This window comes from Terasakiella pusilla DSM 6293 (assembly GCF_000688235.1).
GTDB lineage: Bacteria > Pseudomonadota > Alphaproteobacteria > Rhodospirillales > Terasakiellaceae > Terasakiella > Terasakiella pusilla.
Window position 1 is genome coordinate 1 of record NZ_JHYO01000004.1, and the last position, 57,079, is coordinate 57,079.

56 protein-coding genes (1 of these 56 cut by a window edge) are annotated in these 57,079 nt (G+C 51.1%); 19 read left to right on the forward strand and 37 right to left on the reverse strand.

What is annotated here, in order from left to right; genetic code table 11:
* Positions 1 to 302: IS5/IS1182 family transposase (locus tag Q397_RS0103395; RefSeq protein ID WP_028878211.1), on the forward strand; the 302-nt coding region annotated here is incomplete at its 5' end.
* 116 nt (positions 303 to 418) lie between these two features.
* Here the strand turns inward: Q397_RS0103395 and Q397_RS0103400 are convergent.
* From Q397_RS0103400 to serB, 8 genes are all read right to left on the reverse strand, one after another.
* Complete coding sequence (locus Q397_RS0103400; protein WP_028878212.1) at positions 419 to 1,051, reverse strand: Vat family streptogramin A O-acetyltransferase; 633 nt, start codon at positions 1,049 to 1,051, stop codon at positions 419 to 421.
* Between the two features lie 147 nt (positions 1,052 to 1,198).
* Positions 1,199 to 2,902: a methyl-accepting chemotaxis protein gene (locus Q397_RS0103405; protein ID WP_028878213.1), complete on the reverse strand. Its 1,704-nt coding sequence runs from the start codon at positions 2,900 to 2,902 to the stop codon at positions 1,199 to 1,201.
* Between the two features lie 208 nt (positions 2,903 to 3,110).
* Positions 3,111 to 4,064 (reverse strand): methionyl-tRNA formyltransferase, encoded by a 954-nt coding sequence (gene fmt / locus Q397_RS0103410; protein WP_240475016.1) that lies wholly within the window; start codon positions 4,062 to 4,064, stop codon positions 3,111 to 3,113.
* 39 nt (positions 4,065 to 4,103) lie between these two features.
* Positions 4,104 to 4,613 (reverse strand): peptide deformylase, encoded by a 510-nt coding sequence (gene def, locus Q397_RS0103415; RefSeq protein WP_028878215.1) that lies wholly within the window; start codon positions 4,611 to 4,613, stop codon positions 4,104 to 4,106.
* Between the two features lie 65 nt (positions 4,614 to 4,678).
* Positions 4,679 to 5,323 (reverse strand): carbonic anhydrase, encoded by a 645-nt coding sequence (locus tag Q397_RS0103420; protein WP_028878216.1) that lies wholly within the window; start codon positions 5,321 to 5,323, stop codon positions 4,679 to 4,681.
* 215 nt (positions 5,324 to 5,538) lie between these two features.
* Positions 5,539 to 5,853, reverse strand: coding sequence for a P-II family nitrogen regulator (locus tag Q397_RS0103425; protein ID WP_028878217.1), 315 nt, complete (start codon positions 5,851 to 5,853; stop codon positions 5,539 to 5,541).
* A 14-nt stretch (positions 5,854 to 5,867) separates the two neighbouring features.
* The gene (locus Q397_RS0103430; protein ID WP_028878218.1) at positions 5,868 to 6,857 is read right to left on the reverse strand and encodes a sodium-dependent bicarbonate transport family permease; all 990 of its coding nucleotides are present in this window, start codon (positions 6,855 to 6,857) and stop codon (positions 5,868 to 5,870) included.
* A gap of 130 nt (positions 6,858 to 6,987) precedes the next feature.
* Positions 6,988 to 7,842 (reverse strand): phosphoserine phosphatase SerB, encoded by an 855-nt coding sequence (gene serB, locus Q397_RS0103435; RefSeq protein ID WP_028878219.1) that lies wholly within the window; start codon positions 7,840 to 7,842, stop codon positions 6,988 to 6,990.
* Positions 7,843 to 7,892: 50 nt separating this feature from the next.
* On the opposite strand from serB, the gene miaA reads away from it, so the two are divergent.
* From miaA to Q397_RS25550, 7 genes are all read left to right on the forward strand, one after another.
* A complete protein-coding gene (miaA, locus tag Q397_RS0103440; protein ID WP_156950623.1) occupies positions 7,893 to 8,852 on the forward strand; it encodes a tRNA (adenosine(37)-N6)-dimethylallyltransferase MiaA in 960 nt (319 codons plus the stop codon).
* 105 nt (positions 8,853 to 8,957) lie between these two features.
* The gene (ilvB, locus tag Q397_RS0103445; RefSeq protein ID WP_028878221.1) at positions 8,958 to 10,739 is read left to right on the forward strand and encodes a biosynthetic-type acetolactate synthase large subunit; all 1,782 of its coding nucleotides are present in this window, start codon (positions 8,958 to 8,960) and stop codon (positions 10,737 to 10,739) included.
* Between the two features lie 14 nt (positions 10,740 to 10,753).
* A complete protein-coding gene (gene ilvN / locus Q397_RS0103450; RefSeq protein WP_028878222.1) occupies positions 10,754 to 11,272 on the forward strand; it encodes an acetolactate synthase small subunit in 519 nt (172 codons plus the stop codon).
* A 52-nt stretch (positions 11,273 to 11,324) separates the two neighbouring features.
* A complete protein-coding gene (ilvC, locus tag Q397_RS0103455; protein WP_028878223.1) occupies positions 11,325 to 12,344 on the forward strand; it encodes a ketol-acid reductoisomerase in 1,020 nt (339 codons plus the stop codon).
* A 248-nt stretch (positions 12,345 to 12,592) separates the two neighbouring features.
* Positions 12,593 to 13,342 (forward strand): DODA-type extradiol aromatic ring-opening family dioxygenase, encoded by a 750-nt coding sequence (locus tag Q397_RS0103460; protein ID WP_028878224.1) that lies wholly within the window; start codon positions 12,593 to 12,595, stop codon positions 13,340 to 13,342.
* Between the two features lie 33 nt (positions 13,343 to 13,375).
* On the forward strand, positions 13,376 to 13,636 hold the full coding sequence (locus Q397_RS25545; protein WP_420864614.1) for a secondary thiamine-phosphate synthase enzyme YjbQ: 261 nt from the start codon (positions 13,376 to 13,378) through the stop codon (positions 13,634 to 13,636).
* Between the two features lies 1 nt (position 13,637).
* Positions 13,638 to 13,796, forward strand: coding sequence for a YjbQ family protein (locus Q397_RS25550; RefSeq protein WP_420864615.1), 159 nt, complete (start codon positions 13,638 to 13,640; stop codon positions 13,794 to 13,796).
* A gap of 9 nt (positions 13,797 to 13,805) precedes the next feature.
* On the opposite strand, the gene Q397_RS23830 is transcribed toward Q397_RS25550, so the two are convergent.
* Both Q397_RS23830 and acuI read right to left on the reverse strand, forming a co-directional pair.
* Positions 13,806 to 14,462, reverse strand: a complete 657-nt coding sequence (locus tag Q397_RS23830) for a tetratricopeptide repeat protein (protein ID WP_051609669.1) — start codon at positions 14,460 to 14,462, stop codon at positions 13,806 to 13,808.
* A 76-nt stretch (positions 14,463 to 14,538) separates the two neighbouring features.
* Positions 14,539 to 15,528, reverse strand: a complete 990-nt coding sequence (gene acuI / locus Q397_RS0103475) for an acrylyl-CoA reductase (NADPH) (RefSeq protein WP_028878225.1) — start codon at positions 15,526 to 15,528, stop codon at positions 14,539 to 14,541.
* 147 nt (positions 15,529 to 15,675) lie between these two features.
* Here acuI and Q397_RS0103480 point away from each other — a divergent pair, with 147 nt between their 5' ends.
* Positions 15,676 to 16,413 (forward strand): FadR/GntR family transcriptional regulator, encoded by a 738-nt coding sequence (locus tag Q397_RS0103480; RefSeq protein ID WP_028878226.1) that lies wholly within the window; start codon positions 15,676 to 15,678, stop codon positions 16,411 to 16,413.
* Positions 16,414 to 16,433: 20 nt separating this feature from the next.
* Positions 16,434 to 16,847, forward strand: coding sequence for an ATPase inhibitor subunit zeta (locus Q397_RS20910; RefSeq protein WP_084148915.1), 414 nt, complete (start codon positions 16,434 to 16,436; stop codon positions 16,845 to 16,847).
* Between the two features lie 82 nt (positions 16,848 to 16,929).
* Here the strand turns inward: Q397_RS20910 and Q397_RS0103490 are convergent, their stop codons facing one another.
* The 16 genes from Q397_RS0103490 to tsaE all read right to left on the reverse strand — a co-directional run bounded on the left by Q397_RS0103490 (position 16,930) and on the right by tsaE (position 33,896).
* Complete coding sequence (locus Q397_RS0103490; protein ID WP_028878227.1) at positions 16,930 to 17,772, reverse strand: DUF4393 domain-containing protein; 843 nt, start codon at positions 17,770 to 17,772, stop codon at positions 16,930 to 16,932.
* A gap of 169 nt (positions 17,773 to 17,941) precedes the next feature.
* Positions 17,942 to 20,152 carry a polyribonucleotide nucleotidyltransferase gene (pnp, locus tag Q397_RS0103495; RefSeq protein WP_028878228.1) on the reverse strand — a complete coding sequence of 737 codons (2,211 nt, stop codon included), beginning with the start codon at positions 20,150 to 20,152 and terminating at the stop codon, positions 17,942 to 17,944.
* Positions 20,153 to 20,368: 216 nt separating this feature from the next.
* A complete protein-coding gene (gene rpsO, locus Q397_RS0103500; RefSeq protein ID WP_028878229.1) occupies positions 20,369 to 20,638 on the reverse strand; it encodes a 30S ribosomal protein S15 in 270 nt (89 codons plus the stop codon).
* Between the two features lie 21 nt (positions 20,639 to 20,659).
* Entirely contained in the window at positions 20,660 to 21,556 is an 897-nt protein-coding gene (truB, locus tag Q397_RS0103505; protein ID WP_028878230.1) for a tRNA pseudouridine(55) synthase TruB, read from the reverse strand.
* A 71-nt stretch (positions 21,557 to 21,627) separates the two neighbouring features.
* Positions 21,628 to 22,041 (reverse strand): 30S ribosome-binding factor RbfA, encoded by a 414-nt coding sequence (gene rbfA / locus Q397_RS0103510; protein WP_028878231.1) that lies wholly within the window; start codon positions 22,039 to 22,041, stop codon positions 21,628 to 21,630.
* A gap of 83 nt (positions 22,042 to 22,124) precedes the next feature.
* Positions 22,125 to 24,683 (reverse strand): translation initiation factor IF-2, encoded by a 2,559-nt coding sequence (gene infB, locus Q397_RS0103515; RefSeq protein WP_028878232.1) that lies wholly within the window; start codon positions 24,681 to 24,683, stop codon positions 22,125 to 22,127.
* 35 nt (positions 24,684 to 24,718) lie between these two features.
* A complete protein-coding gene (locus Q397_RS0103520) occupies positions 24,719 to 25,297 on the reverse strand; it encodes an RNA-binding protein (RefSeq protein WP_028878233.1) in 579 nt (192 codons plus the stop codon).
* The gene (gene nusA, locus Q397_RS0103525; protein WP_028878234.1) at positions 25,284 to 26,798 is read right to left on the reverse strand and encodes a transcription termination factor NusA; all 1,515 of its coding nucleotides are present in this window, start codon (positions 26,796 to 26,798) and stop codon (positions 25,284 to 25,286) included. The genes Q397_RS0103520 and nusA overlap by 14 nt, the downstream gene beginning before the upstream one ends.
* Before the next feature lie 5 nt (positions 26,799 to 26,803).
* Positions 26,804 to 27,298 (reverse strand): ribosome maturation factor RimP, encoded by a 495-nt coding sequence (gene rimP / locus Q397_RS0103530; RefSeq protein WP_028878235.1) that lies wholly within the window; start codon positions 27,296 to 27,298, stop codon positions 26,804 to 26,806.
* 183 nt (positions 27,299 to 27,481) lie between these two features.
* Positions 27,482 to 28,189 carry a tRNA (guanine(46)-N(7))-methyltransferase TrmB gene (gene trmB, locus Q397_RS0103535; protein WP_028878236.1) on the reverse strand — a complete coding sequence of 236 codons (708 nt, stop codon included), beginning with the start codon at positions 28,187 to 28,189 and terminating at the stop codon, positions 27,482 to 27,484.
* A 68-nt stretch (positions 28,190 to 28,257) separates the two neighbouring features.
* Positions 28,258 to 29,430: a methionine adenosyltransferase gene (metK, locus tag Q397_RS0103540; protein WP_028878237.1), complete on the reverse strand. Its 1,173-nt coding sequence runs from the start codon at positions 29,428 to 29,430 to the stop codon at positions 28,258 to 28,260.
* A gap of 170 nt (positions 29,431 to 29,600) precedes the next feature.
* Positions 29,601 to 30,071: a helix-turn-helix domain-containing protein gene (locus Q397_RS0103550; protein ID WP_028878238.1), complete on the reverse strand. Its 471-nt coding sequence runs from the start codon at positions 30,069 to 30,071 to the stop codon at positions 29,601 to 29,603.
* Between the two features lie 112 nt (positions 30,072 to 30,183).
* Entirely contained in the window at positions 30,184 to 31,755 is a 1,572-nt protein-coding gene (gene lnt, locus Q397_RS20915) for an apolipoprotein N-acyltransferase (RefSeq protein ID WP_051609670.1), read from the reverse strand.
* Positions 31,739 to 32,455, reverse strand: a complete 717-nt coding sequence (locus Q397_RS20920) for a nucleotidyltransferase family protein (protein ID WP_051609671.1) — start codon at positions 32,453 to 32,455, stop codon at positions 31,739 to 31,741. Before Q397_RS20920 ends, lnt begins: the two co-directional genes overlap by 17 nt.
* Positions 32,440 to 33,444, reverse strand: coding sequence for an aminoglycoside phosphotransferase family protein (locus Q397_RS0103565; RefSeq protein WP_084148917.1), 1,005 nt, complete (start codon positions 33,442 to 33,444; stop codon positions 32,440 to 32,442). Before Q397_RS0103565 ends, Q397_RS20920 begins: the two co-directional genes overlap by 16 nt.
* On the reverse strand, positions 33,441 to 33,896 hold the full coding sequence (gene tsaE, locus Q397_RS0103570) for a tRNA (adenosine(37)-N6)-threonylcarbamoyltransferase complex ATPase subunit type 1 TsaE (protein WP_051609672.1): 456 nt from the start codon (positions 33,894 to 33,896) through the stop codon (positions 33,441 to 33,443). Before tsaE ends, Q397_RS0103565 begins: the two co-directional genes overlap by 4 nt.
* A gap of 84 nt (positions 33,897 to 33,980) precedes the next feature.
* On the opposite strand from tsaE, the gene Q397_RS0103575 reads away from it, so the two are divergent.
* The 5 genes from Q397_RS0103575 (at position 33,981) to Q397_RS20930 (ending at position 39,300) form a co-directional block, all read left to right on the forward strand.
* Complete coding sequence (locus Q397_RS0103575) at positions 33,981 to 34,997, forward strand: NAD(P)/FAD-dependent oxidoreductase (RefSeq protein WP_028878241.1); 1,017 nt, start codon at positions 33,981 to 33,983, stop codon at positions 34,995 to 34,997.
* A gap of 122 nt (positions 34,998 to 35,119) precedes the next feature.
* Positions 35,120 to 35,242, forward strand: a complete 123-nt coding sequence (locus Q397_RS25475) for a hypothetical protein (RefSeq protein WP_276202105.1) — start codon at positions 35,120 to 35,122, stop codon at positions 35,240 to 35,242.
* A 130-nt stretch (positions 35,243 to 35,372) separates the two neighbouring features.
* Positions 35,373 to 36,932 carry a 2-isopropylmalate synthase gene (locus Q397_RS0103580; RefSeq protein ID WP_038012818.1) on the forward strand — a complete coding sequence of 520 codons (1,560 nt, stop codon included), beginning with the start codon at positions 35,373 to 35,375 and terminating at the stop codon, positions 36,930 to 36,932.
* Positions 36,933 to 37,205: 273 nt separating this feature from the next.
* Complete coding sequence (locus Q397_RS20925) at positions 37,206 to 38,138, forward strand: beta/alpha barrel domain-containing protein (protein ID WP_051609673.1); 933 nt, start codon at positions 37,206 to 37,208, stop codon at positions 38,136 to 38,138.
* A 322-nt stretch (positions 38,139 to 38,460) separates the two neighbouring features.
* Complete coding sequence (locus tag Q397_RS20930) at positions 38,461 to 39,300, forward strand: class I SAM-dependent methyltransferase (protein WP_051609674.1); 840 nt, start codon at positions 38,461 to 38,463, stop codon at positions 39,298 to 39,300.
* A gap of 83 nt (positions 39,301 to 39,383) precedes the next feature.
* Here the strand turns inward: Q397_RS20930 and Q397_RS20935 are convergent, their stop codons facing one another.
* Positions 39,384 to 40,844 carry a M48 family metalloprotease gene (locus tag Q397_RS20935; RefSeq protein WP_038012819.1) on the reverse strand — a complete coding sequence of 487 codons (1,461 nt, stop codon included), beginning with the start codon at positions 40,842 to 40,844 and terminating at the stop codon, positions 39,384 to 39,386.
* 147 nt (positions 40,845 to 40,991) lie between these two features.
* Here Q397_RS20935 and Q397_RS0103600 point away from each other — a divergent pair, with 147 nt between their 5' ends.
* Entirely contained in the window at positions 40,992 to 41,492 is a 501-nt protein-coding gene (locus tag Q397_RS0103600) for a DUF1178 family protein (RefSeq protein ID WP_028878243.1), read from the forward strand.
* On the opposite strand, the gene Q397_RS0103605 is transcribed toward Q397_RS0103600, so the two are convergent.
* From Q397_RS0103605 to Q397_RS0103615, 3 genes are all read right to left on the reverse strand, one after another.
* The gene (locus tag Q397_RS0103605) at positions 41,489 to 42,718 is read right to left on the reverse strand and encodes an alpha/beta hydrolase family protein (protein WP_028878244.1); all 1,230 of its coding nucleotides are present in this window, start codon (positions 42,716 to 42,718) and stop codon (positions 41,489 to 41,491) included. The two genes, Q397_RS0103600 and Q397_RS0103605, sit on opposite strands and share 4 nt — an antisense overlap.
* A 67-nt stretch (positions 42,719 to 42,785) precedes the next feature.
* The gene (locus tag Q397_RS0103610) at positions 42,786 to 42,980 is read right to left on the reverse strand and encodes a hypothetical protein (protein ID WP_028878245.1); all 195 of its coding nucleotides are present in this window, start codon (positions 42,978 to 42,980) and stop codon (positions 42,786 to 42,788) included.
* Positions 42,977 to 43,948 (reverse strand): glycosyltransferase family 9 protein, encoded by a 972-nt coding sequence (locus Q397_RS0103615; RefSeq protein WP_028878246.1) that lies wholly within the window; start codon positions 43,946 to 43,948, stop codon positions 42,977 to 42,979. Before Q397_RS0103615 ends, Q397_RS0103610 begins: the two co-directional genes overlap by 4 nt.
* Positions 43,949 to 44,334: 386 nt before the next feature.
* Between Q397_RS0103615 and Q397_RS0103620 the strand changes: the two genes are divergently transcribed.
* Entirely contained in the window at positions 44,335 to 49,200 is a 4,866-nt protein-coding gene (locus Q397_RS0103620; protein ID WP_338056268.1) for an NAD-glutamate dehydrogenase, read from the forward strand.
* 77 nt (positions 49,201 to 49,277) lie between these two features.
* Here the strand turns inward: Q397_RS0103620 and Q397_RS0103625 are convergent, their stop codons facing one another.
* From Q397_RS0103625 to truA, 4 genes are read right to left on the reverse strand one after another with little or no spacing between them, the layout of a single operon-like run.
* A complete protein-coding gene (locus Q397_RS0103625; protein ID WP_240475017.1) occupies positions 49,278 to 50,921 on the reverse strand; it encodes a peptidase U32 family protein in 1,644 nt (547 codons plus the stop codon).
* The gene (locus tag Q397_RS24610; protein ID WP_084148920.1) at positions 50,921 to 51,094 is read right to left on the reverse strand and encodes a DUF1289 domain-containing protein; all 174 of its coding nucleotides are present in this window, start codon (positions 51,092 to 51,094) and stop codon (positions 50,921 to 50,923) included. Before Q397_RS24610 ends, Q397_RS0103625 begins: the two co-directional genes overlap by 1 nt.
* Positions 51,095 to 51,150: 56 nt before the next feature.
* Complete coding sequence (locus Q397_RS0103635; RefSeq protein ID WP_051609675.1) at positions 51,151 to 51,849, reverse strand: M48 family metallopeptidase; 699 nt, start codon at positions 51,847 to 51,849, stop codon at positions 51,151 to 51,153.
* On the reverse strand, positions 51,846 to 52,583 hold the full coding sequence (truA, locus tag Q397_RS0103640; protein WP_028878250.1) for a tRNA pseudouridine(38-40) synthase TruA: 738 nt from the start codon (positions 52,581 to 52,583) through the stop codon (positions 51,846 to 51,848). The genes Q397_RS0103635 and truA overlap by 4 nt, the downstream gene beginning before the upstream one ends.
* Before the next feature lie 117 nt (positions 52,584 to 52,700).
* On the opposite strand from truA, the gene Q397_RS0103645 reads away from it, so the two are divergent.
* A complete protein-coding gene (locus tag Q397_RS0103645; protein ID WP_240475018.1) occupies positions 52,701 to 53,783 on the forward strand; it encodes a hypothetical protein in 1,083 nt (360 codons plus the stop codon).
* 27 nt (positions 53,784 to 53,810) lie between these two features.
* On the opposite strand, the gene Q397_RS0103650 is transcribed toward Q397_RS0103645, so the two are convergent.
* On the reverse strand, positions 53,811 to 54,614 hold the full coding sequence (locus tag Q397_RS0103650) for an enoyl-CoA hydratase-related protein (RefSeq protein WP_028878252.1): 804 nt from the start codon (positions 54,612 to 54,614) through the stop codon (positions 53,811 to 53,813).
* A 230-nt stretch (positions 54,615 to 54,844) separates the two neighbouring features.
* Between Q397_RS0103650 and Q397_RS0103655 the strand changes: the two genes are divergently transcribed.
* A complete protein-coding gene (locus tag Q397_RS0103655; RefSeq protein WP_028878253.1) occupies positions 54,845 to 55,393 on the forward strand; it encodes a hypothetical protein in 549 nt (182 codons plus the stop codon).
* 2 nt (positions 55,394 to 55,395) lie between these two features.
* Here the strand turns inward: Q397_RS0103655 and Q397_RS0103660 are convergent, their stop codons facing one another.
* Together Q397_RS0103660 and gltB are read right to left on the reverse strand one after the other, a co-directional pair.
* Positions 55,396 to 56,064, reverse strand: a complete 669-nt coding sequence (locus Q397_RS0103660) for a glutathione S-transferase family protein (protein WP_028878254.1) — start codon at positions 56,062 to 56,064, stop codon at positions 55,396 to 55,398.
* Between the two features lie 256 nt (positions 56,065 to 56,320).
* On the reverse strand, positions 56,321 to 57,079 hold the 3' portion of the coding sequence (gene gltB / locus Q397_RS0103670; RefSeq protein WP_051609676.1) for a glutamate synthase large subunit. Its footprint extends 3,756 nt past the window's final position; only the last 759 of its 4,515 coding nucleotides appear in the window; the start codon falls outside the window, past its right edge — the gene reads right to left on this strand; the stop codon is at positions 56,321 to 56,323.

Sequence of the window (57,079 nt, forward strand, 5' to 3'; positions counted from 1 at the left end):
TAGCAATGTTGGAAGCTATGCGGGAAGGCACAATTCTTTTGGCCGATAAAGCCTACGACAGCGATGCTATTCGGCAATTGGCTGAAAATAAAAAAGCATGGGCAAATATCCCACCTAAAAGCAATCGACGAAAGTCTTTTGCCTTTAGCAAATTCCTTTACCGCTACAGAAACTTGGTTGAGCGCTTCTTCAACAAACTCAAGCAATTCAGAGGCATTGCCACACGTTATGATAAGAACCCTGAGAATTTCCTCGCTGCTGTTAAACTGGCATCAGTTCGCATTTGGATAAAAAATTTATGAGTCTAGGGCCTAATTTCGTCACCCCGCACTTGTTGCGGGGGAATTGGCGGAAGGCGGAGAATTGCTTTGTCGGATTATCCCGCAACGGGTGCGGGATGACGGTGGGGTGGGGGAGGTTAAATTTGCGCTTTTAAAGCGGTGAGGTCGTTGCCGACAATGGCTTTCAGATTAGCGGTTATTTTTTCGGCGTCCCAGTCCCACCAGGCGATGTCGAGCAGGTTTTGAATGGTCTGGTCGTCAAAGCGTTTTTTGATCAGTTGGGCGGGGTTGCCCCCGACGATGCTATAGGGGGGAACATCGCTGGTCACGACGGATTTGCTGGCAATGACGGCGCCGTGGCCGATTTTGACACCGGGCATAATTGTGGCATCATAGCCGATCCAGACATCGTGCCCGATTTCGGTATCTCCTTTAAAGGGCAGGTCGGTCGTGTCCGGCATGACTTTTTCCCAACCCTTGCCAAAAATCTGGAAAGGATAGGTCGAAAAGCCGGATAGCTTATGGTTGGCGCCGTTCATGATAAACGTCACATTTTTTGCGATGGCGCAGAACTTCCCGATGCGCAGGGTGTCCCCGATAAAAGGGAAGTGATAGAGCACGTTCTGTTCGAAATTCTCAGGGCCATCCGGGTCGTCGTAATAGGTGTAGTCCCCGACCACGATGTTTTCGCGGGTGATGAAGTTTTTGAGATAACCGACTTGAGGAAAACCTTTCATAGGTTCCTTATCATTTGGGTCTGGGCCGTGCATTGCGTGTGTTTCCCCACTAGATATTTCCGCTAAGAAATGAGTATAGGCACGTGTAAAGCGCAGCACAATAAGCCAGCAGTGGCGCAAAGAAAAAGGGCCTGCGTTTTATCCGAAGGCCCTTTGGTGTTGAATGGTGGGGTGAAGAGACTACATGTCTGCCGCTTTGGCGCGGAGTTCGTTGAGGAAGGCCTCGACTTCGTTTTCCAGGGCTTCGCTTTCTTTGCGCAGTTCGTCGGCAGAAGAGGTGACCCGGTTGGTCGATTCCAACGTTTTGTTGGCGTTGGCGGAGACATCGGCGATATGGGAGGACACGGCACGTGTTCCATCGGATGCTTGATTGACATTTCGGGCAATCTCGCGGATGGCGGCATGTTGTTCTTCAATGGCGGCTGCAATTGCCGTGGAATTTTCCGCCACTGAATTGATCGTGGCATTGATCTCGTTGACAGCCGTCAGGGCTTTGCCGCTTTCTGTTTGCACGTTTGAAATCTGGCCGGTGATATCGGCGGTGGCTCGTGCCGTCTGGTTGGCGAGGTTGCGTACTTCAGATGCGACAACCGCAAACCCTTTACCCGCTTCACCGGCACGTGCGGCTTCGATGGTGGCGTTGAGGGCCAGGAGGTTGGTTTGATCGGTAATCGCATCGATCAAGGAGACAACCTCGCTGATTTTATCAATGGCGTTGGCAAGGTTTTTAACCGTAGCATTGGTTTGATCAACCTGTTCAGAGGCGTGCTGCGCGACTTGAGTCGAGTTATTGACCTGTTGGGAAATTTCGTCGGAGGAAGCTGTCAATTCTTCGGTGGCGGCGGCAACAGTCTCTACGTTAGCAGAGGTTTCTTCCGTGGCGGCTGCAACATCATTGGCACGATTGGAACTTTCATCGGCAATGGTGTTCATGTCCGAAGCGGCAACATGGAGGTTACTGATGGATTGGCTGATGGATTGCACCAGATTTTTAACCCGACCTTCCAGATTGTCGGACATGGCGAGGGTTTCTTGAATCCGGTTTTCGCGGGTTTCTCGCTCCAATTGTTCCTGTCTGCTTTTCAGGGCTTCGTTCTCTTGGATTTTCTCTCTAAACCCAAGAACGGAATTGGCCATGGCGCCGAGTTCATCCCTTCTGTCAATGCCGCTTATGTCGTTGTTATAGTTGCCTTCGGAGATATCGTCCATGGAACGACGCAGGGAAAACAGACTTTTGGAAATATCGCGGCTGATGATCCAACCGATAATGGTGGCGATGAGGATGGCGATGGCTGAAACGGTGATATCCCGGATTGCAATGCGCCAGAATGTGGCGTCCAGATCATCAACATAAAGACCGGTGCCGATGTGGTGCCCCCATGGCAGCTTACCGGCATAAGAGACTTTTTCGAACATGAGTTTTTTGTCGTGGCCGGGCTTGTCCCAAACATAGGAGAAATAGCCGTCATTTTTACCGTTTGACGCATCGATGAGTGCCTGAATAACTTTAACGCCATTGGCATCGGTGACACCGGACAGGTCTTTACCCGTCAGCGCCGGATTGGCCCCGTGTGCTTGAACAATCCCATGGTCGTCATAGGAGAAAACATAGCCGATATCGCCGGCAAATTTTAACCCGTTGATGCCGTCATAGTAAATTTTGATGGCTTCTTCTTGCGTCAGTTCGCCGGAGGTGACTTGATCTTGATAAGCTTGGGCAATGGAAATGCTAGACGTGATGACGGTTTTGATTTCGCTTTTGCGATCTTCCAACAACGTTTGACGAAGGGTGAAGAGGCCCATCGCTGTAACAGTAAGCAATCCTACGACCATAATGCCAAGGAGGATGGCGACTTTTAATTTCATGCTGAGATGTTTAATCATGGGGGGACTCATGGGTCTGATAAATGAAGCTTGTTTTTTTAAGTTTGTTTCCTCTTTTCTTTAAATAAGATTTCTCTAATGTAAAAAGGAGAAAAAAGGGCATTAAGCTTATTTATCGCACGTTCCCACAACAAGCCAAAGGATGCATTGGCTTCAAGTTATGTCAAAAAATTTCCATAAATTTCAAGGAGTTCAACCCAATGGTTTGCTAGGCGATCACTGTCCCGACCGGGATAGGGAAGCCACGCAGGAAGCTTTCTGCGTCGGTTGCACCTTTACCGCTGCGTTGCAGGGTATGGATTTTAAGCGCTTTGTTGGCGCATCCGATCACAAGACCGTCGGCTTCTAATCGAGTGCCTGCTGCGCCGTTCTGCTCAACAACTTCGGCCTTGATAATCTTGATCCGGTCTTTGCCGAAAGCAAACCACGTGCCGGGCCATGGCGTAAAGGCGCGGATGCGGCGTTCGATCTCATCTGCCGATTGGGACCAGTCGATCTGACTTTCTTTTTTATCCAGTTTTTTGGCGTAGGTGATGCCGTCTTCCGGCTGTTTTTGCGGCTTGGTGTAGCCCCCATCAACAGCGCGCAAGGCTTCCAGGATCAGACGGGCGCTTTCAATAGACAGCTCGTCGTGCAGGCTTTCCCCTGTGGTATTTTGGGTAATCGGGACAGGCTGGATCAGCAGCATGTCACCGGTATCCAGACCTTCGTCCATTTGCATGATTGTCACGCCGGAGACATCGTCGCCTGCTTCAATGGCGCGCTGGATCGGCGCGGCGCCACGCCAACGGGGCAGAATGGAGGCATGGGCGTTTAAGCAACCGTATTTTGGCGCGTCGAGGACGGCCTTTGGCAAGATCAGCCCGTAAGCCGCAACAATGGCACAATCGGCGTTAAGGTCTGCAAATGCGCGCTGTTCGTCTTCCCCTTTAAGGGACAGGGGGGTGCGGACCTCGATGCCCTGACTTTCGGCATAGGCATGAACGGGGGTCAGATTGACCTTTTGACCCCGACCGCTTTTGCGCGGCGGTTGGCTGTAAACACAAACAACTTCATGGCCCGCATCAATCAGCGCAGCGAGAAGCGGCACACTAAAATCAGGCGTCCCCATAAAGATAAGGCGCATGGGCTTTTCTGTTTTGAGGAGGTTTTCTTCCGTCATGGTCAGCGGTCCCTGAAATCGTGTGCAAAAAAGGCGGGATTAACCGGCTTTCTTCATTTTGGTGAGTTTGCGCATGATGATGGATCGTTTGATCCGCGAGATATGGTCAATGAACAGTGTGCCGTTCAGATGGTCAATCTCGTGCTGGATACAGGTTGCAAGCAAGCCATCGGCTTTCAGTTCCTGCGCCGCACCGTTTTCATCGAGATAGGTGACTTTAATCTCGGCAGGGCGTTCGACTTCGCTGTAGCTTTGCGGCACAGACAGGCAGCCTTCTTCATAGATAGACAGATCGTCCGATGACCACGTGATTTCCGGGTTGATCATCTTATAGGCGAAGGGTTCCTCGTCTTCGTCGGTAACATCGACGACGATGATTTGCTGCAAGACACCAACTTGCGGGGCGGCCAGACCAATGCCGGGGGCGTCATACATGGTTTCCACCATGTCATCCAGAAGGGTGCGGATGTCGTCCGTTACCTCTTCGACAGGTTGAGCCCGTTTTTTGAGGATAGGGTCCGGTGCGGTCAGAATAGGAAGTATAGCCACGATTGAAAGTCTCTCTTCGTCAAATTTCTGCCAAGGACATAAGTTGATCTGGCGAAAAGGTCAAGTTAAAGCGGGCCAAACTCCCCTGTTTTGCGGTCATAGGCGCTGAGTTCACCGGTTTTGAGATCGAAGTGGAGACCATAAATCTTCAACTCTTTTGACTCCACCCGGTCTGCGACGAAATTGAAGGTCATCAAATTGTTCAGGGAGTTGACGATGGAGGCTTGTTCAATTTCGCGTGGGATACGATTGCCCGATTTGATGGACTCGGCGCAGCAACATGGATTTTTGAAGGCTTCATGGGCGATATCAACCCAATGATGCACAAATTCGGTGCCGAGTTTATCGGGATTATGTTCCGTATCAATGGCGGCCTGAATAGCACCGCATTGGGCGTGGCCCATGATCATAATATTTTCGACCTTCAACACTTTTACCGCATATTCAAGGGCGGATGAGACACCGTGATAGTGGTTGGGGTCGTTCTCGTGCGGGGGGACAAGGTTGCCCACGTTACGCACGGCAAAGACTTCCCCGGGTTCTGTCCCAAGGATAAGTGTGGGGTCAACGCGCGAATCGGAACAGGAAATTAATAAAGTTCGCGGGCTCTGGCCTTCCTTGACGAAGTTTTCAAAATCAGCGCGGTGTGATTCGAAGTAATTAGCCTTGAAGTGCTGATAGCCTTTTTTAAGTTTAGCAATGGCTTTCATCGCGTAAAACCTCCCCCTCCCCAATGGCGGATAAAGTGTATGTGTGCAAAATATACTGTATCGAAATGATAGTTGAATAGATGCTGCATACTTTAATCTAAAACGTGAGGGCGTCAAGAATTAAGTGGTATTCCTATACCGAAATACCACTTAATAGTCAGGAACTATTAATTCAATAGATTTTTTCTATGGATTATCTAGGTCCAACAGGTTACCTAAAAGTGTTCGTTACGAATAACTTCCACTTCTGAGACATTTACGATCCCGATCCGGTGCTCAAGGAAGGAAAAGAGATCTTCTAGGACCTCATCCTTAAATTTGGGATCGAGGATGCATATAAACATCATCATCCCTTCTGCATCCGTGACCATGCCATCGCGGGTCCACAAACCGTGGGTGCCGCTGCCGCCATGAACGGGGACGATGGTATAACCGTGGACATGGTCCTCTTTATCCAGCAGGTGCGCAAGCCGTTCGGTGACGGCTTGTTCGATGACGATTTCCAAGCGGATTTTTTTAAAGGTTTGCATGTGGGAACTCCTTTTTAGAACAACCATTGCGCCATGGCGACATAGAGGGGGATGCCAATGACAAGGTTGAAGGGAAAGGTAACGCCAAGGGACAGGGTAACGTAAACTGCCGGATTGGCTTGCGGCAAGGCCAATCGCATGGCGGCGGGGACAGCGATGTAAGACGCACTGGCAGCCAGCACAAGCATAAGGGTTTTACCCGCAACGGACAGGTCCAGCGGCAGGATCAACAATGCCATGAGAACCGCGCCGATCAGTGGCATGTAAAGCCCAAAGGCGATGACGCCCGTGTCCAGCACTTTGCGGTTTTGGCTGAGACCCCGTCCGGCAATCGCACCCATATCCAAAAGGAAGAGGCACAACACGCCTTTAAACGGATCGCTGATGAAGGGTTTAACTTCGACAAAGCCTTGCGGTCCAACGATCCAGCCAATGATAAACGAGCCGATGAGGACGAGAATAGAGCTGTTGAAGACCGCTTCGCGCATGGACAGGGGTTCTGCCGATTTGTCCTTTTGCTCCGGGTTTTTTTTGAGGAAGCGCGCCGCAATCCAGATACCGGCGACGATGGCTGGTGCCTCCATCGCGGCGGCGACGGCAACCAGAATACCTTCACCGGAGGTTCCGCGATCACTTAAGATTTGGGAGGCGGTCAGGAAGGTGACAATACTGATGGAACCGAAATGGGCGGCAACCGCTGCGGCATTGACCGCGGACAGTTTACTGGTCAGGCGCAAACATTGATAGCCGATAAAGGGGAGGGCCGCACTGATGGCGATACCAACGAGGATCGGTGCGAGAACGGACAGGTCCGCCCCGGTTGTCGCCATGCTGACACCGCCTTTTAGGCCGATGGCAAGCATCAGATAGACGGCAACGGTTTTGGCAACCGGTTGGGGAAGGGAAAGATCAACTTTTGCGAGGGCGGCAAGAAAGCCGAGCGCAAAGAACATCACCATGGGCGAGGTGAGGTTATCGATGGCAACTGATAAAATTTCTTCCATTTCTCTAAGTCTCAATAGATAGGGGGAGCCTTATATTTGGGAAGACGGGGTGGTCTGTCAATAATTAATCGGTATTTTAATACTTAAATACCGATTAATAGAGAAGCGTTATTAACGCCATAGAAATTATCTATTGAAAATCAGGCTTAGAATAGCCTTGCGCGAAGAGAAGCGCGGTCAGGTTGCCGTGGTTGATGGTGTGTTTTGCACGCGCAATAACGCTTGGTTTTGCGTGGTACGCAATCCCCAAACCGGCTTCAAGAATCATGGGTAGATCGTTCGCCCCATCACCAACGGCGAGCGCTTGAGTGGTGGTCAGGCCTTGTTCGGCGCAGAGCTTGTGCAAATAGTCCAGTTTGGAATCTTTGGTGAGAATCGGATCAATGACATTGCCGGTCAGCGTGCCGTCTTTAATCTCCATCATGTTTCCTGCATTGAAGTCGAAACCGACTTGGGCGGCAACGCGTGAGGTGAAGAAGGTAAAGCCACCGGACACAAGGGCACAATATGCGCCATTGGCCTTCATGGTCGCAACCAATGTTTCGGCGCCGGGTGTCAGATGAACCATTTTCATGGCCTCTTCCATAAAGTCGCTGGAAAGACCTTTTAACATGGCGACACGTTCGCGCAGTGCATCGCGGAACTGGATTTCCCCGTTCATGGCGCGGGTTGTGATCTCGGCCACCTGTTCTTTGATGCCGGCAAATTCCGCCAGATCATCCAGTGTTTCGCCAGTGACGATGGTACTGTCCATATCGGCGATCAGCAGTTTTTTGCGACGCTCTGCAACCTCTTGTAAGATGATATCGACGTGGGGCAGCTTTTCTTGCAGCTCAACAAGGTTAATCACCTCGTCTGTGAAGATATCATAAGCTTCCCCTTCCGACAGGCAGACAGGCTCGACAGCGCCGAGATGCTGGGAAATTTCGGAAAGGGTGATTTGTTGCTTGTCAGGATTAGCAATAAGGGTCAGAACGTAAGACATTATGTATAAGCGCCGTGGTTTTTTGCGGTGCGCCATTTTATGCCAGAGAGATGATGCAAACTAAAGCAAAAAAGCCAGTGATTGTGATCGGCGGTCCCACCGCCAGCGGCAAGTCCGCAACCGCGATGGATGTGGCCCGCGAATTTGATGGGGTGATCATCAATGCGGACTCCATGCAAGTCTATGATGGATTGCGCATTGTGACCGCCCGTCCGACCCCAGAAGATGAAGCTGAAATCCCCCATCGCCTGTATGGGGTGATGGCCCCGACAGAGACCTGTTCGGCAGGATTGTGGGAGAAAATGTGCATTGCAGAGATCGAAAAGGTTTGGGCGGACGGCAAGTTGCCCATCGTGACAGGCGGCACAGGTCTTTATATTAAGACGCTGGTGGAAGGGATTTCCCAATTGCCTGCGATCCCTGATGACATCCGAAACACCATTCGCGAACGCTGCGATAGGGACGGTGTGGAGACTTTATATAAAGAACTTCAATCCAGGGATGAGGAAATGGCAGCGCGGCTGAAACCGCGTGATGCGCAGCGAATCTGTCGCGCGTTGGAGGTTCTGGAAGCCACCGGCAAGTCGTTGGCTGTTTTGCAGCGCGAAATTAAGCCCGTTCCCACGCTTGAGGCGGATTTTTTTACACAAGTGATCATGCCGCCACGCAACATTCTGTACCAACGCTGTGACCAACGCTTTGATCTGATGATCGCGCAGGGTGCGGTGGACGAAGTGGCGCGCCTTGATGAGATGAATTTGGATGCGAAACTCCCTGTTATGAAGGCGTTAGGGGTGCCGGAGCTCTTAAAGCTTGTACGCAAACAATCCAGTCTGGAAGAGGTCCGCGCCGAGGCACAAATGCAGACCAGACGCTTTGCAAAGCGCCAATGTACGTGGTTTCGCAATCAGATAAAACGCTGTGAAATTTATTCTGCGCAATATTCGGAAAGTTTGCGAGATCAGATTTATAAGAAAGTTCGCCAATTTTTGTTGACCGATAGGGTTTGAGCGATTACGTTGCCCACCTCGAAGCTCGCGCCCCTGCGCGGGTACATTTATTTCTGCCCTATATATAAAGAGTAGAAAGAATTCGTTGAGACGGAGGATTTTTGCATGTCCACGAAAGAAATGACCGGTTCTGAAATCATCATTCAAGCTTTGAAAGATCAAGGCGTGGATGTGATGTTTGGGCTACCGGGTGGCGTGCTTCTTCCGCTGTATGACGCGCTGTTCAAACAAAATGGTCTTCGCCATATTCTGGTTAAGCACGAACAGGCCGCTGTCCACGCTGCGGAAGGGTATGCACGCTCTACCGGAGAAGTGGGGACTGTGCTTGTGACATCTGGTCCAGGTGCAACCAACACGGTGACAGGCCTTGTAGACGCCATGATGGATTCGGTACCGCTGGTTTGTTTGACGGGTCAGGTCCCGTCCAGCTTGATCGGTAATGACGCTTTTCAGGAAGCTGACATCACAGGCATCACACGTGGCTGTACAAAACACAACTATCTGGTCAAGGATGTAAACGATCTGGGTCGTATCCTGCACGAAGCGTATTATGTCGCACGTACAGGCCGCCCGGGGCCGGTTTTGGTTGATATTCCCAAAGACATTCTGTTGGCGACGGGCACTTATACAACACCGGGTAAAACAACCGCTGTTGAACATAAGTCCTACAAGCCGCAGGTTAAAGGCGATACAGCCTCTATTAAACAGGCGATTGAGCTGATCCGTAACGCTAAACGTCCGTTGTTCTACGGTGGTGGCGGGATCGTCAACTCTGGTGATGCGGCTTGTACGCTGTTCTCCCAATTCGTTAAAATGACCGGTATTCCGTGTTCTTTGACGTTGATGGGGCTGGGCGCGTTCCCGGGGTCTGACAATCAGTTCCTCGGCATGATGGGGATGCACGGCACTTATGAAGCCAATATGGCGATGCATGATTGTGACGTGATGATCAACATCGGTGCGCGTTTTGATGACCGTGTAACGGGCGCGCTTGATAAATTCTCGCCGGATTCCAAGAAGATTCATATCGATATTGACCCAAGCTCTATCAACAAGAACGTGGTTGTTGATGTGCCGATCATCGGTGACGTTGCCCATGTCCTTGAAGAAATGATCAAGTACTGGAAAGCTGATCAAGCGCAGGTCAATGCCAAAGAGTTGGAAAAATGGTGGAAGCAGATCGCCGATTGGCGTTCTAAAGACAGCCTGAAATATATCCAGTCCAACAAAGTTATTAAGCCGCAATACGCTTTGGAGCGTATCCGTGACCTTGCTTTGGAAACAGGTAAAGACACTTTCTATACAACAGAAGTTGGCCAGCACCAGATGTGGGCAGCCCAACATCTGTGCTTTGAAAAGCCGAAGCGCTGGATGACATCCGGTGGTTTGGGGACTATGGGCTATGGCTTCCCGTCTGCGATGGGTGTACAGGTTGCACATCCTGATGCGCTGGTTGTAGCGATTGCCGGGGATGGATCCTTCCAGATGAACCTGCAGGAACTGGCGACCTTGATGTCTTATCGTTTGCCGGTGAAGTGCTTCATCCTGAACAACATGTTCTTGGGCATGGTGCGCCAGTGGCAGGAAATGTTCCACGGTGAGCGTTATTCTGAAAGTGTGATTGAAGATCAGCCTGATTTTGTGAAACTGGCGGAAGCGTATGGGGCCTTGGGCCTGCGCGCGACCACGCCGGGTGAGCTGGATGGCGTGATCAAACAGGCGTTTGACTCCCATTTGCCGACAATCATCGATATTCGCACGGACCCGGAAGAGAACGTCTTCCCGATGATCCCGTCCGGGGCGGCCCATAACGAAATTATCCTTGGTCCGGAAGATTCCAAAAACTCGGAAAGCGGCGGTAGTGTCGAGTCCGGTGTACTGGTGTAAGGGAGGAACTAACAATGACAAATAAAGATAAAGACGACATCCTTCGCCACACGATTTCCGTACTGGTGGACAACGAATCCGGTGTTCTAGCTCGCGTAATCGGCCTGTTTTCCGGCCGTGGCTATAACATCGAAAGCTTGACGGTTGCTGAAACCGATCACGTTGAAAATCTGTCCAAGATTACCATCGTGACAACCGGTACCCGTCAGGTGATTGAGCAAATCAAAGCGCAACTTGACCGTCTGGTTCCCGTTCGCAGAGTTGTTGATCTCACGATTGACGGCCCAAGCGTTGAACGCGAAATGGCATTGGTTAAAGTGGCAGGTGAGGGAGAACATCGCGTTGAAGCTTTGCGCATCGCCGATATTTTCCGTGCACGTGTTATCGATAGCTCGAACTCTTCTTTCGTCTTTGAAGTCTTTGGTAAGGCTGGCAAAGTCGATGCCTTTATTAAACTGATGGAGCCATTGGGACTGGTTGACGTTTCACGTACCGGTGTCGTGGCGATTTCCCGCGGGGCCACTGGTCTCTAAGGATATCGCATCCAAAATTCTTAATCTTTTCTAGTTCAAGGGGTATTTGAACATGCAGGTTTATTACGATCGCGACGCAGACGTCAATTTGATCAAAACCAAAAAAGTAGCCATCGTTGGTTACGGCTCTCAAGGTCACGCACACACGCTCAACCTTCGTGATTCCGGTTGTACCGAAATCGCAGTTGCGCTGCGTGAAGGTTCTGCAACACGTAAAAAAGCTGAAGGCGAAGGCCTGAAAGTTATGTCTGTTGCTGAAGCGGCTGCTTGGGCTGACGTACTGATGATCCTGACACCGGACGAACTGCAAGCCGGTATCTACAAAAACGAAATCGCACCGAACCTGAAAGAAGGCTCTGCGTTGGCGTTTGCACACGGTCTGAACATCCACTTCGGCCTGATCGAAGCACCGAAAAACAACGACGTGATCATGATCGCGCCGAAAGGCCCGGGTCACACGGTTCGTGGCGAATACGTTAAAGGCGGCGGTGTACCGTGTCTGATCGCTGTTCACCAAGACGCGTCTGGTAACGCAAAAGAAATCGCTATGTCCTACGCGTGTGGCGTTGGCGGCGGTCGTTCCGGCATCATCGAAACAGACTTCAAAGAAGAGTGTGAAACTGACCTCTTCGGTGAACAGGCTGTTCTGTGTGGCGGTTTGACTGAACTGATCCGTTACGGCTTCGAGACACTGACTGAAGCTGGTTACGCACCGGAGATGGCTTACTTCGAATGTTTGCACGAAGTAAAACTGATCGTTGATCTGATGTACGAAGGTGGCATGCATAACATGCGTTACTCCATCTCCAACACTGCTGAATACGGTGACTATGTCTCTGGTCCGCGCGTTATTGATGCGTCTGTTAAAGAACGTATGAAAGAAGTTCTGGACGACATCCAGACTGGTAAATTCGTTCGTGACTTCATGTTGGAAAACCAAGTTGGTCAGCCGTTCCTGAAAGCACGTCGTGCACAAGGTGCTGCTCACCCGCTGGAAGAAACTGGCGAAAAACTGCGCGGCATGATGCCTTGGATTAAGTCCAACGCATTGGTTGACAAAGAACGTAACTAAGCAAATCTCGATCAAACCATCCGGTTTGTGACGACGCATTTGCGTTACGAAAAAACGTCCCTCAGGCGAAAAGTCTTCGGGAACGTGGCTCCGTTTAAAGGAGTCTGCATGCACTGCAAGGAAAGGGAGATCCGGTTTCGGGTCTCCCTTTTCCTTTGTGGGGTGAAACAATTTGTTTCGAAATCATCGACTTATGAAAAGGCGTAAACAGGCGTAGAGTAGGTGCAACAGTTAAAAGAGAGGTCGCCATGTTGCCGAGTTTATTTTTATCCCACGGTTCTCCTACCGTTTTAATCGAGAAGGACAGTCCGGGACGTGCGTTTTTGGCGCAGTTGGGCAGTCAGATTGAAAGACCGAAATCAATTTTGGTCGTCAGCGCTCATTGGGAAACCGAAAGCCCGACGGTTACGGGGGCAGGCGTCCTTGAAACGATCCATGATTTTTACGGATTCCCCAATGAGCTTTTCCAAATGACCTATCCAGCTGAAGGGACTGCGGCGTTGTCGCAGACCGCGCAAACGCTGTTGGGGGCCAGGCTGGATGACAAGCGCGGTCTGGATCACGGCGCCTGGTCGGCGTTAAAGCTGATGTACCCAGAGGCAGACATTCCTGTGGTGCAGTTGAGCCTGCAATCTCATTTTCCTGCGCAGTATCATTATGATATTGGCAGCAAGCTCTCGGAGCTGCGAAAAGAGGGGGTCTTGATCATCGGGTCAGGCGCGGCAACACATAACCTGCGGGCCTTAACGTGGTATGATAAAACACCGGACCCTTGGGCTGTAGAGTATGAAGACTGGTTGGTGAAAACCGTTGAAGAACAAGACCACGACGCCCTATTACATGCCCGCGAGAGCGCGCCACATTACAGTATGGCCCATCCGGTTGATGAACATTGGCTGCCGATTTATGTAGCGATGGGGGCCGGCGACAAGATGCGCCTGCTGCACCGTGGGTTTGAGCATCGCAACTTGAGCATGGCGGCGGTTGCCTTTGATTGATATGGTGGGGAAAGCTGACAGACAGGAGAGAGCATGCAGCAGTTTACGACCCGTTTTACCATCGCGACACAGGGGCAGGGACTCTATGAATTCACCCGTGATGTTCAACGATGGGTGCAAGATTGTGGCCTTGAAACGGGTTTGTTGACGCTCTTTTGTCAGCATACCAGTGCCAGCTTGACCATTCAGGAAAATGCGGACCCCGATGTGCAGTTGGACCTGACGGAGTTTTACGCCCGTCTGGTGCCGGAACATATGGGCTGGTTGCCGTCATACCATGGAAGGGCCGGATGACATGCCTGCCCATATTAAAAGCGCCCTGACGGATGTCTCTCTGTCGATTCCGATCTTTCAGGGACGCGCGGCGTTGGGCACGTGGCAGGGGATTTATGTGTTTGAACATCGCAGTCAGCCGCACACGCGCAGCGTGGTCGCCCATGTGACGGGGCAATAGAAAGTTGTTCTAGCGCGCGTTCCAATAGGTTTCGGGGACCATGCGGTTGTCGATTTGACGGCACAAATTGTCGCCCCATTCCTGACCTTTGCTTTGCAGGATCTCTTTTTGCAGGGATTTGGCTTGTGCGTCGCCTTTTTTAGCGGCTAATTCTAACCAGGCGAAGGCAAGGGTGAGATCAAATTGCACGCCTGTTCCATTGAGGTAGTAAATCCCCAATTCACGCATGGCATCGCTGTCACCTTTAACGGCGGATTGCGCATACCAATTTGCTGACTTCTCAAAATCACTGGTGAGCGCGTAGATCGCGCCAAGCTGTGTCATGGCCGCGCGCGAGTCTTTTTGTGCGGCCTTTTCATACCAGCTGAGGGCGGTTTCAGGGGATTTTTCCACACCTTGGCCCAAGGCATACATCTGGGCGATTTTAATCATGGCTTGGGGGTAGCCCCCTTGGGCGGCACGTTCAAACCATTCCGCGGCGGTGTGATAGTCTGCGGCGATCTTTTTGCCTTGTGACCACAAAAGGCCGAGCTTATAGGCGGATTTTAAATCACCATGAACGGCCTTACTTTCCAGACTTTCCGCAAGAGTGCGCACGTCATTGGCATGGAGAGGGGCCGTGAGAATACATAAGAATAATGCAGAAAGGTTGAGTAGGCGTAGCATTTTGTAAATCCAGAATTATAGTCTACGCCTACTCTAGCCTTTTCATGGGCGAATTGAAAGTGTGTTGGGGGCTGTTTTAGCTGCCCGCGACATCAATAACAACGCGGCCCCGAACATTGCCTTTGAGAATATCTTTGCCCAGCTTAGGCAGATCTTCCAGTTTGGCTTCTTGGGTCATATCTTCCAATTTCTCTAAGGGCAGATCGCTTTGAATGCGTTGCCATGCACGAACGCGTTTTTCCTTGGGACACATGACAGAATCGATCCCCAAAAGATTCACGCCGCGCAGCAAGAACGGGATGACGGTTGCGGGCAAATCGTTGCCGCCGGCCAACCCGATGGCGGCCGCGCTTGCGCCGTATTTGAGCTGGGCTAACACGCGGGCCAATGTGGTGCCGCCAACCGCATCAATGCAGCCTGCCCAACGTTCTTTTTCGAGGGGGCGTTTGGAGGTTTCGGCCAATTCTTCACGGGCGACGAGGGTGCTTACCCCCAATTCTTTGAGGTAGTCGTGGGTGTCAGCGCGTCCGGTTGATCCGGCAACCTTGTAGCCCAGCTGATGAAGGATGGCGACAGCAACACTGCCCACGCCACCGGCAGCCCCGGTGACGAGTACTTCCCCCTGATCGGGAGTTAGGCCATGATCTTCCAGTGCCATAACCCCCAGCATCGCAGTGAAGCCCGCGGTGCCGACTGACATAGCCTGTTTGGTGGACAGACCGTCTGGCAGGGCCACCAGCCAGTCGCCGCTTACGCGCGCTTTTTGGGCGTATCCACCCCAATGAATTTCGCCGACACGCCAGCCGGTTAACACGACTTTATCACCAGCCTTAAAGTCCGGGTGGCTGGAGTCTTCGACCGTACCCGCAAAATCGATACCGCCCACATGAGGGTAATCACGGACCAAGCCGCCAGCCCCGTTGAGGACAAGGCCGTCTTTATAGTTGAGGGTCGAATATTCGACATTTACCAGCACGTCGCCTTCTGGCAACTGGTCGATATTGATATCCTGCAGGGTGGCTTCTACGCCGCTGTCATTTTTGTCGAGAATAAGTGCTTTAAACATGGGATCACCTTTGTTGGGAATATGTGCTGTCTTTACAGTACGTGTATTTATATATTTGTCAAACAAATATATAAAATTGGATTTAAGTTGTATGAGACGGGCTTTCAGGTCATTCTGTTGCCTCTATTAAATTGAAAGCGACTGATTATGGGCATTAAATATGAACCGCTGGTCACAGAGAGCCTGGCAAAACAGATTTCAGAGACGATCCGTCAGGCCATTGTGGATGGTGAGTTACAGGTTGATGAACGTTTGCCGACAGAACCGGAACTGGCTCAACGTTTTGGGGTTTCGCGCCCCACGATTCGGGAAGCCCTGAAGCGACTCGCGGCGCAAAATTTGATCCGGTCGCGCAGAGGCCCGGCGGGCGGCACGTTTGTCAATAAGCCGGACAGTCAGGATGCCAAGGATGCGTTGATCAATATGACATCGCTTTTAACGACTCTGGGGGAATTTGATCTCTCCGATATCGCCGAGGCCCGACGCGAGCTTGAATTGACCTGTGTCTATCTGGCGGCAGAACGCTGTGACGAAACGCAGTTAGCGATTATGGCGCAAGAAATCGAGATACAGAAAAAAAACGATTTACCGGATCAGGAGTTTTGCGCCTCTGACGTTCGTTTCCACCGTGCCATTGTGGATGCCAGTGCAAACAGAATGTTGCAATTCATGATGTGTTCTGTGATTGAAGCGGTGCAGCCCGTGGTGAACTTGATCGTCTTTCCTTTTTGGGATAAGAAAAAGACAATTGATCAGCACATTCGCTTATACGATGCCATTCGTACGCGTGATGCTGACACAGCCGCGCGGGTATTTTCGGAACAGATGGACGATCTCTCAGACCGGTATTCCAAAGCGCAGGCGCGGCGCAACAGGGACAAGTAAGGGCAATAAAGGGAATAGTTATGTCAGTAGTTAATACAATGCATTCGAAAAGAGTGACTGACGAAGTGCGCCACGCCAATGACGATCTGGAATTTTTTTATATGGAAGCCAGACGCAACCGTAAAATCGCAAATTGGGCTGCAGAACAATTGGGGTTTAATAAAAAAGAATATTTCCTTGAGCTGGTCGAGGCTGATTTGTCGAAAGCTGGCCCCAAGCCGGTGATTGACCGCATCATGGTGGACTTTCAGCAAGCCGGGCTGAACATTTCAGAAGAGACCTTGTGGGATCAGCTACGTACCTTTGAAAAAGACGTGCTGCAAGATATGCTCACACAACAGGCGGAACGTACAAAGGCCGAGATCAAGGCGAAGGAAAAGAAGAAGAAAGACAAAAAGGCCAAGTCAAAGAAGGACAAGAAAAAGAAAAAATAAGCCGTTTTCGGGAGAACATAAAATGTAACGATGCCAATTTGACCTAATCTGATAATTGCATAGGTTTGTGAGAGCTGTTGAACTAAACCAAATTAGATTTGCCATAATCTCTATGATCGGTGACGCATGTGTCAATAAACTGACGACCAAGTCCGGTGACTATAATAGTTTTGTGTAGTAGCTGTGCCTTGCGATCATTTTGTGCGTTTATTGTTTCGACCATTGTGCGAATAAGCGGGTGTTCATCAAGCTCCTTGTAGAGATTGTCATCAATCAACTCATAAGTTGCTGGAATTTCAAGTAACCCAAGCCTACATAGATTGTCCAAGTTATTTGGCAGCCGATAGATATCATTAATTCCAACTTTTTCACCTAATAGAGTGAAATGTCTAAAATGATCAAGACCGCCTCTTTGGTCTCTACGATTATTTCGAACGGTAACTGCTGGCGCTTGTTCGGTAGATGTAAATGCTGTTAATAGTTTGGCTTCGTCTGAAGACAGTTGCTTGATAATCTCTACAAAACTGGGATGTGCATTTTTCTTTGTGGAGCTATCCATTGAAGAAGCTAATAGATTTGCATAAAGCTCTTTCAGTTCACCAATTGAGCCTGTATAGCGAAGTGATTCTAGCGCGGGTCCTGCGATGTGAGTAGGTGGAGTTACGATATTCTCTTCGGGTATATTTTGTAGTTTTTCAGTTACTTTATTGTCTACAAAATCTCTAATTTGATCATACCCCCAAACTAAAGCAGCTACAGGAGCTAATGCGACATTGACTGTTTTTGCTACAGTACCCAAAGCTTTACCAACCTCTTGAGCTGCTGGTTGGAATGCATCCTGATATACTGGAACAGCCTTGACGAGCTCTGTTACTGCATGGATTGTTTCCTCTATATTTCCCTCTTTTTTTTCTTCTTCAGACAAAGTTTATTCCTTTCATTACTTTTTATCTTACTAATATAATGGTGTTAGGTTGACGAATATACTGTAAAATATCATTTGAATGTATAAGGCCTGATACGAGCTAATATATGTAAAAAACCCCTTGAGGCGATCGCACTCAAGGGGTTTTTTGTTAAGCGTTTAAAGCGGCTTAGTCTTTACGACGCGGGCGACGGGCGCCACGCGGCTTGTCAGACTTTTCAGCATCGCCTTCACCTTCAGCGCGCGGACGTTTTTCGCCCACTTCTTCGGTGATGTCTTCGCCAGTTTCTTGATCGACAACGCGCATGGACAGTTTAACCTTACCACGATCGTCGATACCGATCAGTTTCGCCCAGACTTCATCGCCTTCAGACACAACGTCAGCAACCTGTGCAACGCGCTCGTTCTTCAGTTCAGAAATGTGAACCAAACCGTCACGTGTGCCCATGTAGTTAACAAAGGCACCGAAGTCCATGACCTTAACGACTTTACCACGGTAGATTTTGTTGAGCTCAGGCTCAGCAACAATGCCCATGATCCAATCGATGGCTTTTTGACCGCTTTCACCGTCAACAGCTGCAACGCGGATGGTACCGTCATCTTCGATGTCGATTTTCGCGCCGGTTGTTTCGGTGATTTCGCGGATGACTTTACCGCCTGTGCCGATAACTTCACGGATCTTGTCTTTGTTGATCTGGAAAGCTGTAATTTTCGGTGCGTTGTTGGAGACATCGTCACGACCGGATGTGATGGCTTTGGCCATTTCACCCAGAATGTGAACACGACCGTCTTTGGCTTGATCCAAGGCGATTTGCATGATCTCTGGTGTGATGGATGTAATTTTAATATCCATCTGCAAAGAGGTGATGCCTTCTTCTGTACCGGCCACTTTAAAGTCCATGTCACCCAAGTGATCTTCGTCACCCAAGATGTCAGACAGGACAGCAAAGCCGTCGTCTTCTTTGATCAGACCCATGGCGATACCCGCTACAGGGCGTTTCAAGGGAACACCAGAGTCCATCAAGGACAGGGATGTACCACAAACAGTCGCCATAGAAGAAGAGCCGTTGGATTCTGTCACTTCAGAAACCACACGTACTGTGTAGGGGAAATCTTCTTTGGACGGCATCAACGGACGGATCGCGCGCCATGCCAGTTTACCGTGACCGATTTCACGACGGCCCGGAGACTTCAGGAAGCTGGCTTCACCGACAGAATATGGCGGGAAGTTGTAATGCAGCATGAAGTTTTCGCGGTATTCTTTATCCAGTGCGTCGATGATTTGCTCATCTTGGCCTGTCCCCAATGTGGTGACAGCCAGTGCCTGTGTTTCACCACGTGTGAACAGGGCAGAACCGTGTGCACGCGGCAGCAGGCCGACTTGTGCGTCGATGGCACGAACTGTTTTCGTGTCACGACCGTCGATACGAGACTGGGTTTTGATGATGTCACGACGAACGATATCTTTTTCAAGATTTTTCAGAACGCCTGCAACAACAACGCTGGAGACTTCGCCAGCTTCAACTTTGCCCGCGTAAAATTCTGTGACTTTGGCTTTCGCTTCAGAAACTGCAGCAACACGTTGTTGCTTATCAACGATTTTGTAAGCTGCGCGCAGGTCAGCTTCTGCCAGTTCAGCGGCTTTGGCTTCAATTTCACCAAGGTACTCAACCGGTTGCGGCAGATCCCAAGGTTCTTTCGCACAAACTTCAGCCAGATCGATGATCGCGTTGATCACATCCTGGAAGGCTTTGTGACCGAAGGCCACCGCACCCAGCATGATTTCTTCTGACAGTTCTTGCGCTTCAGATTCAACCATCAAAACGCCTTCTTGTGTCCCGGCAACAGCCAGATCAAGAATGCTTTCTTCCAGTTCGTCTGTGGTTGGGTTGAGGACGTATTCGCCTTCAATGTAGCCAACGCGGGCCGCACCGATCGGGCCCATAAACGGCATGCCGGAAATGGTCAGCGCCGCAGACGCACCGATCATGGCAACGATGTCTGGATCGTTTTCAAGATCGTGTGCCAGAACGGTACAAATAACTTGAGTTTCGTTTTTGTAGCCCGGTGCAAACAGCGGGCGGATCGGACGGTCAATCAGGCGGGACGTCAGCGTTTCTTTTTCAGAAGGGCGTCCTTCGCGTTTGAAAAAGCCACCCGGGATTTTACCGGCTGCGAAAGCTTTTTCCTGATAGTTGACCGTCAGCGGAAAGAAATCAATGTCAGCGCGGGCTTGCTTTTGCCCAACAGCTGTACACAGAACTTTTGTCTCGCCATAGGTAACCAGAACCGCACCATCTGCTTGACGTGCGATTTTACCTGTTTCAAAAACCAGCGGACGACCGCCCCATTCGATTTCTTTACGGAATTCTTTAAACATATATCTTCCTTACATACGTACGTACATGGGCTGCTTAAGGGACCTTCCCTTAAAATTGACATAACAGCCATAACCGCCAATCTACACCACATCGACCTTGTGCGGTTTGACGGGTTTGTGACATTCGAATTCATGAACAATGCCACAGGGTCGAAAATGAAGAAAGGCGCGTCATACCTTTTTGGTATATCGCGCCTTGCTCCGAGAATCTTTGTCTTAGCGACGCAGACCCAAACGTTCGATGATGCTCTGGTAACGGGCAACGTCTTTTTTCTTGGTGTAGTCCAAGAGACGACGGCGTTGACCAACCAGCATCAACAGACCGCGACGAGAGTGAAAGTCTTTTTTGTGTTCTTTCAAGTGCTCTGTCAGGTTTGCGATACGCTCGGAAAGAATAGCAACCTGTACTTCCGGTGAACCAGTGTCACCTTCTTTGGTGCCAAATTCTTTGATTAGCTCAGCTTTACGCTCTGCAGTAATCGACATCGGATACTCCATATGTAGATGTTAATAATTGAAAACCCTGAAAGGACGAACCAGTCCGTCTTCCACCTTGGCAAGAGCAACAAGTTTGTCGTTATGCATCAACCGTAAGGTCTCTGTATCCGGCAAATCCGTCTTAAAGCCCATACCGTTGCGAATTTTCTGGGTTTCTTCTTCGTTCAAGGCCAGTGCCGAGATGTCGTCCAGCACGGTCTCAATCGCAAGAAGGCTTTCAAAAAGCGCCTCACTATGCACAATTTGCTCCAAAGAATCCAGTGAAATCGCGCAATTCTCGTCAAACGGGCCGACTTTTGTGCGCCGCAACATGGAGATATAGCCGAGGCACCCAAGTTTATTACCCAGATCACGCCCCAGACTTCTCACATATGTCCCTTTGCCGCACTGGACCTCAAAGATGGCCCGGTCCGAATCGGGGCAGTCGATGAGTTTCAGGTCATCAATCTGCACCGTACGGGCCGTCATCTCGATGTCTTTATCTTCGCGCGCCAGCTTATAAGCGCGTTGTCCATCGATTTTGATGGCGGAATATTTCGGTGGGATTTGCTCAATCGCGCCGATAAAGGCGGGCAGGGCAGCTTCGATTTCCGCACGGGTTGGGCGCGCGGTGCTTGTGTCGGTGACTTCGCCTTCTGCATCGTCGGTGCTGCGGGTTTCGCCCCAGGTCACTTCAAAGCGGTAGGTCTTTGTCCCGTCCATCACATAGGAAACGGTTTTTGTCGCTTCCCCAAAGGCCAAGGGTAAGATGCCGCTGGCTAGCGGATCAAGGGTGCCGCCATGACCGACCTTTTGGGCCTTGGTCAACCAGCGGGCTTTCCCCACCACATTGTTGGAGGAAATTTCAAGGGGCTTATCGATGATCAGCCAGCCGTGAATGGGGATGCCTTTTTTCTTTCTGCCCATCGTGAACCTTGTCGTTTACCCTACAGAACGCAGGTCTGCTGTTGGTCGCTTAAAAAGAAAAGGGGGAAGGTTTATTCCTCTTCCCCGTCCTCATCATCTTCGCGGTGGATGTCGGCTTGAACTTTGGGGTCCTGAAGCAATTTGTTGATCTTCAGGGCCTCATCCAGCGACTCATCGCGCTTAAAGCGGAATTTTGGGATGTATTTTGTGGTCGAGAGACGGGAATATTCGTGACGGACATGGCCGCTGGCGCGGTTTAAGCCATCCACCACGGCATCCGTATTGTCCCCGCCAAGGTCAGAGACAAAAACCGTTGCATTTCGCAAGTCAGGGCTGACACGAACTTCTGAAACGGAAATGGACGCATCAATCAAATCTGGGTCACGGAAATCGGCACGCGCAATGATGCCTGCCAACGCATGACGGATTTCTTCGCCGACACGAAGTTGGCGTTGTGTGGGAGCCTTACCGGATCGTCTGGTCATGATAGTATCTCTTGTTTTTCATCAAAACAGGCAGGAACCCTCAAGGAAGGTTCCTGCCTGGAAAAAAGCGAACAATAAAGGGTTTAGATTTCTTGTTCGATCTGTTCCATCTCAAAGCATTCGATCATATCGCCGACTTTAAGATCGTTATAGTTTTCGAAGGACATCCCGCATTCGAAGCCGGATTTAACTTCTTTAACGTCATCTTTAAAGCGTTTGAGCTGACCAAGCGCGCCTTCGTGAACAACAACGTTGTCACGCAGCAAGCGCACTTTGGCACCCCGTTTCACAACGCCTTCTGTAACCATACAGCCGGCAATTGTACCCACGCGGGAAATGTTGAAGGTTTCGCGGATTTCCGCATAACCGATGAACTTTTCCTGATAAACCGGATCCAGAAGACCGGACATCATACGTTTTACATCGTCTGCTGCATCGTAAATGATGGAGTAGTAACGAATGTCAACGCCGTCACGTTTCGCCATTTCACGCGCTTGCGGGTTGGCACGAACGTTAAAGCCGATGATCAAGGCGTTGGAGGCACGCGCCAGTGTGATATCCGATTCGTTAATCGCACCCACAGCACCGTGCAGGACTTTCACCTTCACATCATCGCGGCCCAGTTTATCGAATGTGCCGGACAGGGCTTCGATAGAGCCTTGTACGTCACCTTTGATAAGAACAGGCAGTTCTTTGACTTCGCCAGCCGCGATTTGGCTGAACAGTTCTTCCAAGGTCCCGCGACCGCTGGCAGCAGCTTTCGCCGCTTTGGACTTGTTGGTCCGGTATTCAGAAACTTCACGGGCTTTGGCTTCACTCTCAACAACGACGAGCTGGTCACCGGCAGACGGTGTGCCTTGCAGACCGAGAACCTCAACAGGGGTTGCCGGACCGGAGCTTTTCACGTGATGACCGTGATCGTTGACCAAGGCACGGACACGCCCCCATTCTGTACCGACGACAAAGATGTCACCGATTTTCAGGGTCCCGCGTTGGACCATGACGGTTGCGATGTTACCGCGGCCGCGTTCTTGTTTGGCTTCAACAACCACACCTTCCGCAGCGCGGTTCGGGTTGGCTTTCAGCTCCAGAATTTCTGCTTGCAGCAGGATGGTTTCTTCGAGGCTTTCAAGGTTCAGGCGCTGCTTCGCAGACACTTCAACGTCCATGACCTCACCGCCCATGCTCTCAACCTGAATTTCATGTTGCAGCAGTTCTGTACGTACGCGTGTCGGGTCAGCACCCGGCTTGTCAATTTTGTTGATCGCAACGATAATCGGCACGTCCGCGGCTTTCGCGTGGCGGATCGCTTCGATCGTTTGCGGCATGACACCGTCATCGGCAGCAACCACAAGAACAACGATATCTGTCAGTTCCGCACCACGGGCACGCATGGCCGTAAAGGCTTCGTGACCCGGTGTATCCACGAACGAGATTTTCGCACCGCTGGCCATGGTGACCTGATAGGCACCGATGTGCTGGGTGATCCCGCCGGCTTCTTTGTCCACAACGTCTGTTTCACGCAGGGCATCAAGAAGGGAGGTTTTACCGTGGTCAACGTGACCCATCACAGTTACGATCGGTGCACGTGGGATTTGCTGGGACTCGTTATCTTCCGGCCCTGTCAGATCCACTTCCACATCCGCATCGGATACACGTTTCACAGTGTGACCAAATTCTTCCACAACAACCTGTGCCGTATCAGCATCGATTGTTTGGTTGATCGTTACCATCGTACCCATTGTCATCAGGGCCTTAACAACCGCTGCGGCACGTTCTGCCATACGGTTGGCGAGTTCCTGTACCGTGATGTGATCCGGGAGAATAACTTCACGAATTTGCTTGGCTTGATCCTGGTTGCCGCCGCCTTGTTGCTGTTTCTGCTTTTGGCGGGCACGTTTTACGGAAGCAAGAGAGCGCTGACGCTGTTCGCCATCAAAGTTATCGATGGACAGCTTGCCTTTACCGCGACGACGATCAGTACCACGTTTGGCGGCTTCCGGCTTTTTCTCTTCTTTTTTCTTCACGGGCTTTGCAGCGACCGGTTTTTCGTCTTTTTTCGCCGGTTCAGGGCGACGTGCAGAATCTTTCTCTGCGCGTGTTTGGGCAAGTTCCGCTGCTTCCGCCGCTTTGCGGGCTTCCGCTTCGATCCGTTGCTTCTCAGCCGATTCTTCAGCCGCTTTACGCTCGGCGTCAGCTTTCGCTTTACGCTCTTCAGCGGCTTTTTCTTCCGCACGGCGTTTCGCGTCTGCAGCTTCGCGTTTTGCACGCGCTTCTGCATCGGCTTCCATTTGTTTCTTTTGCTCTTCTTCGGCTTTCTTCGCGTTTTGAAGAACCTGCGCGCGCTTCGCCAATTCGTCATCTGTCAGATGCGCATCGTTTTGAACGGCAGGTCTATCCTGTTTGAAGGCCTGTTCAGCAGCTTCCTTGGCGGTTTGTGCGCCACCGCGGACTTCGGACATGCGTCCGGACGTGCCTTGAACGAAAGTTCGTTTTTTACGCACCTCGACAGCCACGGACTTGCTGCGTCCATGAGAGAAACTTTGTTTGACCTGACCAGCTTCAACTGTTTTTTTCAGTTCAAGTTTGCCGGGTCGATTGAGGCTGAGCTTGTTGCCGTCGTCGCCTTTTTTATCTGTCATATCCGAGCTGTGCCTGTCTTTCTATAGTTCTACAATCAGTCGCGGAAACCTTGCAATCGCAAGGCCTCTACTTGGAAGCGCGCGGCCAATTTGCCGGGCGCCAACCCCATATGGACCACATGGTCCCGCCCGGCTGCGCGTCCCAATTCCTCTGCATCGAACAGCTCGATCAAAGGGAGGTCACCCGCAAGGGCTTTAATCTTTGCCCGGCCATCGTCAGCGCCGTCTCTGGCGGCCAACACAACGCGACATTTGCCGCTTTTGAGCCAAGCCCGGGTTTTTTCAAACCCGAAAATTACACCACTGGTTCTACGCATCATGCCGATCAAAGACAAGCTGCGTTGCACCAAAAGTGCTTCAATTCGATCTGCCAGACCCTCCATGGGTTTGACATTTTTACGTGCCGCGCGGGAAAATGCATTTTTTGCGCATGCTGTATTTACCACATTACGCTCAGCACTCAACCATAAACCGCGTCCCGGCAATTTTCCGTCCACATCGGGGACGACAATATCATCGGGTCCGCATACGCACCGGATCAGTTGTTCCTTGGGAAGAACCAATCCGGTGACAATGCAGCGGCGTTCCGGGCTATCGCCCTTACGCGTCTTCATCTTCGAACCAGTGTGCCCGTGCTGCCATGATGATTTCATTGGCTGCCGTTTCACTGAGGTTCTTTTCACCGACATATTCACGCAGCTCATCCCCGGCCAGATCAGCCAGATCGTCGAGCGTTTTTACGTCGTTTTCACCCAAAGCAACAACCATGGCTGCGCTCAGGCCTTCAATATTAAAGAGGTCGTCACTCACGCCGAGTTCACGACGTTTAGCATCCAGAACCTTGTCTTGTTCTTCAAGGAAGGTCAGGGCACGGGCACGCAGTTCTTCTGCAACGTCCATGTCGAAGCCTTCGATCTCTGCCAGTTCGGCACGGGGGACATAGGCGACTTCTTCGATAGAAGAGAAACCTTCAGTCACCAACAGGTGCGCGATCACATCGTCCACATCCAGTGCTTCAATGAACTGGTTGGAACGGGCTTTAAATTCTTCCTGACGGCGCTCTGACTCTTCGGCTTCTGTCAGGATATCGATATCCCAAGACGTCAGTTGAGACGCAAGGCGCACGTTCTGACCACGACGACCGATCGCCAAAGACAGTTGGTCATCAGGGACAACAACTTCAATGCGGTTGGTTTCTTCATCCAGAACAACCTTGGCAACTTCAGCCGGTGCCAACGCGTTTACGATGAAAGTCGCCGGATCAGCAGACCATTGGATGATGTCGATTTTTTCGCCTTGCAGTTCAGACACAACCGCCTGAACGCGTGACCCACGCATCCCCACACAAGCGCCGACCGGATCGATAGAACCATCAGAAGACTGAACGGCGATCTTGGCACGCGAACCGGCATCACGGGCAACGGATTTAATCTCGATGATGCCATCATAGATTTCCGGTACTTCCTGTGTAAACAGTTTTGCCATAAATTGCGGGTGAGAACGCGACAAGAAGACTTGCGGGCCGCGGTTTTCACGACGCACATCAAAGATGTAGGCGCGGATACGGTCGCCGTTTTTCACATGTTCGCGCGGGATACATTCGTCACGGCGCAACAGGGCTTCTGTGCGACCAAGATCAACAACAACGTTGCCGAATTCCACACGTTTGACCAGACCGTTGACGACTTCGCCAACGCGGTCTCTAAATTCGTCATACTGGCGATCGCGCTCGGCATCACGTACTTTTTGCACGATGACCTGTTTCGCAGTCTGCGCAGCGATACGACCGAAATCAATCGGCGGCAGCGGATCGACAAGAAATTCACCGAGTTCAGCATCGGCCTTGCGGGCACGTGCTTGATCTACGGTCATCTGCATATGTTCGTCTTCGACCTCGGAGACAACTTCGATGTAACGCGCCAATTTAATTTCGCCGGTTTTCCGGTCGATGTTGGCACGGATATCATGTTCCTGACCATATTTGGAACGCCCAGCTTTCTGGATAGCTTGTTCCATAGCTTCAAAAACCTGGTCGCGTTCGATTCCTTTGTCACGAGCTACCACATCGGCAACTTGAAGCAACTCTGGGCGAGGCATTCCGCTCGATTGTTCCATTTTTCTTACAATCCTTGTTCTTTGGACGCTGCTGCGAGCAGGTCATCAGTGAGGACCAACTTGGCTTTAATAATATCTTCGAAAGGAAGATCTTGTGCCACACCGTCCACGAGAATTTGCACATTTCCATCCACAAGTCCGACCAGGCGGCCTGTGAAACGTTTGCGACCATCAATCAGGTAGGACATTTCTACCCTGGCTTCAAAGCCAGCAAAACGTTCAAAATCTTCTGCCCGAACAAGCGGGCGATCCACTCCGGGTGAACTCACTTCCAGAGAGTAGGCTTCGTCAATCGGGTCATCCACATCCAGAAGAGGAGAAACCGCGCGGCTGATTTTGGCGCAATCTTCCACATCCATTGTTTTGCGATCAGCACGTTCTGCCATGATTTGCAAGGTCGGATGACGATCACCCTGAATTTGCAAACGAACAATGACGTACCCCATTTCGGTGAGGGTAGGGGCAATAATTTCTTCAATGCGCTGCATTGCTGAAGACATGATGCAGTTTCCCTTTCCTAGTGATCGCATGGACCCAGTAACAAAAAAAGCGGACCAGGTGGCCCACTTCAATAAAGTCCACCGAAGTGGTTATGTATTGAGTTCGCCGCCTTTATACGCGCATTTTGTCAAAATGCAAGTAATTTTCTACGTTTTACGCGTATAGGGCTTGCTTTCAGGTCGTTATTTTCTTTTAAAGCGCAAATAAACGCAGGCTTTGCCTTGTCGGATTGCTTTTTGTTCGTAACGGCTTGGCGGCCAGTCATCGGGGCGCACACGCCAATCTTCCGGGCCTTCACAGATCCATTCAAAATCCGGATGTTTGGTCATATGTTCCAGCGTCCAGTCGATATAGGGCATATGGTCGCTGCCGACTCTAAATTCCGCTCCGCTTTTCAGAACGCGCGAGATCAGGGCCATATTATCGGGTCCGACAAAACGGCGTTTGGCGTGACGTTTTTTGCGCCATGGATCGGGGAACAGCAGGAATAAACGGTCAATGGAGCTATCCGGCATGACATCGAGCAACGGGCGTGCGTCATCATCCAAAATACGGATGCGATCTTGCAGGCCGCGGTTGTCCACGTGATTGAGCAGCATTGCCACCCCATTGATGAAAGGTTCGCACGCCAGCATGCCGATGTCGGGGTTGTTTTCCAGTTGAGCGGCGCAATGTTCCCCGCCACCAAAGCCGACTTCAAACCAGACCTGTTTGACCTCTGTTTTAAACAGAGACTTCGGGTCGAGCTGACTGCCATCTTCGGGGGGCTGAATACGCAGATCAGGCAGCAGGGTGTCCACAAGTTCCTGCTGGCGCGGCTTGAGCTTATAGCCCTGACGGCGTCCAAAGGTTTTCAGGCGCGTGGTATAGAGTTCTGGCGTATCTGACATGATCTACTCGTTTCAACAAAAAAGCCCGACCTTATAGCCGGGCTTTTTCGTACTTTTCAACAGTTGTTTTAGAACTGGCGTTTCAGTTCGTCCACAAGGTCTGTTTTTTCCCAGCTGAAGTGGCCTTGTTCTGTCGGTGTACGACCGAAGTGACCATAGGCGGAGGTTTCTTTGTAGATCGGGGCGTTGAGTTTCAGATGCTCACGGATGCCACGCGGGGACAGGTTCATGATTTCTGAAGCAATTTTCGCCAGTTTAAGTTCGTCAACTTGCGCTGTGCCGGCTGTGTCTACGTAAACAGACAGCGGCTTGGAAATGCCGATTGCATAAGACAACTGGATCGTACATTTGTCCGCAAGGCCCGCAGCAACGATGTTTTTCGCAAGGTAACGTGCTGCGTAAGCCGCAGAACGGTCAACCTTGGTCGGATCTTTACCAGAGAACGCGCCGCCACCGTGAGGAGCCGCACCGCCATAGGTGTCAACGATGATCTTACGACCTGTCAGGCCCGCATCCCCATCGGGGCCACCGATGACAAAACGACCTGTCGGGTTGACGTAAATTTCGTCGTCAGAGGGCAACCAGCCTTCTGGCAGAACTTCTTCAAAGTAAGGCAGGACCAATTCACGAACGTCATCCAAAGACAGGCTTTCGTCATGTTGTGTGGAGACAACCAAAGAAGTCGCGCGAACAGGCTTGCCATTTTCGTAAGCCAGCGTCACTTGTGATTTGGAATCCGGGCCAAAGCCTTTGACTTTGCCGGAGTGGCGATCTTCTGCCATGCGGCGCAGGATCTTGTGCGCGTACATGATCGGGGCCGGCATCAGTTCCGGTGTTTCGTTACAGGCGTAACCGAACATAATGCCTTGGTCGCCCGCACCTTCTTCTTTATCTGTCCCGGAGCCTTCGTCAACGCCTTGAGCAATGTCCGCAGACTGGGAGTGGATTTGAGAAGTGATTTCGCAATCTTTCCAGTGGAAGCCGCGTTGCTCGTAGCCGATCTCTCTGATGGCTTCGCGCGCGATTTCCTTGAAACGGTCGTGGTTCATTTCATCCGGGCCGCGGACTTCACCAGCCAAAGCAACAAAGTTTGTTGTGACCATGGTTTCAACAGCAACGCGGGAATACGGGTCCAGTTCGAGGAACGCATCAATGATAGAATCGGAGATACGGTCCGCAACTTTGTCCGGGTGACCTTCGGAAACAGATTCGGAAGTGAATAGATATTTATCGAGAGCCATTACAAGCGCCTTTCGATCAAAAGTTAAACGAATGGACCTAGGGCGTCTGTCTTTGCCCCACTTAGCGACATTTTTTGGTGTGGGTGCGCAAGCGGTCCAAATCCCCCCACAAACCTTGGATGAATCCTAAGGTTTAATAGGTTCGTCTTGTAACAGAACTGTATAACGGGTCAAGTATTTTCGTCGTCTTGTGACTCGTCGCACAGGACTTTGGTCAACTCAAACACGCGTCGCCGGATGGCGGGGTTGGTGATTTGATAGTAGTTGCGCACAAGCTCAAGTGTTTCGCGCCGCGTCATATTGTCGGTTTCAAAAGCGGACACGTCCGTGCTGAGCTGTTGGCTGACTTCTTTGTAGCGATCGTGACTGAGTTCTGTCGGCATTTCCTCGAAGAAATAGGAGATGGGGACATCAAGCACGCGGCTGAGATCATAAAGACGACTGGCGCCAATGCGGTTGGCGCCGCGCTCATATTTCTGGATTTGTTGGAACGTCAGGCCGACGGTTTCCCCCAGTTTGCTTTGGCTCATACCGAGAAGGGTGCGTATGTGGCGCAGTCTGGTGCCCACATGAATGTCGATCGGGTTCGCTTCTCCCGGTTTTTTCTTGGGTAGACCCACCACTTTAGCGATTGTTGACATTCGACGTCCCATTTGTATTGAGGGTTGAAAGTTATATCTTCCATTTGCTGAATTGATTATAAGCAGATCAGCCTGTCGTGCGCAACTCCGGTATTGTAAGAAAATATAATATTTAACTAACGGTTGATCTTTGTTTTGTCGGTAGAGAAATCAGAACTTGACCCAAGATCGTTAGGAGCAGGAGAATACCGCCCCAGGAAGCGGCCCCATAGCGGGCAAAAAACGGAATATGATCAAGGGGTTTTGCTAAGGGAACATCAACGAAGCGCTGCACCCCATAAGGGATAGAGGCCTGTGTACGCCCATAGCCATCGGTGATGACACTCACGCCTGTATTGGCGACACGCACCAGCGGTAGGCCTTCTTCAACGCTGCGCATCTTTGCACTTATTAAGTGTTGGTAAGGACCGGGGCTATTGCCGTACCAGCCATCATTGGTGATGTTGAGCAACCATTGCGGTCTTTTTTGCGGGTCGACAACTTCACCGGGGAAGATGATTTCATAACAAATCAAAGGGCTTAGGGAGGGCAACCCTGCGATTTCCAATGTTTGGGGGCCGCGGCCGGGGGTGAAATCAACCAACCCATCGGTTAATTTTGGAATGGGGTTCCAGTTGCGTAACGGGATATATTCCCCAAACGGGACAAGATGAAATTTGTCGTAGGTCGCAACAACCGAGCCCACTTCGTTGACGGCAACCAGAGAGTTCCAGACCTGAAACGGTTGCACGCCGCGTGGGGTCATGCGTGGCGTCCCTGTAATGACGGCCCCGCCTCTGGGGGTAATGGACGCCAGTGCCTTAAGCACATAAGGTTCACGATTAACCGAATAGGTCACCGCCGTTTCCGGCATGATAATATGTGTGGGGGCCAGATCGCCTTGGGGGGGTGTCAGGCTGAGATCTAGAAGCGTGTTAAAATTTTCAATCTTATGATCGTTGTCCCACTTGGTCTTTTGGGCAATATTCGGCTGGATCAGCCGTAACACCACATTGTCATGGTGTTCAACCGTTGCGTCGCTTAGTCGCAAGGCGCCACTTGTCCACAATAGGGCAGGGATGATCAGGACGGAAAGGGCCACCACAGCTTTTTGCTTTCCTTCCCGATAGAAAAAGCTCGCACTCAGGCTGGTGGCCAATACGGTAAAGAGGCTGAGCCCGAAAGAGCCGAAGACGCTGGTGCTTTGCAGGATTTCGTCACTAAAGCCCCAGATCGACGCCATCATATTCCAAGGGAAGCCGGTAAAGAGCCAGCTTCGCACCCATTCCATCGCTGTCCACGCGCAAGCAAACAGCAAGATGCGGCCTATGACCGCCCTGTCTTTCGGGCGATAGGCCCAGGAGAGATGGGCAAGCAGGGTGGTCAGGCCGTTAAACAGGCCGACCCCGATGGCAAGGGCGGGGACCGCGATGGGGATCAGCCAGCCATGCTTGTCCGGGTTGACCAAAAACGCGTTGGTGAGCCAATAGAGGCCGCCGCCAAAAAAGCCGATGCCGAACAGCCAACCGGTCAAAAAGGCCTGCTTTTTTGTCTCGCAATGATCGAGAAACAGAAACAAGCCGCCCATGCCGACAAAAGCCAGCGGGAAGATATAAATCGGGGGCAAGGCCGCGACAACGCACAGGCCGAGACCGATCAACAACAACGCACGTTTGTAGCCAGTGAGCTCAAGAATTTTTTGCAAAGTACTCTTCCGCTAGGGTTAGGCCATCCGGTGTGCCGACATGCAGCCAGTCGCCCTCATGAATAACCGCTTTGATCCGCCCGTTGGTGATGGCATCCATATAAATGTCGCGCAAGGACCATTTTGTGACGGTTTTATGGGCAAAGGCCTGTTTTGCTAAAATCTGCACACCAGTAAACACATAAGGCGCGCTTTCAGCCTTCCCCCGAAAGGTCGGTCGGCCTTGGTCATCGAGGAAAAAGTCACCGGTGCCGTCAAATCCGATCGCAGTCTCGCGCGGATGGAGCAGCAGCACCGCATCCATCTCATCCGGGTTCCAATGGTTGTGCAGGTTGGTGAGGGCTGGTTGGGTACCATTGACCAGCACCGCATCCCCGTTCAGCACATAAAAGGCATCGCCCGACAGATGGGGCAGGGCTTTGGTCACGCCGCCGCCCGTTTCCAACGGTTCGTCCTCCGGGGAGAACAGGATATTGAGGTCGCTGCGGTGTTTAAAATGATCCTGAATTTGATCGCCAAGGTAACTGGTGTTGAGCACGCACGTGTCCACACCCGCCTCGATCAGGCGATCAAGACAGCGATCTGCCATGGTGCGTCCGGCGACTTTGATTAACGGTTTTGGGGTGGTCAGGGTCAGCGGACGCATGCGGGTGCCAAGCCCCGCCGCCAGCACCATGCCGGAAGTTATGGCTTGAGACATGCGGGGATTCCTCGGCTGTCTTTAGGGATGTGGGTATCGACCCAGACTTTAACGTCTTTTAAGATCGGATGCTTCAAAGACCGTTCAAACAAACGCCAGACCCGCGGGATATGATGCAGGTAAATCGGCTTGTCATCGCGCATACAGAGACGGGCGAAAATGCCGATCACTTTGGCATGACGTTGCGCGCCCAGGATCGCGAAGGCGGCTTCAAAATCGTCGATATCCAAGTCACTAAAGGAACTGGTGTAGCGCATCTTCATTTCTTCGATCAGGCGGATGTCAATGTCACGGCGTGCATCTTCCAGCAAGCTGACCACATCATAGACGCCCGATCCGAGCACCGCGTCCTGAAAGTCCAACAGGCCACAAGCCGCATAATTGGCGCGCTCATTCAGCAGGAGTAGGTTATCCACATGATAATCGCGCAAGACCAGCTTTTTGGGGTGGCGTTGCACATATTTAAAGGCTTTGTCCCATGCCTCTAAATAAGAGGTGCGCATATCGTCAGTGACATAATCGTCGCCCAAAGCGGCTTTCATCCACCAGTCGGGCAGCAGCAGGGCTTCGTCCGCCAACAGCTTTTCGTCATAGTCGGGCAGGCCGCTGGGCAGGTCTTTGACATCTTCATGCAAATCCACCAGCACGTCGATGGCAAGCTTATAAAGCTCCCGTTCGTTCGCGCCCGCTTGCAACATGCGAGTATAGGTATTGTCGCCCAAGTCTTCCAGCAGGATGAAGCCGTCTTCGGCATCCTGTGCATAAATTTTTGGGGCGCTATAGCCGTGGTCTGTCAGGAACTTTGCGATTTTAACAAAAGGCTTCACCTTTTCCGGTGGCGGGGCATCCATCAGCACCACGCTTTCGCCATCGCGTTGCAGGCGGTAATATTTGCGAAAGGACGCATCCCCCGCCAGCAAGGGGCAATCCACACCGTCCCAGCCGTGCTTTTTTAAAAAACGTTCCCGTAAACTCGCGCGATCGTTCACAGTGTGATCTCCTTCAAACGGTCCAGCCAGTCGCCTTGGCTGGTAAAAGTCAGGGTGCGCGCGGTGTCATGACCTGCGGGCGCAATCTCGATATTTAGGCAATTCCACGGCAGGTAGGTGCCAAGTTTGGACGGCCATTCGATCAGGGAAATACCATCGTTGAAGGCTTCTTCAATACCCAGTTCCAAACTGTCATCGGGGCTGTCCAGTCGATACATATCAAAATGATACAGCTCTCCCGCGTCCGTGTCGTAAATCTGCACCAGCGTAAAAGTCGGGCTGGGGACTTCTTCATCCGGGGTGGTGAGGGCGCGGATAAAGGCGCGCGAAAAGACCGATTTGCCCATGCCCAGATCGCCATGGAGGGCAATCACATCGCCTGCGCGTGCAATTTGGGCAATCCGTTGAGCGCACACCTCGGTTTGGTGTTGATTTTCAATGTTTATTTTCATGGTTATTTAATACTAGACTTTGGCCTGTGTTTCATCGCATTTTAGGGCCAATTGGTTCTCGAATTCTTAAGAAGGTTTGGATAAATGACAGATTCCCACACAACCGATGTTGCCATCATTGGCGCAGGCCCGACCGGACTGTTTGCTGTTTTTGAATGTGGCATGTTGAAGATGAACTGTCACGTCATTGATGCGCTGGATATGATCGGCGGTCAGTGCACAGCGCTTTATCCTGAAAAACCGATTTATGACATTCCGGCCCATCCGGCGATCACAGGTGGCGACCTGATCAATAAACTGGAAGAACAGGCCGCCCCGTTTAACCCGATCTATCACTTGTCCCAACAGGTGACAAAACTGGAAAAACAGGCTGACGGCACCTTTGATCTGGAAACCAGCAAAGGCACCAAGATCAATGCCAAAGCCGTGATCATTGCCGCAGGTGTGGGCGCATTTGGTCCGAACCGTCCGCCGCTGGATGGCTTGCTGGATTATGAAGGCACATCCGTCTTTTATATGGTACGCCGTCGGGAAGACTTCCGCGATAAGCGCGTTGTTATTGCCGGTGGCGGTGATAGTGCGGTTGATTGGGCGCTGTCTTTGGCTGATGTCGCAAAGTCCGTACAAGTGGTCCATCGTCGTCCCAAGTTCCGCGCAGCCCCGGAAAGTGTCTCCAAGATGCAGCAGCTGGATAAAGACGGGACGATTGAACTGGTCGTGCCTTATCAGCTGGAAGGGCTGAAAGGTGAAGGCGATCAGTTGAGCGCCGTGGTCGTGAAAGATTTTGATGGCAATCTGCGTGATCTGGAAGCTGATGTCCTGTTGCCGTTTTATGGTCTGTCCCAAAACCTTGGCCCCATCGCGGAATGGGGGCTGGAGCTTGAGAAAAAACACCTGAATGTGCACCCGACCACCATGGCAACGTCTGAAGCGGGCATCTTCGGGGTGGGGGATATCATCACCTATGACAATAAGCTGAAGCTGATCCTGTGTGGTTTCTCCGAAGCGGCGATGGCAGCACGGGCGGCGCATGGGTACGCGTACCCGGATGAAGAACTGCACTTTGAATATTCAACGTCCATGGGCGTGCCGTCCGAGTAAGGTTGAACAAGATAAGAAACGCCTCGATGATCGTCGGGGCGTTTTTTTTTGATCAAATTATTTGACAAGGCGGCTGCTATGGGTTTTGATGAAACCATAAGGTTTAACGACAGGTTTGACACATGACCGTTTTGGACATCAGCACCGCTATTTTGATCGCCGCTTCTTTAAGCGCCGCGATTGCGTTGCGTGTTTACGGTCAAGAACGCCTATCCCTCCTCCTAGCACGACTTACTCGCCCCTGAGCGGGCATTGCTTCTTGTCCTCATTTGTAGAAAAAGTGACCTGAAGCAAGCGTTCAGGGGGCAAGGCCTGTTGCAATTTTGGGCCGATTTCATTACACAATATTGAAATCTTATTTCTGGGAAGAGCATAATGACAACCGATTCTAACCGCGTAATCATCTTTGACACCACTTTGCGTGATGGGGAACAGTCCCCCGGCGCCTCCATGAACCTGGAAGAAAAGCTGCGCATTGCCGCAACCCTTGAAGAAATGGGTGTTGATGTGATCGAAGCGGGCTTTCCGATTGCCTCGGAAGGGGATTTTGAATCCGTAACAGAGATTGCCAAGCGCGCGAAAACATCCTCTATCTGTGGGTTGTCCCGTGCGTCCAAAGGCGATATCCAGCGCTGTTATGATGCGATCAAGCACGCACCGATGCACCGTATCCACACCTTCATCTCCACCTCCCCCCTGCATATGAAATATAAATTGCAGATGGAACCGGAAGCGGTCTTGGCAAAAGTAAAAGAGTCTGTGACGTTCGCACGTTCCTTGGTGGAAGATGTGGAATGGTCCGCAGAAGATGGCACCCGTACCGAAGCGGACTTCTTGTGCCGTTGTGTGGAAGCCGCGATTGACGCAGGCGCCAGCACCATCAACATCCCGGATACAGTTGGCTACACGGTGCCGGATGAATATTTCAAGATGATTGAAATGTTGATGAACCGGGTGCCGAACATTGATAAAGCGCGGATCTCCACACACTGTCACAACGACTTGGGCTTGGCGGTTGCGAACTCTTTGGCAGCGGTGCAAGCCGGTGCGCGTCAGGTGGAATGTACAATCAACGGTCTGGGCGAACGCGCAGGCAACGCGGCGTTGGAAGAGATCGTGATGGCGATGCGCACGCGTCAGGACTTCTTGCCGTTTGAAACTGGGATTAAATCCGAACTGATCACCCGTGCGTCGCGCATGGTGTCTGCGATCACCGGCTTTTCTGTCCAGCCGAACAAGGCGATTGTCGGTAAAAACGCCTTTGCGCACGAATCCGGTATCCATCAGGACGGTATGTTGAAACATGCCGGTACGTACGAGATCATGACACCGGAAAGTGTCGGTCTGAACGATGCCAACAAGATCGTCTTGGGTAAACATTCCGGTCGTCACGCGTTTAAAGATAAATTGTCTGCGTTGGGTTATCAATTGGGCGACAATGCCTTGAACGATGCGTTTAAACGCTTCAAGGACTTGGCTGACCTGAAAAAAGAAGTCTTTGACGAAGATATCATCGCTTTGGTGGATGATGAGGTCATGCGCGTGAACGAACGTGTGAAGTTGAAGCATTTCCAAGTCACCTGTGGCACGCACGTTAAATCCCAGATCGCTGCTTTGGCGATTGAGGTTGATGGTGAAGAACGCAAAACCATTGCCGAAGGTGACGGTCCGGTCGATGCCGCCTTTAAAGCGATCAAGGAAATCGTGCCGTTGCCGGATGCGCATCTGGAACTGTATCAGGTATCAGCCGTTACAGGTGGGACTGATGCCCAAGCCGAAGTGACGGTTCGTTTGTCTGAAAATGGCAGAACGGTCAACGGACGGGGTGCAGATACAGATACCATGGTGGCATCTGTCACGGCTTATTTGAACGCGGTGAACAAGCTGTTTGTGAAACGCGGTAAGTCCAAGCCGGACGATGTCGGCGGCATCTAAGCTGCTTTAGACAATAAAACATGTCATTTTCAGGCACATATACACAAGGAACAGGCGTCGCAAGCTTTTGCGCGTTTGTTCCTTTGTGCCTGAAAACCGGCCTATTTCTTTCCCTATCTCTTCTCCTTCTCACACGACTTAGCCGCCTCTAAGCGCGTCTGGACCTTTGGGCTATTGACCCGTTTGATCCATGCACTTAGGGGGCAAGGCTTGGCGTGTGCGTAAGCCGATTTCATGTGTTTTATGAATTCAGTTTCAAAGAAAGAGAACGATATGAGTATCGAATCCAACCGCATTATTATTTTTGATACCACCTTGCGCGATGGGGAACAGGCCCCCGGCGCGACCATGAGCATAGAAGAGAAAATCCATCTCGCAGGCTATCTGGAAGCCATGGGCGTGGATGTCATCGAAGCGGGTTTCCCCATTGCCTCAGACGGTGATTTTCAGGCAGTGACAGAGATTGCCAAGCTTGCAAAGACCGCGACCATCAGCGGCCTGTCGCGTGCGGTGCGCGGTGATATCAAATGTTGCTACGATGCGATCCGTCACGCGCCCAACCATCGTATCCATATTGTGATCGCTGTGTCTGATCTGCATATGAAATATAAATTGCAGATCACCCGCGAAGATTTGATCGCGCGTATTAAGGATACGGTTTCATATGCCCGAACCTTAGCGGATGATGTGGAATGGTCAGCAGAAGATGCGACCCGCGCAGACCCCGATTTTTTATGTGAATGCATTGAAACCGCGATTGAAGCGGGGGCATCCACGGTCAATATCCCAGATACGGTGGGCTATACCGTCCCGCAGGAATATTTCGCCCTGATCCAGATGTTGAAACAACGTGTGCCCAATATTGATCAAGCCGTGATCTCCACACATTGTCATAATGATCTGGGGATGGCGGTCGCCAATTCCTTAGCTGCCATCCAAGGTGGGGCCCGTCAGGTGGAATGTACCATCAATGGGTTGGGGGAACGTGCCGGCAATGCGGCATTGGAAGAAATTGTTATGGCTTTGCGCGCCCGCCCCGATCAACTGCCCTACACAACCGGGATCAAGTCGGAGATGTTGTTACGTGCATCCCGCATGGTGTCTAATGTGACAGGATTTCCGGTGCAGGTGAATAAAGCGATTGTGGGTAAAAACGCCTTCCACCATGATTACTTTTTTTTCAAAGCAAGGGAGAGAACGGCATGAGGCCCTTTATGGTCGTTTGATGGCACAAAGCATGGGGTTGGTTAGGTCTGATCCTTAGCTTGGCTATTTGCTTTATTCTGCTTCACATCAGATAAAGGCCACCGAGTTTTGCGTCGGTCACCTTTATCTACTCCCTGACCCGTCCTAAAATATGTCTCCAATCTGTCAACTAATTTTAGGACGGGTTATCATCGTGTGCTTGTGATTGAGAAAAGGGATAATATGTGCGTTGAATGTTGGACGAGTGATTGGCTTAATATTGTTGTTTTTGTTTGGTGAATAATGATATCTATAACCATATAGATTTGGTGAGAGGGTCATTGTGGATACAACGCGTTTACAAAATCATTTTTCTTTCGGTGAAAATTGGCAATCATTTGTTGAAGAAGTTGAAGAAAAACATATTCAACAAGCGGTCAAAAGCTTAAGTAAACTATTTCCTAATGACGATCTTAGAGGAAAAACGTTTCTAGATATTGGGTGTGGCTCAGGAATGTCCATGCTCGCTGCAGTAATTTTGGGCGCGTCAGAGGTCAATGGCTTCGACATTGATCCTAATTCAGTTAAAGCCACCCAGACTCTTTTTGAAAAATATGCTCCTGAAGGGACAATCTGGACAGTTAGAGAGATATCTGTTTTGGATAAAGAGTCTTTACCTTCTGAAAAATATGATGTTGTTCATAGTTGGGGTGTTTTACATCACACAGGTGACATGTGGCGAGCTATTACAAACGCATCTACACTTGTAAAGGAAGAGGGGCTGTTTCTAGTCGCGCTGTATCGTAAAACACCATTGTGTTCTTTGTGGAAAATAGAAAAAGCAATTTATGCACATAGCCCTGGTTTCGTTCAAAAATTAATTTCCTTGCCTTATGTGTGTTTATATTACCTCAGAATTTTGATTGGCGGGCAGAGACCTAAAGACTTTATCGAAACTTATAATAATGTACGCGGCATGGATTTCCATCACGATATTCATGATTGGTTAGGGGGCTTTCCCTATCAGTCAGTTGAACCTTCAGAGGTTGTTAAAAATATTGAAAAGCTGGGTTTCCAGAGCAAGTACGTTTACGATAACTGTAAAGGTACAAAAGGTTTTTTTGGAACTGGTTGTGATGAATACTTATTTGTCCGAGATGCGAAAATCAATGTTGCAAAATAGATTTTCTATAAGTAATCGATTTGCAAGAAGTAATTTTTTAGCGTAAAGAAGGCCACGGATTGTATTGTCGGTGGCCTTTTTTATCAACGGTCTTTGACGACCAGTTTGACGGTTTCGCCTGCTTGCAGGCCGTCTTGCAGGGTTTCTCTGTTGAGGACTTTAAACCAGTCATCCTGCAGTTTTTCCACCTTCATGCGCTGGGCAAGCGACGTAATGGTGTCGCCGCGCCCGACACGGTGCAGGTCGATATGCAGCCCCTTGATGCTTTTGGCTTCCTGATAGGATAAACGCTTAAAGGAATAGGTCGTGCGTCTAAAGGGCAGCTCCATCTGTTGGGTCAGGTTGGTCGGGGTGAGGAACTGGAATTTAAAAATTTCATCCCCATCGGCGATGGCAAGATAGCGCACATCACGCACACCATTTTTGCTGTTGATACGGGTCACACCTGTTGCGGCTTCGAGATTATCTACGCGCAACGGCTGAACGTCCTGTAAATTATACTTGTTAGCCCAGACACTGGTCAGATACTGTGTTATCGGGATTTTGCCGACTTTGGATCGGGTCGTTTGAAAGACCATTGTGCTGCCGTTGTCGTGGATGGCGGCGACCAGATCAGGTCGGTTTATCAGTGTAAACCCTTCTGGTGCATCAAAGCGGAAACGCAGATCTGGATGGATGAAGCGTTGTCCCTCAATGATCCCCTGTTTGATGCTGGGGCCATATTCCAGCCCATCGATTTGAGCCAAAAAGACCTTGCGATTGGTCAGGTTGAGGTCGGCAGGGTAAGATTTGGCGATATTTTCCGAGGCGACAATACGCGAGCGTGTGTCCGGGTGAGAGGCAAAGATATTATAGTGGCTTTGCTGACCTTTTTGCCCCTGCATACGCGCGGTGGTTTCCGTATGTTCCGCCAGTTTTTTAAAGAAGGTGGCAGACGCTTTGGGATCATAGCCGAGCTTGGTCATATAGCGGATGCCCAACATATCGGCTTCCATCTCGTGATCACGCGAATAGCTGGCGATATAGGCTTGCCCAGCATAGTTGGCGAGATCACCAGCTGGCCCACCAACGACCATGCCTAACAAGGTTGCGCCAACACCGGTCAGGACAGACTTGCTGTAACGTTGGGCGGAATGGCGCGCGGTGACGTGCCCAATCTCGTGACCAAGGACGGCGGCGAGTTCGGCTTCATTTTCCGCCAAGCCAATAAGTCCGCGTGAAATGTAGATGTAGCCACCGGGCAGGGCAAAAGCGTTGATGATCGGATCATCCAGAACGGTGAAGGTCCATTTTAGGTTAGGCAGTTCAGAAACCTTGGCAAGGCGTTGACCCAGATCATCGACATATTGCGACATGGCGGCATGGTCATAGGCCCCGCCAAATTGTTGCAGAATCTTTGGATGTTCTTGCTTGCCGACTTGTTGTTCCTGTTGTTCGGACATCAGGCCCGTAAAGCTCTGTTTACCGGTTGCGGGATTAACCGAACAGCCGGTGGTGGACAGTGCAAGGAGGCCAAGGGCGGCAATAGGTGCAAGAAGTTTCATGAAATCAAGCCTTAAGGTTTCTCGTCCCCTTAAGATAGGAAAAATCCGCAGATGGGGAAAGCCCCATTTGCCGATATATTCCTTGTCGCTTCTGGTAAAACGCGCTACACCGCGCAGACTTCTTTTTATTTGGGACCATAAAATATCATGATCCGTTATCAACTCCTGTGTGAACATAACCACGAATTTGAAGCTTGGTTCAAAGACAGCGCGTCTTATGATGAACAGGCCGAGGAGGGGGAGGTTCAGTGCCCCTACTGCGGGAATGATAATGTGCGCAAAGCGGTCATGGCACCTGCGGTGAAGACGCGCAAAGAGACCGCGCCCAAGCCCGCCCATAATGTTAACCAGCAGGCAGCGATTGAAGCGGCGGAAAAAGCCGCAGACGATATGCGCGGCGGGGCTGACCCACAAGAAGTGGCGCAGGTCTTTATGGAAGTGGTGAGCAAATTGCAAAAGCATGTTGAAGAAACATGCGATTATGTCGGCAATGATTTTGCTGAAGAAGCCCGCGCCATCCATTATGGCGAAGCGGAAGAACGCGGTATCTACGGGGAAGCCACAGCCAAAGAAACGCAGGAACTGCGCGAAGAAGGTATTGAGGTTGTTGCCCTGCCGAAAGTGGTGGACAAAGAAAACTCCAATTAATTTGTTGGGATCGGGCTGAGGTGTAAGCGCTGGCTTTTGAGCGCCCGCACCATCTCGGCAATCATTTTCATCTCGCGCCCGTCGCGGGTGTAATACGTCTCTCTTTCATCCTCACTAAAGGCCCAGAAGGCCCAGCACCCATAAGGGTTGGGGTCGCTTTCCTCTGTGCCAATATTATGCGCTTGCGGATAAATCAGAATGATATCGTTTGATTCTGCGAGATCGTTATAGACGTATTTGTAAAAGGACTCGCCAAAGGTTACTTTCTCACCCGCTTTTGCGCTGCTGGCTTTGCCGGTGAATTGCCATTCGGGGAATTGTTGACAGCCATGCAGGGCCACATGGGTCTTGCACGATTTTTTGCCATCTGTACAGCCATCGGGGACATAGGCATAGCCCGTGGTGCCGATGCCGTGATCGTTCAGCTCTTGAGGGGTGGTGACGTTTTCGACAAAGGGCAGTTGGTCAAACTTATAAAGGTTGGCGTCCTTAAATGTTTTGGTGGTTTTTACCTCCCCATAAAGGTGCCACAGGATATCTTTACCGAGATCATAGCCGGGCAGGAAACCGAAATTGCAGTGGTAAATCCACGGATCATTGCCGCGCACCAAGGGGTTGGGGAACCACGGATATTGTTGGGCATTGCTGGGGGCGCACGGCGTCGCACGGTCACTGAAATTTTGATAGCGGTCATAGCGGCTTTTGGTCGTCGGCATGCCGTGGGCGACAGGATACAGCGGACCGTATGAGGGGATGTAAGACCATGCTTTAATGGCGTCAGTTTCCATAAAGGTCTTGTAAAACAGACGCGAGGCATTGCCAAGCAACGGGTTGATGACCTGATCGTTTTGGGAATTGAAGATAAAGACGCGATCATCTTTCAAATTCTCCAGCGGGGCAATTTTACCCTCAACGGACAGGGCTTTGGCCTTGGCAATATAGGTCGCCGCGGTTAGATCGGCCCCAAGGCCCAGCATACATTGTTGTTTGATGGTATCGATCTGGTCAGGGGCCATATTTTGCGCGCAAAAAAACGGCCCGCCCGCAACAGACCCCATGCCCGAAAAAATATCCGAATAGGCCACATGCAGTTGCTGCGCCATAAAGGCCCCGCTGGAGACACCGGAAACCGTGATCTGATCCGCATCCACTTTGGGGGCTGGGCCGTCTGCCCAAACCGGGAGTGCTGATAAGAGATAAAGTGATAGATATATAACGACGCGCATGAAATCCCCCTAAATCAAGTTAAGGGTAGTTTAGCCCTGATGGGTACGGCGCGACAAGTCTGTCTTGTTAATCGTTGTCTTCGCGCTCAAACGCGGCATTGGCGCGGGCGTCTGCTTTTTTCATGCTGAGGAAAGACAGTTTTAAAAGCAGAAGTAACAAGCCGGTGCAGCCCAGACCCAGCACGATAATGACTTCGAGGGAGAAATCTTCGAAATGGAAGTTCTCAATCAAGGTGCCAAATTTTGCTGTCAGATCATTCATTGCGATGTCTGTCCTTTTGTGGTCTGTATCTTGGCCCAAAGCGCCTGTGCCCCTTCATATGCCATATCGACGCTGAGGCTGTCCATCAGACTATCTGTTTTTTGATGGTCAAAATTTTCCGCGAACAGATCAAGGAACGGAATGGCGGTGCGTACGGTGGCGCAATGATCCCCCCACGGGGCATAGAGTTTTTCTTGCGTCGGTCCAAACAGACCAAGGGTCGGAATGCGCGCGGCTGTTGCCATATGCATCAGGCCGCTGTCGTTGCCGACATAAAACTGGCAGCGTTTCAGGCAGGCGAAAACCGTGGGCAGATCCAGCTCGCCGATCAGGTCTATTTTTTGATCGTTGGGCAAGTTGTCGATGAGATATTGCGCAGGCTCGCGCTCAGAAATATGTCCGAACAGCGCGATTTTGGCGTGGGGCAGGATCCCGTCTTGTGCGGTCAGGCGTTGCACAAGGTCCAGAAAATATTCCGCACGCCATGTTTTCCCGCGCCAGTTGGCTGTGGGGCCAACCGCCAAGATGGTTTCGTTTGCGGGTAATAATTTGTCGGCGGCTTGTTCGTGGTTGTCATTGGTCCATAAGACCGGCCCTGCAGGTGTAGGAAGTTTGAGCAGGTTTGAAAACAGCTCCACACGATGCTGCGTCTTATCATCGCGATGCAAATGTGTGCCGCGAAAGGTCGGGAACAAGTAAGTGATGGGACCATTGCGCAGGTCAATCACCCGATGCCACCAGGTAAAACCGCAGTCTTTCCATAAATCAACCCAGTGCATGGAGCGCTTTTTCTTGGTCATAATGTGGATGCGTTCCACCTGTGGGGTTGCCTCAAACAAGGGGGCAGCCACAGGGCCACAGGCAATGGTGAATTTTGCCTGCGGGTAGGTCTGGATGAGATGATCCAGCAGACCGGTTGACAGCACCGCATCGCCAATGCGGGTTGATGTGATGAACAGGATGCGCATCGAGGTTCCAAAATTGTGACTAATTTGCCGGGACAATACGCGCAAAATATCGTTCTGGCTAGAATGGATTTTGCAGACGTTTACGTAAACGTAAATGATTTTAAAATAGTCACTTTTATCGATTCGTTCTTATGTGGAAACGGTTTCTGTTTTGGGGTCAGGGGGTAAAAGTAGCCGGAGTCGGGGCTTTTTTCCCGTTTTAAGTATTTATGGCATGGTTTCTTCCTGAAAACGGGTGGTATGACCACATTGATTATAATATTTCAAGAAAATGGGTCTATTTACTTGAAACTTAGAAAAATTGTCCTAGCCTCTATAAGTGAGGAAGGTTCGTTTCCTCATGGTGAACGACCCCCTAGAAGGGGGCGATACAGGGATTGTTAGGGATGAATAAAATGCTCTCTAAATCAGAACAGCAAAAGGCTGATCTGATCACACGGGTCGCGAAGATCATTAACGACCGTCTGCCAAAGGCAGAGGCTGCAAGCGCAGTTAAATTTACACAGCAATTTTTTGCAAAAGTACCGCCGCAGGATTTGATCTATCGTGCGGAGGAAGAATTATATGGGTCCGCACTCGCGTTTTGGCGATTTGCGGCGAAACGTCCCGATGGGGAGAGCCTTGTACGTGTTTATAATCCAAATCTGGAAGAACACGGCTGGCAAAGTGATCATACAGTGGTGGAAGTTTGCACGCAGGATCGTCCCTTCCTCGTGGATTCCGTCGCTTCGGAACTTGTCGAACAGGATATGACAATCTTTTTGACAATCCACCCGGTGATCAAACTGTGCCGCGACGACAAAGGCCGTCTGGTCGGGACATTGGACGAAGGTGAAGAGGCCCCCGATAGCTGGGTCGGCACCTGTCAGGAAGAGTCTTACATGCTGTTTCTGGTCAACCGTCAATCCGGTGGTGCCCAGTTGCAGGAATTGGTTGAGCGCCTGAAAATGTGCCTCGCCGAAGGGAGTGCCGCCGTGCGCGACTGGCTGGATATGCGCAAGCTGGTGGAAGAGACGGTCAAGGATCTGGGTAAAAACCAGCCGAAACCGAAATCCGAATATGCCAAGGAAGTCTGTGACTTCATGCAATGGGTGCATGATGATCACTTTACCCTGTTGGGGTCATGTGATTTTGATATCAAGGGCAAATCGGTTGTCCCGGATGCTAAAAGTGCTTTGGGGATTCTGTCCAACCCGAACTCCAACATTTTGGATGAGGTGGTCGATCTTGCGACCCGGCCGGCTTCTGACAAAGGTAAGTTTACCGAAGATGCTTCCCCGTTGATGATTGTGAAATCCTCCTTTAAGTCGGTGGTGCATCGTCCCGTCTATATGGATGTAATTTGCGTCAAACGCTACGGGGACAAAGGCACGGTTTTGGGTCAGCGGGTCTTTATCGGCCTGTTTACCTCTGCGGCCTATAGCCGCGCGCCACACGATATCCCGTTGATGCGCCTGAAGTGCGCCAACATCATTGATCGTACAGGCTTTGCCCAAGGCAGTCATAACCGCAAAGCCATTGCCCATATTGTCAACACCTTCCCGCGTGATGAGCTGTTCCAGATCAGTGAAGAAGCGCTTTACGAGATGTGCATGGGCATCCTGCATTTGCAGGAACGTCAGCGCGTGGCCTTGTTTGTGCGCCCGGATGATTTCCAGCGTTTTGTCTCCTGCCTGATCTATATCCCGCGTGATAGTCTGACGACCCGTTTGCGCCGGACCATGCAAGGGATTTTGGAACGTGCCTATGACGGGGAAGTCATGGCGTTTTATACCCAGATTGGTGATGCGCCGCTGGCACGTTTGCACGTCCTTGTTTCCACAACAGGTAAGCGCAAAAAGAACGTAGATATCTATGAAGTTGAGAGCCTGCTGATTGATGCGGCGCGTAACTGGTCAGATCAACTGCGCGACCAGCTTGTCACCAGCAACGGCGAAGAAAAGGGGCTGGAGCAGTTCCGCCGCTACGCCAACGCTTTCCCCGCGGGCTATATCGAAGGCAACAATGTCTCTATTGCGGTGTCCGATATTGCGAAATTGGAAGACGTGCTGAAAACAGGCGAATTGCAATTGAGCCTTTATCGCCCGATTGAAGCATCTGAAAATGTGGTGCGCTTCAAGCTTTATCACCCAGAAGGCGCAGTGCCCTTGTCGCACGTTCTGCCGATGTTGGAAAATATGGGCTTGCGCGTGATGGATGAAAAACCGCATCCGGTTCAGCTTGAAAAATCGAAGTATGACATGATCATGATCCATGACTTCGGTTTGATGACAGCAAACGGTGAAGGCGTGGACCTGTCCGCGATCCGCAACAGCTTCCAGGAATGTTTCCATCAGGTCTGGAATGGTGTGGTGGAAAATGACGGGTTTAACCGTTTGGTTATTCAGGCAGGCATCAAGCCTTGGCCGGTCATGTTGCTGCGTGCCTTGTGCAAATATCTGCGTCAGGCCAACATCACGTTCTCGCAAAGCTATATGCAACGCGCGCTGGCGTCTAATGCGGAAGTCACCCGCTTGCTGGTGGACCTGTTCTATCAAAAATTCGATCCGAAAATTGAACTTGATATGGATAAGGTGGAAGCCATCCGCGAAGAGATTTTCGGGCTGCTGGACGGGGTGCAAAACGCGGATGAAGACCGCATCCTGCGCCGCTTCCTCAACCTGATTGATTGTACGCTACGGACAAACTATTTCCAGATGGATAAGGTCACGGGCGGCGATAAGGCTTATGTGTCCTTCAAGTTTGATTCAACACAAATTGAAGATCTGCCCCTGCCGCGTCCATGGCGTGAGATTTTTGTCTACAGCCCGCGCGTGGAAGGCGTCCACTTGCGTGGCGGGCCGGTTGCGCGGGGCGGCTTGCGTTGGTCTGATCGTCGCGAAGACTTTAGAACGGAAGTTCTCGGTCTTGTGAAAGCACAACAGGTCAAAAACGCGGTGATCGTGCCCGTTGGCTCCAAAGGGGGGTTTGTGGTTAAACAGCCGCCGAGTGAAGGCGGGCGCGAAGCTTTCCAGAAGGAAGGGATCGAGTGTTACAAGACCTTTATCCGTGGCCTGCTGGACCTGACCGACAACTATATCAACGGCGAAGTGGTGCCGCCTCAATCGGTTGTACGCCATGATGGGGATGATCCTTATCTGGTGGTTGCCGCCGATAAAGGGACGGCCACATTCTCTGATATCGCAAACGGCGTGTCCGAAGAATACGGGCATTGGCTGGGCGATGCCTTTGCCTCCGGTGGGTCGGTCGGGTATGACCATAAAGCCATGGGGATTACGGCGAAAGGCGCGTGGGAATCTGTGAAACGTCACTTCCGTGAATTGGGTAAAAACATTCAGGAAGAAGATTTCACGGTTGCTGGTGTTGGTGACATGGGCGGGGACGTTTTCGGCAACGGGATGTTGCTGTCTAAACATATTCGTCTGGTTGCTGCCTTTAACCACTTGCATATCTTCCTTGATCCGAACCCCGATTCCGCAAAATCTTGGGAAGAGCGTAATCGCTTGTTTACGGAAGTGAAGGGTTGGGATCATTATGATAAGTCCCTGATCTCTACAGGCGGTGGCGTCTTTGAACGTTCTGCCAAGAAGATTGAGATCACTCCGGAAATTCGCAAAGCCCTGAGCCTGCCTGCCTCGACGGCAACTTTGTCGCCGAACGAATTGATCAAGGCGATCTTGAAGTCTCAGGTCGAACTGTTGTGGTTTGGCGGGATCGGGACGTACATTAAGGAAAGTCATGAAAGCGATGCCGATACAGGGGATCGCGGCAATGATGCCATCCGTGTCAATGCACCGGAGCTGCGCTGTAAAGTGATTGGTGAAGGCGCGAACCTTGGTTGTACGCAAAAAGGCCGGATCGAATATGCGCTGCATGGTGGTCGCAACAACACAGATGCGATTGACAACTCTGCAGGTGTGGATTGTTCTGATCATGAGGTGAATATCAAAATCCTGCTCAACCAAGTGGTTGCAGATGGCGATATGACCGTCAAACAGCGTAACAACCTGCTGGAAAAAATGACGGGTGAAGTTTCTCAACTGGTCTTGCGTGACAACTATCTGCAAAGTCAGGCGATTACGGTTGTGGAAGACCGTGCGTTTGACCTGCTGGATCATCAGGCCCGCTTGATGCGTTTCCTTGAAAAGCAAAACCGCCTTAACCGCGAGGTCGAGGTGTTGCCGAACGAGGAAGTCTTGCAGGAACGTCAGGCTGCTCAACGTGGGTTGACCCGTCCGGAAATCTCGGTTCTGTTGCCTTATTCCAAAATTTGGCTCTATGACGAGCTTCTGGCCTCGGACCTACCGGACGAGCCTTGCTTGGAAGAAGACCTGATCCGTTACTTCCCAACTGATTTGCAACAGGATTTCAAAGATCATATTGCAAACCATATGCTGCGTCGTGAGATCATCGCCACAGGCATCACCAACTCGTTGGTGAACCGTGTCGGTGCAAGTTTCGTGACCCAGGTGATGGAAAACACCAACGCGTCCCCTGCGGATATCGCACGGGCCTATCTGATCACACGCGATGCCTTTGGTTTGCGTGACACATGGTCGGAGATTGAAGCGCTGGACAATCAGGTGAGCGCGAAAGAGCAAGTGCGTATGTTTAACCAAGTCAACAAGCTGGTTGATCGCGGGACCAAATGGTTCTTGCGCAATTGTGAGCGTCCGCTGGATATTGGCAAAACGGTTGCGTCTTTTGAAAGCGGTTTGAGCCAACTGGCCGATCGACTGGAAGAAGTGTTGCCGAAAGCGTCCTTGAAAGCGCACATGGACCAAGCACAGAGCTACATCGATAATGGTGTACCGGAAAAACTGGCGAAACGTATTGCTGGTAAGGTCGTGCTGGTATCCGGTTGTGACATTGTGCAGATCGCCCAAAGCCGCAATCTGGATGTGGTCGATGTGTCTAAAGTCTACTTCGCAATGGGCGCGCGCTTTGATCTGGGGTGGATGCGTTCTACCGGTGAACAGCTTGGCCTTAAAAACCATTGGCAAAAACTGGCAGTCAGCGCCTTGATTGAAGACCTGTACGGGTATCAGACAGAGCTGACACATAAAGCCCTTGATGCAGCAGACGGTAATGATGCTGTTGCGGGGCTGGAAAGCTGGATTGCTGCCAACAAGCAAGCCATTGAACAGACCGATCAGATGTTGTCTGAAATGAAGAAGACCTCTTCCGGTGTGGACTTTGCCATGTTGACGGTGGCTGCCAAGCAACTGCGTGATGTGATCGCCCAATCCTAAGGGATGGTCCGCACAAAAAAGGCCCGTCAGTTTTTATACTGACGGGCCTTTTCTTTTAGGTTTTATCGATCAAAAGATCAGAGCATTTCGCCGATTTTCTTGCTCTTCATTTTTTCACGGGCCTTGGCATATTTGTCATCCTGCCAGAACATCAGACAGCCGTTACAGCCTTTCCCACAGCAGCTTTCGATCCCTTGTTTCGGGGCACGGTGGCCGGTGTTGGCTTTCATGGAAATCCGCTTGCCGAGCAATTCGGGATCATCCATGATTTGACGGTATTCTTCTTCCGTGATTAGGCCACGTTCCAGTTCCTGTGCGCGGATTTCCGACAGGCGGGAAACGCGTTCTTCCTCACTCATCGGGGTTTCACGACGGGCAACGGTTAATTCAGGGATGCGTTGCTTGATCGATTCTGGATTTTCCTTATCGAAGGCACTCGCCGGAATACGGATCGCTTTGCCCTGGCCGGGGTTGACTTTCTCGGTCGCTTCACCGGTTTTTGCATCAATAAATTCATAGAGACGCAGACGGATCGGCTCGATCTCATTTGGCGGCAAGAACTCGATCACATCGCCCGGTAACATGAAGTTACGGATTTCGAAGATCATCTCATCGCCGTCCCATTCACGCACCAGACCGCCAAACTGCCAACCGCCCACAGGCTTGGTACGGTCGTAGTTATGGGCAACACCAGTCAGGCGACCTTCATGGAAGCCCATGGTAAAGCCGCGGTTTTGCAGGGTATAGAGTTCGCGCAAGTAAGGTTCTGGATCCCAGTTTTCAGGATCTTTATACCAGTCATCAATGGCCAGACGATAGGCGCGTGCCGTGATGGCGGCGTAATATTCCGACTTGTTGCGGCCTTCAACCTTGAGACTGTCCACACCCAGTTTCAGATATTCCGGCAGTACCGGCATGAGACAGAGGTCTTTGGAGTTCAGGATGTAAGAGCCGAAGTTATCTTCCTCAATCGGGAACAGTTCCCCCGGACGGAATTGTTCTTCCATCAGGAATTCAAACAGGTCGGCGTTTTGATCCGTGATCTCGATGGCTTTGTCTGTACCGTCTTTGAGTTTCAGGTTCAGTTTGTACTTCCAACGACACGAATGGGCGCAGTTACCTTGGTTGGCCCCGCGCTCCGACATGAAGTTGGACAGCAGACAACGACCGGAATAGGTCATACACATGGAGCCTTGAACGAACGCTTCCAGTTTAATTTCCGGCTGTTTCTCACGGATTTCCGCCAGTTCTTCAAAGCTGGTTTCACGGGCCAAAACCACAAGGGAGGCACCCTGATTTTTCCAGAAATCCACGGTCAGCCACGAACAGACGTTGGCTTGTGTGGAGACATGGGCTTCAATGTCCGGTGCATTTTGGCGCACAAACTGGAAGACACCCGGGTCCGCAATGATCACCCCGTCCGGCTTTACTTTGCGGATGGTTTCAATAAACAGCGGCAGTTTTTCAATGTCGCTGTTGTGGGTAAACAGGTTGAGGGTCAGATAGATACGCTTGCCATGATCGTGACAATACTGCACGCCTTCGACCAGTTCTTCCAAGGTAAAGGAAGACTGGGTGCGCAAAGACAGGTCAGGTGTCCCGGCATAAACAGCGTCAGCCCCATAGAGGATGGCTGTTTTAAGCTTGTTCAAAGACCCGGCGGGCATCAGCAGTTCTGAACGTTCCGGACGGGTGATGGTGGGAAGTGGGGGCATGGACATTAGCTGGCTGCCTTTCTGGCGCTGGCGGCTTCAACAATCACGCGGCGTTCATCGTCGTTGGCTGCGCGCCAGCCGACGATTTCGGCGCGGGTGCGGAAACAGCCTTTGCAAATGCCTTCAGGATTCAGGCGGCAAACATTGGTGCAGGGGGATGCAACTGTTGCTTCAGTCATGGGGTATCCTTAATATCTCACTAAATTTGTCGGTCATATATCACACCAATGGTGAATTATCGACCATTTCTTTGAAGAAAAGTGCCGTTTTTCTTAAGCCAATGGCGTCCTTCGCGGGCGTTTACACCCAACTCTTCCACGGTCGCCCAAAAGGCAGGGCTGTGGTCCATATGGCGCAGATGTGCAACCTCATGGGCAACGACATAGGTCAGAATGTGCGGTGGCGCAAGGATGAGGCGCCAGTTGAAGGACAGGTTGCCTTGCGCGCTGCATGACCCCCATCTTGACACGGTGTCACGAACGGAAATGCGCCGGGGTGTTTTTCCAATTCGGGCGGCAAGGGTGTGGGCTTGTGGGGTGATGGTTTCTTTAGCCTGCTTTTTGAGCCAATCACTGAGACGGCGTTCAAAGAAATCAGCTCTCCCCGCAATGAAGATGGTCTTTTGGTCTTCCTCACACCAGACGGTGCCACGGGCATCGGGCAGGTGGTTTAGGCGATACATCTCGCCTTTAAACATCAGATCTGCCCCATCTTGAAACGGGACAGGTGTGGGCTGTTTTGCCAGTTGGTTGGCGATCCAGACGCGGTTCTTCTCGACCATGCGCAGGCCTTGGCGCTGGGAGACGCCTTCGGGCAAGGTGACGATGACGCCATTGCCTTTGGGATCAAGCTTTAAAATCAGTCGTTTTGCACGGGCATTCCATTTCAGGGTAATGGGGATGGTTTGCCCGTCCAGCTCAACACTGTGGATCAATATTTCGCCTCGACAAAATATAGGCCGCAAGCCGGTGCGGTGGGGCCGCCTTTAGCGCGGTCTTTGGCTTCAAGCGCGGTTTTGACATCGATGGGTTGCCATTTGCCCGTGCCGACCAAACCAAGGGTGCCGACAATATTGCGCACCTGATGATGCAGGAACGACCGCGCGCGACATCGCACATGAATTTCGTCCCCGACTTGGGCGACCGTCAGTTCATCAAGCGTGCGCAACGGGGAGTTTGCCTGGCATTGACTGGCGCGAAAGCTGGTGAAATCATGGCGTCCGATCAGGTGCTGTGCGCCTTCGTGCATGGCTTCCACATCCATCGCCTGCATGGACCACCAGACTTTGCCGTCTTCAAGGGCAGGGCGGGCAGGGCGACAAAGGATGCGATATAGATAGGATCGCTCCAGACAGCTGAAACGGGCGTGAAACTCCTCATCCACCCGTTCTGCCGCCAGCACAGCGACGCGCGCCGGACGGCTCAGGGAATTGATGGCTTGCACGACTTTTTGGTCGGGCAGGTCTTTCTCCATGTCAAAATGGGCAACCATTCCCAGACCATGCACGCCCGCATCGGTACGCCCTGCCACATGCAGGCGCACCTCTTGACCGGCAAAGATCGAAATGGCGTCTTCGATGGTCTGTTGCACGCTGGGTCCGTTGGTTTGACGTTGCCATCCGACAAGGCCGGTGCCGTCGTATTCTATGGTTAATTTATATCTAGGCATAAATACTTACTTATACGTTTTTGTTAAATAATTTGAGGTATTTTTTCAATTTATATGCAAATATATGGTAGGAGTAAAATAGGTTGATAACGTGTAGATGACGTAAGGGGCGATTTCGTGGCTAAAAAGGGTGTTCGTTTTCCGACGATTGAAAGAGACTACGAAGCAGAAGACCGTATCCGGGTTCAGGAGGATATGGACTCGCTTTATGCTGTGCCTCTGTCGATCCTGCCGTTGGAAACTAAGGGTTTGTCCCGCGCTCGTATGGTTAAAAACGTCAAGCTGCAAAGCGCGATCGAAGTTTTTGCCGATAAAGAAACCGGCTCCGGTCAGTTGGATGTAGAAGACCTGCCCGCCGAATTTGATTGGCCGGAAGATAAAACCCACCCTGATCTCGTTATCTTGCGTAAATTGGCTGTTTTGTCCAGTTACGATATTTATTCCTTGCGAATCACGTTGCGGGAACATGGTATTCCGGTAAATGATGACGTGGCCCTGAAGCTATCGGATGAAAAACAAGCTGAGCTGGGCGGTTATATGCGCAGTTTTACCATGCCCCTGATTATGCAGATTTATGGATCTGATGATGTGTCGATCCAGTCTTTTCAGGATGTGATCGGGCTGTTTAAAGACCCGGATGTCAGAAAAGCTCGCGAAAAATTACAGCAGATGGCAGACAAGCTGCAGATTGACCTGATGGAAGTGCCGCGCTTCCTGGAAGATTATGGCGATATCTTCCTGTCTTTATCCTATTACCGCAACAGTCTTGATGCCATCATGCCGGTGGTGAACGAATTCCTCGACTCTATGGAAGGTATCCGGTCAAACTGGCAGTTGCGCAATGATGTGGCGTTGATGAAGACCTGCAAAGTTGTTGAAAATACGGTGAACGGGACCTGTGCGTCGATTTCCGGCCGATTTGAAGATTTCAACAAAGCGTCTAAAACCATGTGGAATAATCTGGATGCGGAACGCTTCCAGGCGGTCAAGAATATGATTGAAAGCTACCACACCACAATTGGGGGTGTGTTATGTGGCCTGACCGTAAAAATGATCCACTGGAAACGATTGTTCCCGGACCCGAACTTGGGTGGACCCGTGCGCCGTTCTGAATTTATCATGTCAGAAATGAAGCAAGGTCTGGATCGTATGCGCGATCTGGAGCAGGCCAAGCCGATCATGTCGGTGCTTGGCAACTGATCCAGCCGTCCGGGTTATTTTTCCGATTTATTTCTTCATCATCGCGATCATTTTTTCGACCGCTTCCATATGCTCGTCTGAATTATGACACATGCCTTGGAAACAGGCGCAAAGGTCGAGAAAGTCCGGCAGTTCCATACGTTGGCCCATTTTCATCAAGCGCTTTGTGAAACGCAGGGCTTGTGGTGGCTTGCTGGCAATTTGCTGGGCCATTTCAGTGGCGCGCGTCATCAGCTCTTCCGGGGCGCAGACATCCAGCACCACACCGATGTCTTTGGCTTCTTCAGCGTCAATGACACGTCCGGTAAAGGTCAGTTCGGCTGCTTTTTGATAGCCGATCAGGCGTTGTAGAAAATACGCGCCACCATCACCGGGAATGATTCCCAAATTGACAAAAGTTTCGCCAAATTTGGCTTTGCTGGAGGCAAGGCGGATATCGCACATATTGGCAAGGTCAAAGCCTGCCCCAATGGCCGGACCATTGACAGCCGCAATGACGGGGACTTCGCATTTGTGCAGGGCAAGCGGGATGCGTTGGATGCCCTGACGATAGCGAGTCTGGACTTCTTCCACATCACCGGCAAAATCACCTGCGCGATCCTGCATGTCTTTGACATTGCCGCCTGCACTAAAGGCTGACCCATCACCGGTCAGGATGAGGACGCTGACATCGTCACTTGCTTTGTTTACCCAGTTAATCGTGTCGATAATATCGTCAATGAGTGTGGTCCCTGTCAGGGCGTTGCGCACGTCGTTGCGCATAAAGGTCAGGGTCGCGATACGGTTTTTAACGGTCAAATCGGCGTCACTTAACGTGGGGAGAGTTTGCATGGGGGTCCATCCTTCCAAAAAAAATGCGGACACTCTCTAGGGGAAAATGTCCGCATCCAGTTTTACTTACACCTCTAGGGAGTGCAAGAGTCTTTTCAGGTCAATAGTTATACAGATTGTTCGCTTATCGAACAGCTGAACAATTGTAAAATAATGAAAAGAAGTGTTGTCTGAGTACCTTTTTGCGTGTAATTAATAATCATTCGCATTAAAGAGACATTGAGGATGACATGATTTCGAAACGCCGCAATCTTGTGAGAACACCGACCAACAGCATAAATGAGACAACGGACCTATGTGTCCTCGGTTTGCTGTTTCGCGATGCCCGCACCATCAATGGTCTGGTCAGCGCCGTGCGGATGATTGATACGGAACCCTGGACCCCGACGCGTGATGTTCTGGAATGCTCCCTAGAACGACTGATTGGACAAAAAAGCGTGGTTTGTCTGCAAAGTGGACGCGAAACCTATTATTCTGTGACAGGCACCGGCATCCGGCAGTTTTTTGAACTGATGAAACGACCGATGGGGGTCGGGGCGTTTAATGTCCACTGCCTGTTGGCGTTGAAATCGACCTTTCTGGAAGATGTGCCAACCGCAATCCGCGCCAAAGTCGTGCAGGAACTTGTGGGTTATTATTCCTGCAAACTCACGTGTCTGGAACAGGATTGCGAAGAATGTCTACGGGGGTCCAATCGTGGGAAGGTCCATTATAATTTGCAGGTCATGCAAATTCGCACGGAACTGGATTGGCTCACTGATGTGGCCCAAAGCGCCTGAGGCTAAAAGTCCAGATCGGTGTAATGGGCGGCGGGTTGAATGCCGGACACTGTATCTGACAATACATCACGCATGGACGGACGGGATTTAAAACGGGCGTACCAGTCATGGGCATCAGGATGTTGCGACCACGGAATATCACCCAGATAATCCACGCAGGAGATATGCGCGGCCGCTGTGATATCGGCAAGTGACAGTTCGGTGCCTGCCAGCCAGTTTCGTTGTTCGGTCAAATAGGCGATATATTCGAGATGATAATGCACATTCTGTTTACCGGCGCGAATGGCGGTGGAGTTAGGCGTTGAGGTACCAAACAACCGTTTCTGGATTTTTTCACCGACCAGGTTTTTGGTTACTTCTGCGCCAAACTTGATATCAAACCATGCCATGAGGCGGCGCACTTCTGCGCGTTCAATCGGGGTCTTACCGAGCATATTTTTCTCGGGATAGACTTCTTCCAGATATTCGCAAATGCTGCGGTCATCCCACAAGGGGTGCCCTTCCGGTTCCACCAAGACGGGGACGGCACCTGCCGGATTTAGCGATAAAAAAGTGTCGCGACGCTCCCATACAGGTTCGACCTGACACGTAAAATCCAGCTTCTTTTCGGCGAGAAGAAGTCTGACTTTGCGGCTAGCAGGATCAAAGGGAAGGTGGTAGAGACGTCTCATTTTTTCTCGAATATTTGTTTATTATGCGCTGCACAATGTTTTGACTTACTCTGTTTTTGCATGATTTTAAAGTCAAAAAAAAGGCGGAAAGAATAAAACTTTCCGCCCAAGTCTTGGTTAGGGATGAATACCATTGCAGGTATTCTGGGATTTAGCCGACCGTCCCTGATCGGATAATCCCGGCAAACAAGTCACGAGAGACTGTAACTTGCTTAGGGTATGCCCCACCGCGCTGTCGGGTGGGGCAAATCTTGATTTAGGCTGTTTTTACACGAGCCTGATTTGTGACAGGGATGTCCAGTTTATCCAACATCTCTTTAGGGACCACCTGCCAGAATTTACCTTTTTCCATCTCCCAATCCTGTAACAGGGTTTGGGCAAATTGTGAATGGGTTTCCTTGACATGTTCTTTGATCAGACCTTTTAGCAAGGCTTCATAATGATCAACTTCAGTGCGCTGCCAAATAATGTTTTCGGGATTCACACGGTGTTCAAATGTGCCATCTGCATCATAAACAAACGCCATGCCGCCTGTAAAGCCAGCACCGAAGTTGGCACCCACTTCACCCAGAACAACCACGGTCCCGCCGGTCATATATTCGCAACCGTTGGAGCCAATGCCTTCAACAACCGCTGTCGCACCGGAGTTCCGAACCGCAAAACGTTCGCCGCCTTGACCGGACGCAAACAGCTTGCCGTTGGTTGCGCCATAGAGACAGGTGTTGCCGACGATGGTGTTTTCGTTGGACTTCAGCGGGCTGGAGACCATCGGACGAACAACGATTGTGCCGCCGGACAGGCCTTTACCCACATAGTCGTTAGCATCGCCAAAGACTTCCAGTTTCAGGCCCTGAACGGTGAACGCCCCGAGGGAGTTACCGGCTGAACCGCGCATACGGACGGTCAGGTGATCCGGTTCCAGACCCGTCATGCCGTATTTACGGGTGATGATGGAGCTGGTACGTGTCCCCACAGAACGGTGTGTGTTTTTAACGGTGTAGAACAATTGCATCTT

Excerpts from the sequence above, each read along its gene's own strand:
- ilvC (WP_028878223.1), top strand. The coding sequence starts at position 11,325 with ATGCAGGTTTATTACGATCGCGACGCAGACGTCAATTTGATCAAAACC.
- rpsO (WP_028878229.1), bottom strand. The coding sequence starts at position 20,638 with ATGTCGATTACTGCAGAGCGTAAAGCTGAGCTAATCAAAGAATTTGGC.
- Q397_RS25545 (WP_420864614.1), top strand. The coding sequence starts at position 13,376 with ATGCAGCAGTTTACGACCCGTTTTACCATCGCGACACAGGGGCAGGGA.
- Q397_RS0103420 (WP_028878216.1), bottom strand. The coding sequence starts at position 5,323 with ATGAAAGCCATTGCTAAACTTAAAAAAGGCTATCAGCACTTCAAGGCT.
- Q397_RS0103660 (WP_028878254.1), bottom strand. The coding sequence starts at position 56,064 with ATGAGACGTCTCTACCACCTTCCCTTTGATCCTGCTAGCCGCAAAGTC.
- rbfA (WP_028878231.1), bottom strand. The coding sequence starts at position 22,041 with ATGACCAGACGATCCGGTAAGGCTCCCACACAACGCCAACTTCGTGTC.
- Q397_RS20925 (WP_051609673.1), top strand. The coding sequence starts at position 37,206 with ATGAGTATCGAATCCAACCGCATTATTATTTTTGATACCACCTTGCGC.
- Q397_RS0103580 (WP_038012818.1), top strand. The coding sequence starts at position 35,373 with ATGACAACCGATTCTAACCGCGTAATCATCTTTGACACCACTTTGCGT.
- Q397_RS0103550 (WP_028878238.1), bottom strand. The coding sequence starts at position 30,071 with ATGTCAACAATCGCTAAAGTGGTGGGTCTACCCAAGAAAAAACCGGGA.
- ilvN (WP_028878222.1), top strand. The coding sequence starts at position 10,754 with ATGACAAATAAAGATAAAGACGACATCCTTCGCCACACGATTTCCGTA.
- pnp (WP_028878228.1), bottom strand. The coding sequence starts at position 20,152 with ATGTTTAAAGAATTCCGTAAAGAAATCGAATGGGGCGGTCGTCCGCTG.
- Q397_RS23830 (WP_051609669.1), bottom strand. The coding sequence starts at position 14,462 with ATGCTACGCCTACTCAACCTTTCTGCATTATTCTTATGTATTCTCACG.
- Q397_RS0103615 (WP_028878246.1), bottom strand. The coding sequence starts at position 43,948 with ATGCGCATCCTGTTCATCACATCAACCCGCATTGGCGATGCGGTGCTG.
- Q397_RS0103600 (WP_028878243.1), top strand. The coding sequence starts at position 40,992 with ATGATCCGTTATCAACTCCTGTGTGAACATAACCACGAATTTGAAGCT.
- Q397_RS0103460 (WP_028878224.1), top strand. The coding sequence starts at position 12,593 with ATGTTGCCGAGTTTATTTTTATCCCACGGTTCTCCTACCGTTTTAATC.
- metK (WP_028878237.1), bottom strand. The coding sequence starts at position 29,430 with ATGGCTCTCGATAAATATCTATTCACTTCCGAATCTGTTTCCGAAGGT.
- Q397_RS0103425 (WP_028878217.1), bottom strand. The coding sequence starts at position 5,853 with ATGCAAACCTTTAAAAAAATCCGCTTGGAAATCGTCATCGAACAAGCC.
- Q397_RS25550 (WP_420864615.1), top strand. The coding sequence starts at position 13,638 with ATGCCTGCCCATATTAAAAGCGCCCTGACGGATGTCTCTCTGTCGATT.
- Q397_RS20920 (WP_051609671.1), bottom strand. The coding sequence starts at position 32,455 with ATGTCTCAAGCCATAACTTCCGGCATGGTGCTGGCGGCGGGGCTTGGC.
- nusA (WP_028878234.1), bottom strand. The coding sequence starts at position 26,798 with ATGGAACAATCGAGCGGAATGCCTCGCCCAGAGTTGCTTCAAGTTGCC.
- Q397_RS25475 (WP_276202105.1), top strand. The coding sequence starts at position 35,120 with ATGACCGTTTTGGACATCAGCACCGCTATTTTGATCGCCGCTTCTTTA.
- Q397_RS0103620 (WP_338056268.1), top strand. The coding sequence starts at position 44,335 with ATGAATAAAATGCTCTCTAAATCAGAACAGCAAAAGGCTGATCTGATC.
- Q397_RS0103480 (WP_028878226.1), top strand. The coding sequence starts at position 15,676 with ATGGGCATTAAATATGAACCGCTGGTCACAGAGAGCCTGGCAAAACAG.
- Q397_RS20935 (WP_038012819.1), bottom strand. The coding sequence starts at position 40,844 with ATGAAACTTCTTGCACCTATTGCCGCCCTTGGCCTCCTTGCACTGTCC.
- Q397_RS0103655 (WP_028878253.1), top strand. The coding sequence starts at position 54,845 with ATGATTTCGAAACGCCGCAATCTTGTGAGAACACCGACCAACAGCATA.
- truB (WP_028878230.1), bottom strand. The coding sequence starts at position 21,556 with ATGGGCAGAAAGAAAAAAGGCATCCCCATTCACGGCTGGCTGATCATC.
- acuI (WP_028878225.1), bottom strand. The coding sequence starts at position 15,528 with ATGTTTAAAGCACTTATTCTCGACAAAAATGACAGCGGCGTAGAAGCC.
- ilvB (WP_028878221.1), top strand. The coding sequence starts at position 8,958 with ATGTCCACGAAAGAAATGACCGGTTCTGAAATCATCATTCAAGCTTTG.
- rimP (WP_028878235.1), bottom strand. The coding sequence starts at position 27,298 with ATGTCTTCAGCAATGCAGCGCATTGAAGAAATTATTGCCCCTACCCTC.
- Q397_RS0103405 (WP_028878213.1), bottom strand. The coding sequence starts at position 2,902 with ATGATTAAACATCTCAGCATGAAATTAAAAGTCGCCATCCTCCTTGGC.
- Q397_RS0103575 (WP_028878241.1), top strand. The coding sequence starts at position 33,981 with ATGACAGATTCCCACACAACCGATGTTGCCATCATTGGCGCAGGCCCG.
- fmt (WP_240475016.1), bottom strand. The coding sequence starts at position 4,064 with ATGACGGAAGAAAACCTCCTCAAAACAGAAAAGCCCATGCGCCTTATC.
- Q397_RS0103430 (WP_028878218.1), bottom strand. The coding sequence starts at position 6,857 with ATGGAAGAAATTTTATCAGTTGCCATCGATAACCTCACCTCGCCCATG.
- miaA (WP_156950623.1), top strand. The coding sequence starts at position 7,893 with ATGATGCAAACTAAAGCAAAAAAGCCAGTGATTGTGATCGGCGGTCCC.
- Q397_RS0103610 (WP_028878245.1), bottom strand. The coding sequence starts at position 42,980 with ATGAATGATCTGACAGCAAAATTTGGCACCTTGATTGAGAACTTCCAT.
- infB (WP_028878232.1), bottom strand. The coding sequence starts at position 24,683 with ATGACAGATAAAAAAGGCGACGACGGCAACAAGCTCAGCCTCAATCGA.
- truA (WP_028878250.1), bottom strand. The coding sequence starts at position 52,583 with ATGCCTAGATATAAATTAACCATAGAATACGACGGCACCGGCCTTGTC.
- Q397_RS0103520 (WP_028878233.1), bottom strand. The coding sequence starts at position 25,297 with ATGAAGACGCGTAAGGGCGATAGCCCGGAACGCCGCTGCATTGTCACC.
- Q397_RS20910 (WP_084148915.1), top strand. The coding sequence starts at position 16,434 with ATGTCAGTAGTTAATACAATGCATTCGAAAAGAGTGACTGACGAAGTG.
- Q397_RS0103650 (WP_028878252.1), bottom strand. The coding sequence starts at position 54,614 with ATGCAAACTCTCCCCACGTTAAGTGACGCCGATTTGACCGTTAAAAAC.
- Q397_RS0103400 (WP_028878212.1), bottom strand. The coding sequence starts at position 1,051 with ATGCACGGCCCAGACCCAAATGATAAGGAACCTATGAAAGGTTTTCCT.
- Q397_RS0103625 (WP_240475017.1), bottom strand. The coding sequence starts at position 50,921 with ATGTCCATGCCCCCACTTCCCACCATCACCCGTCCGGAACGTTCAGAA.
- tsaE (WP_051609672.1), bottom strand. The coding sequence starts at position 33,896 with ATGAAAATAAACATTGAAAATCAACACCAAACCGAGGTGTGCGCTCAA.
- Q397_RS24610 (WP_084148920.1), bottom strand. The coding sequence starts at position 51,094 with ATGACTGAAGCAACAGTTGCATCCCCCTGCACCAATGTTTGCCGCCTG.
- serB (WP_028878219.1), bottom strand. The coding sequence starts at position 7,842 with ATGTCTTACGTTCTGACCCTTATTGCTAATCCTGACAAGCAACAAATC.
- trmB (WP_028878236.1), bottom strand. The coding sequence starts at position 28,189 with ATGTCAGATACGCCAGAACTCTATACCACGCGCCTGAAAACCTTTGGA.
- Q397_RS0103605 (WP_028878244.1), bottom strand. The coding sequence starts at position 42,718 with ATGCGCGTCGTTATATATCTATCACTTTATCTCTTATCAGCACTCCCG.